Below are 56,115 nucleotides of genomic sequence, written 5' to 3' on the forward strand. Positions count from 1 at the left end.
GCTTTTGTGCCCCCCCCCCGCCCCCGCCCCCACCCCCCCCCCCGCCGCCCGGTACATGCCTCTATAATACCCCGCCCCCCCCCCCCCCCCCCCGGGGCCCCCCCCCCCCCCCCCGGCGGGGGGGCCCGCCCCTGTGTCGTATACGAAAATCAGGTCAACGGCTGGGCGGGTCAGCGCGGTCGCTGGCCCTTCGCGCCGCGCCCGGGGATCGGCCCCTTCGGCAGCGGCATGTTCGACATCAGGTCGCCCATCGCGCGCAGCTTGTCGTTGACCTGGGTGATCTGGGGGCCGGCCAGGACGCGCGGGAGCTTCAGCAGGGTGGTGCGGACCTTCTTCAGGGGCACCTCGCCCTCGCCGTTGCCCACGATGAAGTCGTGCACCGGCACGTCGGGCATGATGCGGGCCATCTTCTTCTTCTCGTTCGCGAGAAGGAGCTTCACCCGGTTCGGGTTGCCCTCGCCGATCAGCACGACGCCGGCCTTGCCGACGGCCCTGTGGACGATGTCCTGGCTCTTGTTCATCGCGATGGCGGGGGTGGTCGTCCAGCCCCGGCCCACGTTGTCCAGTACGGCCGCGGCCGCGCCCGGCTGGCCTTCCATCTGCCCAAAGGCAGCCGCCTCGGCCCGCCGTCCGAAGACGATCGCCATCGCGAGGAACGCCACCAGGAAGCCCAGGATGCCCAGGTAGACCGGAGCGTCGATCAGGAAGCCGATCGCGAGGAAGACACCGAAGGTGACGATTCCCACGCCCGCGACAATGAGACCGACCTTCGGGTCGGCCTTGCGCGTCATCTTGTACGTCAGGGCGATCTGCTTCAGTCGCCCGGGGTTCGCAGCAGTCTCTGCGTTTGACTTCCTCGCCATACAGCGAGTTTACGTGGCCTGCGGGGTGCGGGTCGCCGCGGCCTCAAGTACGTGTTCGGTTTCGACGCGGTCCTTGGCCCGGCGCCGGTCTTCGAGGACCGCCGTCCAGGCGTTGCGGCGGGCGCCGCTCATCAGCAGGGATTCGAGGCCCCGGAAGGCGTCGGACAGGGTCGGGATGGCGATGGCGCGTACGGGCGCGGCCTGCATGGTGTCGATCCCTTTCACGGTGCCGGTGTGTGCGGTCTGTGGATCCAGCGTCACTGACTGGTGTTACCAGCGCATGACCGGCGGGTCAATCGTGACGAAAGATTGACGCGGCCCGCCGGACTCTCCCTCGAAGAAGAGCCTAGGGGCCGCGTCGATGCGGTGTTACCCGTTAGTAGCTGTCTGTGCGCGAGTTCACACGCCCGAGGCGCGCTTCTCCATCGCCTGGGTGTAGAGGCGTCCCGCCCGGTACGAAGAACGGACCAGCGGGCCCGACATCACGCCCGAGAAGCCGATCTCCTCGGCCTCCTTCGCCAGCTCGACGAACTCGTCCGGCTTGACCCAGCGCTCGACGGGGTGGTGCCGCGGCGAGGGCCGCAGGTACTGGGTGATGGTGATGAGCTCGCAGCCGGCCTCGTGCAGCTCCTTCAGCGCCTCCGAGACCTCCTCGCGCTCCTCACCCATGCCCAGGATCAGGTTGGACTTGGTGACGAGACCGTACGCGCGGGCCTGGCGGATCACGTCCAGCGAGCGCTCGTAGCGGAAGCCGGGGCGGATCCGCTTGAAGATGCGCGGCACCGTCTCGACGTTGTGCGCGAAGACCTCGGGGCGGGAGGCGAAGACCTCCTCCAGCAGCTCCGGGACCGCGTTGAAGTCGGGGGCCAGCAGCTCGACCTTGGTGTGACCGGCCTCGCGGCCCGCCGTCTGCTGGTGGATCTGGCGCACGGTCTCCGCGTACAACCAGGCACCGCCGTCGGCCAGGTCGTCGCGCGCGACGCCCGTGATGGTGGCGTAGTTCAGGTCCATCGTGACGACCGACTCGCCGACGCGGCGGGGCTCGTCACGGTCCAGGGCCTCGGGCTTGCCCGTGTCGATCTGGCAGAAGTCGCAGCGCCGGGTGCACTGGTCGCCGCCGATGAGGAAGGTGGCCTCGCGGTCCTCCCAGCATTCGTAGATGTTCGGACAGCCGGCCTCCTGGCACACCGTGTGCAGTCCTTCGCCCTTCACCAGGGCCTGCATCTTGGTGTACTCGGGACCCATCTTCGCCCGGGTCTTGATCCACTCGGGCTTGCGCTCGATGGGGGTCTGGGCGTTACGGACCTCGAGGCGCAGCATCTTGCGTCCGTCGGGTGCGACTGCGGACACGACCGGCTCCCTGTGACTTCGATTCTTCGGCGCCCACCAGGGTACGCCCGTAATTCGTACGCTCTTACGTCCGGCCAACCCACGGGGGACCAGGCGCATTCCCCTCGGCTAGCCGCCGAGCGCCGGCTCGATCTCGCGGGGCTTCGGTTCCGCGTGCTCCAGTACGTCCTTCAGGTGACGTTCGACGACCGGGAGCACCTCGGCGATGGTGACCTCCCGGCCCAGTTCGTACGAGAGCGAGGTCACACCGGCGTCGCGGATCCCGCACGGGATGATCCGGTCGAACCAGGCGTTGTCGGGGTTCACGTTGAAGGAGAACCCGTGCATCGTGACGCCCTTGGCGACGCGGATGCCGATGGCGGCGAGCTTGCGGTCCTCGCGGCGCTGGCCGGCGTTGGACGGGGCGTACTCGGGACCGTGCAGCCGGGCGTCGAACTCGTCGTCCCCGGTGCGGGGGTCCACGGCGGGCGCGGCGAGGTCGAGGGTGAGGCCGCCGAGGCCGCCGGGCTTCGGGCGGTCCTCGATCGGGTCGCCCAGCACCCAGACCCCGGAGCGGCCCTCGATGCGGGTGGTCTCCAGGCCGAATTCGGCGGCGGTGCGGATCAGGGCCTCTTCGAGGCGGCGGACGTGTGCGACCACGTCCACCGGGCGGGGCAGCTTCATGATCGGGTAGCCGACGAGCTGGCCCGGGCCGTGCCAGGTGATCTTGCCGCCGCGGTCCACGTCGATGACGGGGGTGCCGTCGAGCGGGCGCTCGCTGGGGTCGGTGCGCCGACCGGCCGTGTAGACCGGCTCGTGCTCCAGCAGCAGGCAGGTGTCGCCTGTCTCGTCGGCGAAGCGCGCCGCGTGCACCCGGCGCTGTTCCTCCCAGGCCACGGTGTACTCGACGGACTCCGGCCCGAAGCCCAGATGGACAAACCCAAGCTCAGCCACCGCAGCGCCTCCTCGTTGAACCTGCTGTGTGCACCTATCGCACTCAGCAAGGGTACGGCGGCCCCGCGGGCGGCTCGGCGGGGGTCGTCGACGGGGACTGCGGCAGGGTCTGCGGCAGCGCCTGGGGCGGGGCTTCCAGCGGAGGCCACGGCAGTTGCCTCGGCCTGCGCCGGCCCTTCTGCGGACGGTCCGGGTCCTCGTCCGCGCGGGGCAGCCGCCGGTGGCCCTCGGAGTGGTCGTTGACCCAGCCGCACACCCCGCACGCGTAACGGCCGTCGAGCCCCGCGATGTAGGTGCCGCAGCGCCTGCACTCGGCCTCGGTCAGCTCGGGCGGAGGCAGCGGAGCGGTGGATTCGGGTCGCTCCTCGGGGAGCTGAGCCCGGTGGGGCCGGCGGGTCATGGGCCGCAGCCTATGCGGACGGAGGGGGTCAGTCCGTAAAGGGCCCTACCCATTCTGCACACGATCGGATGAATGTAGGGCAGAGAGGGCGGTGTGAGCGGAGTTCGCCGCTACATTCACGCCGTTCACAGGGCCGGGACACCGGTCCGTCACCCCAGGAGACCGTGGAGCCGATGACGGAACGACCTGCCCAGCGTGTCCCCAACCGGCAGCTCGCGGCGCTGATCGCGGAAGCCGGGTTCTCCAACGCCGGGCTAGCCCGCCGCGTCGACCAGCTCGGCCTGGAGCACGGTCTCGATCTGCGGTACGACAAGACGTCCGTGACCCGGTGGCTGCGCGGGCAGCAGCCGCGCGGGACCACCCCGGCGCTGATCGCCGAGGTCTTCACCCGGCGGCTCGGGCGGCGGCTGTCCGCACAGGACCTGGGACTGGACGCGTGCGCGCCCGTGTACGCGGGGCTGGAGTTCGCGGCCACCCCCGAGGAGGCGGTGGACATCGCCAGCGGACTGTGGCGCAAGGACTCCGGCTCGCACGCCGAGCTGCGGAAGATCGCATTCACCCCGGCCGGGCTGGTCGTGCCCAGTCGGGACTGGCTGATCGGGCGGGCCGACGAGCGGGTGGGCCGCGGCGCGGAGACGGCGGCCGCGGCCGCCGCCGCGGCGGCGGCCCGCGTGCCGGTCCAGGGCCGGGCCTCGGTGCCCCGGCAGCGGCAGATCGACCGGGGGCCCGGGCAGCGGGTGACGGCCGGGGACATCGCCGCGCTGAGATCCGTGGGCGAGCTGTTCCGCACCCTGGACCACGCCTACGGCGGCGGGCACGCCCGCCAGGCGCTGGTGCGCTACCTGGAGCACGAGGCGGAGCCCATGCTCCGCGGGACGTACGGGGAGACCACCGGGCGGCGGCTGTTCGCGGCCGCCGCCGACCTGACCCGGCTCGCGGGCTGGACCTCGTACGACATCGCCGCGCACGGCCTCGCCCAGCGCTACTTCGTGCAGGCGCTGCGGCTCGCGCAGGCCGCGGGCGACCGCCCGTACGGGTCGTACGTGCTGGTCACCATGAGCCGGCAGGCGGTCTACCTGGGCCACGGCCGGGAGGCGGTGCAGCTGGCCCGCGTGGCCCAGCAGGGCGTCGGCTCGGGCCCGCCGCCGGTGGTGCAGGCGCTGCTGCACTCGGCGGAGGCCCGCGGGCACGCGGTGCTCGGCGAGGTGCGGGCGGCAACGGCCTCGCTGGTGCGGGCGGAGCGGGCGCTGGGCGCGGCCCGACCCGGGGACGACGTGCCGCACTGGGCGCGGGACTACGACGAGGGGCAGCTCGCGGACGAGTTCGGGCACTGCCACCGGGACCTCCAGCAGTACCGGGCCTCGGCGCAGCACGCGGAGCGCTCGCTCCAGCTGCGGTCGGCGGGGTTCGCGCGTTCACGCCTGTTCTGCCGGGTGGTGCTCGCGACGGCCCGGCTGGGGCTGGGCGAGCTGGACCAGGCGTGCGCACTGGGCGCGGAGGCGGCGCAGCAGGCGATGGAGATGCGGTCGGTGCGGGCGGTGGAGTACGTACGGGACTTCGAGCGGCGGCTGGAGCCGTACCGGGACGCGTCGGCCGTGCGGACGTACCGGGACCGGGTGGCCGCTCTGTCCTGACGCGGTGCGGGCCCGGCCCCCGGGTGGGGGCCGGGCCCTGGCCGAGTGGTTCTCAGGCCGCCACCGGTAGCGCGGGCCGGTCGGGTGCCGGGAGCGGGATGCCGAAGTCGCGCAGGACTGCGGCGCCGGCGCGGCGGGCCGAGCTCAGGGCGCCCTGGACGGTGTTCGTGTCGCGGTGGTCGCCGCACACGTAGAGCCCGGCCAGGACCCGTACCGGGCGCCGCGGGTCGCGCGGCGGCGGCATGGCGGGGACGGCCTCCGGGGTGTGGTGGACGGCCAGCAGCTCCCAGTCGCGGGTGGCGCGGTCGTAGAGCCGGGCGAGGCGCGAGGCGACCGTACGGGTGGGCGGCGGCGGGCCGAGCACGGTGGTGGTGACCAGGCTCCGGCCGGCCGGGGCCCGCGTCGGGTCGACCGCGCTCATCACGGCGGTGTGGGAGACGGGCCACTCGGGGTCGCCGTCCAGGAGGAGCGAGCCGTCCCAGGGCAGGGGTGCGGTGGTGGCGTGGTGCAGGACGGTGACCTCGTGGAACGCGGGCACGCGCAGGCCGGGCAGGAGCTCGGCGGCGGCGCGGGCGCCGGTGGCGAGGAGCACGGAGCGGCAGGTGAAGTCGCCGTGTTCGACGGTGGTGACCAGGTTCGTGGCGACCGAGCGGACCCGGACGCCGGTGCGGACGGTGCCGGGCGGCAGGGCGGCCGCGAGCAGGCCGGGCAGGGCGGCCGCGCCGCCTTCGGGCACGGCGAGGCGGCCGCGGGCGAAGGTGCGCAGGGCGAGGTCGGCGACCCGGCTGGAGGTGGTGAGTTCCGGATCCCGGAGCAGGGTGGCGAGCAGGGGCCGGAGCACTCCGTTGACGGTGCGCGGCGGCAGGCCGCGGGAGCGCAGGGCGGCGAGGGCGGTGCGTTCGGGCCGGGCGAGGAGCTTCTCCTCGGGCAGGGCGGCGAGCCGGCCGAGGGCCGCGCTGAGCCGGGCCTGGTCGAGCGAGCCGCTGGCCAGGGCGCGGGCGGGGGTGAGGGCCCCGGCCCGCAGCTGCTTCCCGTCCGTGTGGACCAGCACCCCGGGCGCGAACGGGCGCAGGGTCAGGTCCTCCAGGCCGGGAGTGCGTTCGAGTTCCGTGTACGAGGTGTTGAGCAGCTGGCCGATCCGGTCCAGCCGGAAGCCGTCGGCCGACACGGTGGCCATCCGGCCGCCGGGGTCGTCCGCGGACTCCAGGACGGTGACGGTGACCCCCGCTGCGATCAGGTGGTGCGCGGCCGCGAGTCCTGAGACCCCGGCTCCTACGATGACTACGTCTGCGTGGTTCGAGCTGCTGAGCACGTGCCCCTCCCCGAGGTCGGCGCGGCTGTGTGGGAATCCTCCTTCCCCCAACCGGCTCCAGGGGAACCCGAGTTCGGCGTGCTATTACGGTCGGTTCCGGTCGCACGGCGGTCGCATCCGGGTCACGAACGGTCGCACACGGTCGCACGCGCCGCGGAGCAGGCCGTTCAGAGCGCGGCGCGGATGGCGTCCTCGATGCCGGGGTCCCGGAACTCGAACCCGGACTCCAACAGCCGCTTCGGGCGCGCCCGCTGACTGCCGAGCACGTCCGAGGAGAACTCCCCCAGCGCGACGCGCAGCGCCACGGCGGGCACCGGCAGCACTGCGGGCCGGTGCAGCACCCGGGCCATGGCGGCGGTGACCTCGCGGTTGGTCAGTGGCTCGGGGGCGGTGAGGTTGACGGGGCCTTCGAGGGAGGGGGTGTCGATGACGTGGCGCAGGGCCGCGACCTCGTCCCTGAGCGAGATGTACGACCAGTACTGACGCCCGTCGCCGAGCCGGCCGCCGAGGCCCGCCTTGAAGAGGGGGAACATCCGCCCCCAGGCCCCGCCCTCGCCGGCCACGACCAGTCCGGTACGGGCGAACGCGGTCCGGACCCCGGCCGTCCGGGCGGGCTCGGCGGCGGCCTCCCACTCCACGCAGACCGAGGGCAGGAACCCCGTCCCGGCGGGCGCGCCCTCGTCCACGACCCGGTCGCCGGTGTCGCCGTAGTACCCGACGGCGGACCCCACGACGAACACCCCCGGCGGCTCGTCGAGGGCGGCCACGGCCCGCGCGAGGGCGGCCGTGCCGAGGACGCGGCTGTCGCGGATCTCCTTCTTGTACGCGGCCGTCCAGCGGTGGTCGCCGACCCCGGCCCCGGCGAGGCCCACGACGGCCCCGCACCCGGCGAGCCCGGCGGGGTCCACGTGGCCGCGCGCCGGATCCCACCGCGCCTCGTCGGCGGCGGCGGGCTCGCGGCGCACGAAGCGGACCACCTCGTGCCCGTCCTCCCGGAGGGACCGCACGAGTGCACTGCCGATGAGCCCGGTCGAACCGGTGACTGCGATGCGCATGCGGCCCATCCTGCCGCGTCGCTGAGCCCGCTGGGCACATCTCCGCCGCCCGGCCGCGCCGTGCCCTGGGGCTCCGCCCCGGACCCCGCTCCTCAAACGCCGGAGGGGCTGGATTCGGCTGATGCCGTCTGCCACCCGAGCCTCGCCGGGCGACATCCCCAGCCTCGCCAGCGTTTGAGGCGCGGGGTCCGGGGCAGAGCCCCGGGGCCGGGCGGCAGCCCGGTTCGGCCGGTCACGTGGTGGTGCCCAGCCAGGTGCCCACCGCGTAGGTGACGGCCATCGCCAGCGCGCCCCCGCCGACGTTGCGGGCGACCGCGCGCACCACCGGCGCCCCGCCCAGCCGTGCGCTCAGCACCCCACAGAGGGTGAGCGCCACCAGCACCGACACCACCGTCACCGGCACCCGCGCCGACGGCCCCGGCAGCAGGATCGCCAGCAGCGGCAGCAGCGCGCCCACCGTGAAGGCGACGAGGCTCGCGAAGGCCGCGTGCCACGGGTTGGCCAGTTCGTCGGGGTTGATCCCCAGCTCCACCCGGGCGTGCGCCCGCAACGCGTCCCGTTCCGTCAGCTGCTCGGCCGCCTCCCGCGCCACGTCCCGGCTCAGCCCCCTCTCGGCCAGCAGGTCCGCGAGTTCCTCCAGCTCCGCCTCCGGTTCCTCCGCGAGCTCCCGGCGTTCCATGTCGAGCGCGGCCCGTTCGGAGTCCCGCTGCGAGCTGACGGAGACGTACTCGCCCGCCGCCATCGACAGCGAGCCCGCCAGCAGTCCGGCGACCCCCGCCGCGAGGATCGCCGAGCGCGAGGTGGTGGCCCCGGCGACGCCGACCACCAGGCCGGCGGTGGAGATGATCCCGTCGTTGGCACCGAGCACACCCGCGCGCAGCCAGTTCAGCCGGGTGCTCATCTCCCCGCTCGTCGAGCCGCCGCCCGTGCCGTGCGCCTCGATGTGCGCCTGGGTCGGGGTCTTCCCGGAGCTCGTGGCGTTCCCGGAGCCGTCGTTTGCCGTCACGCCACCACTGTCGCGGCAGCCGCTCCGCCGGGCCACCCGGCGGACGGTCCGGGGTGCGCGGGGCCGGCCCCCGTACCAGGGTGGAGTTGTGAGACGCGGACGCGAGGATCCGGGTTGGCTGCGCGGCGAGGCACCGCCGCGCTGGGCCAGGCTCGCGCCCGTGGTGGCCCTGGTCGTGCTGGTGCTCGCCCAGCGGATCACTCCGGGCGACGTGGAGCTCGGGTTCTTCCTGGCCGGCCTGCCCCCGGTGGCCGCCTTCGCGTACGGCCCGGCCGGGACCGCCGTCTTCTCGGGCATCGTGCTCGTGCTGCTGGGTGCGCCCACCCTGGTCACCGCGCACCCCCAGGGCACCGACCTGGCCACGGTGGCCGCCGTGGGGCTGCTCAGCGTGGTGATCTCCTGGGTGCGGCGGCGCCGGGACGCGCAGCTGGTCAGCGTCCGGACGGTCGCGGAGGCGGCCCAGATGGCCGTCCTCCCGCCCGTCCCGGAGCGGGTCGGCGGGGTGCGGTGCGCCGGCCTCTACCGGGCGGCGCAGCGCGGCACCCTCGTCGGCGGCGACCTGTACGACGTACGGGCCGGTCCGTACGGGGTGCGGGCGCTGATCGGGGACGTGCAGGGCCACGGGCTGGCGGCGGTCGGCACGGTGGCGGCGCTGCTCGGGGCCTTCCGCGAGGCTGTGCTCGACGACAAGGAGCTGGCGGCCGTCGCGGCGCGGCTGGACCGGCGGCTGCTGGCGGACGCGGAGGCGGACTCCTCCGCGCAGGCCCCGGAGCTGTTCGCGACGGCCGTGCTGTTGGAGTTCCCGCCGGGGCTCGACCTCGTACGGGTCGTGTCCTGCGGGCATCCGCCCGCACTGCGCGTGCGCGGGGCGGAGGTGGCGGAGGTGGAGGTGGAGCCCGGCCCTCCGCTGGGCCTGGGGCTCGCGGGGCCGGCCCCGCCGACGGTGTCGGAGCTGCCGGTGCGGCCCGGGGACCGGCTGCTGCTGCACACCGACGGCGTGACGGAGGCCCGGGACAGGGCGGGGCGTTTCTACCCGCTGGCCGCGCGGGTCCCCGTACTCGTACGCGACCCGGACGGTCTGGTCGAAGCCGTCTGGCGGGACCTGTCCGCCTTCACCGACGGCGGTCCCCCCGACGACGTGGCGCTGCTGCTCCTGTCGCTCGACGGCCCCGCGTGACCGAGCCGCCGTGACCGAGACGGCACACCCGTCACCCGTCACCCGTCACCTGTCGCCGGCGCCGGCGCGCCGGGTCTCCCTCCCGGCGGGCCGGCGCCCGCGAAACCGGGCGAAGCCGGCTCACGCAGCCTGGATGAACGCCCGCACCATCCGGCAGGTGACGTTGGACGGGCGGTGGATCCCCGTCCGGACGGCCATCGTCCGGATCTTCCGGTTGGTGGCGCGACGTGCGTCGTACGTCCCCGAGTCGAGCAGGGATATCGCCAACCGCATCGCCTTCAGACGGCGGTTGTGGCTCTCGTACCACTCGCGGGGCAGGCCCGCGGGAAGCGGCTTCTTCTTGACGTTCTGAATGGTCATGGCAGTGGCCATCTACAGCCTCCCAAACGGTAGTTGGCTTCCTGTCGTTCTCCCTGAATTTTACCGGGGACCACTGACAAAAACCCTGGCCGGGCAGGCCCTGGATAGGCTGGGCGCCATGGAGATCTGGATCAATCCCGCCTGTTCCAAGTGCCGCAGCGCGCTGACCCTGCTGGACGCGGAGGGCGCCGACTACACCGTGCGCCGCTACCTGGAGGACGTGCCCTCCGAGGACGAGATCCGCGAGGTCCTCGGCCGCCTCGGGCTGGAGCCGTGGGACATCACGCGCACCTCCGACCCCCTGGCCAAGGAGACCGGCGTACGGGAGCTGCCGCGCGAGGAGACCGACGAGGCGCGGGAGCGTTGGATCGCGCACCTGGCCGCGCACCCGAAGCTGATCCAGCGTCCGATCATCACCGCCGAGGACGGCACCGCCGTGGTGGCCCGCTCCGAGGAAGCGGTCCGCGACGCGCTCTCACGCAAGGGCTAGGGCGAGCTCCCCGGGCGCCGTCAGCGGCAGCGCGTGGTGCGAGACCCCCGGCAGTACGTCGATCCGCGCGCCCGGCAGTGCCAGCCGTGCGGCCCGGGCCGCACGGGCGGCGTCGTGGCAACGGGCGCGCTCGGCGAACAGGACACGGACCGGCAGCTCCGCGAGCCCGGCCGGCTTCGGGCGCGGCCCGGTGACGGGCCGTGCGACGGGAAACCCGGCGACCTCGTCCTGGAGCCGCAGCCAGTCCGCGGCCGGCACGGCCCCGCCGGCCTCCCAGGCGAGGAAGGAACGGATCCGGCGCGGGGTGGGCCGCACCAGCATGGGCAGCGCGCGCAGCACGTACCCGAGCCGCAGTCCGGTGAACACCCGAGTCGGGTCGACCAGGACGAGGCGGCCCAGGCGGTCGGGCCGAGCCGCCGCGTAATGGGCGGCGATCCAGGCCCCGTACGAGTGCCCGGCGAGAGTCACCGGACCGCCCCCACCGTCCGGACCGAGCCCGTCGAGCACGGCGTCGAGCCAGTCGACCAGATCCCCGACGCCCCGGATCGCCCGCCCCGGCGCCGGAACGCTGAGTCCGGGCTCCCCCATCAGGTCCACGGCGTGCACCCGGTGACTGCCGACGAGCCCGGCGGCGCAGGCGCCCCACACCGTGGACGTGGCACCGCCGCCCGGGAGCAGCACCACCGGCGGGGCGTCGGCGGGACCGCAGCTGTTGACGCGGGTGACCCCGTACGGAGTGGGCGCTTCCACGCCCTCGACCGGCGCGGGCCACCGCCCGAGCACCTCTTCATAAGCAGCACGAAACGACAAGGCAACCGCTCCAATACCTCACTGGGCGATAATCTCGCTCAACGAGACACCCTAGGAGGCGCCATGCCCGACGACAACCTTCAACCGGTCCACCTCCTACGGGCCGTGGCCGTCGAATTCGGTCTGCGCCAGGCGGAGTTCGCCGCCCGCAACGGCATGCACCCCACCGACGTGCGGGCCCTGATCTGCCTGCTGGACGCGGCCCGCGCGGACGAACCGGCCACGGCGGGGCTGCTCGGCGCCCGCCTCGGCCTCAACTCGGCGGGCACCACCTCCCTGATCGACCGTCTGGAGCGACTCGGCCACGTCGCACGGATCCGCGACGACCGCGACCGGCGCCGGGTCCTGCTGCGCGTGGAACCGCGGGCGATCCGCCTGGGCCAGGACTTCTTCGGCCCCCTCATCGACGGGCTCCTCGACGTACTGGACTCCCTCGACCCCACCGAACGGGACACCGTGCGCCGCTTCCTGACGGCCGCCCACACCGTCTTCACGACCCGCGAGCCGGGCGCGTGACCGGCACCGACCTGCATCTGGAGCTCCCCGCCACGGGCGCCCGGCGCACCGCCCTCGCCCAGGCCCTGCGGGAAGCCGTGCGCACCGGCCGGCTGGCCGCCGGAACTCGACTGCCGCCGTACCGGACGCTCGCCGTCGACCTGGGTCTCGCCCGCAACGCCGTGGCCGACGCCTACGCCGAACTGGTCGCGGAGGGCTGGTTCACCGCCCGCCAGGGCTCCGGCACGCGCGTCGCCGACACCGCGGCGCCGCGCACCACGCCGACCACCACCGTCGACCCCTCCCCCTCCGCCCCGCGCCACGACCTCCTCCAGGGCAAACCCGACCCCGCCTCCTTCCCCCGCGGCGCCTGGGCCGCGAGCGCCCGGCGGGCCCTGGCCGACGCGCCCACCGAGGCCTTCGGCCCCGGCGACCCCCGGGGTCGCCCCGAGCTGCGGCGAGCCCTCGCGGCCTACCTCTCCCGGGCTCGCGGCGTCCGCACCGACCCCGCCAACATCGTCGTCTGCTCCGGCTTCGCGAACGGCCTGCGCCTCCTGGCGTCCGTCCGCCCCCGGGACTGGGCCGTCGAGGCGTACGGACTCCCCTTCCACCACGGGATCCTCGAAGCCGCCGGAGTCCGGGCCCACCCGCTCCCGCTCGACGAGGACGGCGCCCGCACCGACGCGCTCCCCTCCCGGGCCCGTACGCTGCTGCTCACCCCGGCGCACCAGTTCCCCACGGGCGGCCGGCTGCTGCCCGCCCGCCGCGCCGCCGCCGTGGAGTGGGCCCGCGGCACCGGCGGCCTCATCGTCGAGGACGACTACGACGGCGAGTTCCGCTACGACCGCAAGCCGGTCGGCGCCGTCCAGGGCCTGGCCCCCGAGCACGTGGTGTACGCGGGCTCGCTCAGCAAGAGCCTCTCCCCCGCGATCCGCCTGGGTTGGCTGGCCCTCCCGGACCGCCTGCTCGACGAGGTCCTGGCGGCGAAGGGGCTCCGGGAGTCCTGGGCGAGCGCCCTGGACCAACTGGCCCTGGCCGACTTCATCGAATGCGGCGCCTACGACCGCCACGTCCGCCGCATGCGCAAGCGCTACCGCCAACGCCGCGACCAACTGACCACCGCCCTGGCGGCCGACGCCCCGCACCTGCGGGTGACGGGCATCGCGGCGGGCCTCCACGCCGTGGTGGAACTCCCCCCGGGCCGCGAGACCCCCACCCTGGCGGCGGCCCACGCGGCGGGCCTGGCCCTGGACGGCCTCTCCTCCTACCACCACCCGTCCGACCCGACCCCACCCCGCGAGGGCCTGGTCATCGGCTACGCGGCCCCGCCGGACACCGCCTTCACCCGGGCCCTGAACACGCTGTCCGAGGTGCTCGGGGGTGTCCGGTAGGGGCGGGGCGTACGGGTCACGCGCGGTCGGGACTCCTCCCCCCACACCCCGCCCCCAACTCGGCGGCTGCCCACCCACCACACACGGCGGTACACACGAGCCGGGGCCTGCCCCATGCGGCGGGGGTGCGGTGGTCGGGGCGCCCCGGTCGGTCGGCGCGGCAAGACTCCGGGTGACCGCCGCTCGGACACCCCGGCCCGAACGACCAAAGTCCCTTCCCACGACGCCGCCCTGCGGGCGCGGCCCGCGGGGGGGGGGGGGGGGAGAGAGAGAAGTCCCGCACCCACGTGCCCCTACCGCACCCGCCCCGGCGCCATGTCGTAGGTCACCCACATCGTCCGCGTGGCCACCTGGTCGTACTTGGCCCGCGCACGGTGGTTGTCGTCGGCGGTGATCCACCGCACCACGCTCCAGCCCCGCTCCTCGGCCAGCTCGCGCAGGGCCCCGAGCAGCAGGTCGGCGGCGCCCGACCCCCGGTGCTCCGGCGCCACGAACAGGTCGTCGAGGAAGCAGCCGACCGTCGCGGACAGCGGGCGCGCGAAGGGGCGGTAGTGGGCCAGGCCGAGGAGCCGGCCTTCGGCGTCCTCCGCGACCAGGGCCCCGACCTCGTGGCCGGGGTCGTTCACCCACGACCACACGGTCTCGGCGGCGGCCTCCGTCTGCTCCACCCGGTAGAAGTCGGCGTAGCCCCGGTAGAGGGCCCGCCACTGCGCGAAGTCCTCGGGTCGGGCGGCGCGGACGTGGATGTCGGACATGCGGGAACCCCCGTGATCGGCAACTCGGCAACTCGCCAACTCGGCGAAGACATCACCGATCATGCGCCGGCGGTGCGCGGCCCGGGAGCACCCGCATCGCGCCGCACCGTCGAATCCCCGCAGGCCCGCACGCCACCACGGACCTTGCCGCTCAGAGCCCCCAGCCCGCTCGCCCCGGTCACACCGCCCGCACCGCTCACACCGCTCACACCGCTCACACCGCCAGGAACTCCGAGAGCAGGCCGCCCAGCACATCGGGACGTTCCAGATGCACGTCGTGCCCGGCGCCCGGGACGCTCACGGCCAGGGTGTCCGGCCTCCGCCGCAGCATCTCCTCGGCTTCCCGCCCGTCGACGATGCCGTTCTGGCCGATGACGGCGAGGGTCGGGCAGGCGACCCGCCCCCACTCCTCCCACCAGGAACGCCGGGCGTTCTCCTCCAGCGAGCGGACCATCGTGCCGGGGTCGAAGCGCGGCCACCATCCGTCGTCGCGCCGCTCCAGTCCGGCCGCCCACCCCTCGCCGACCGGTCCGCCGCCGAGGAAGGCGACGGCGTCCTCCCGCGCGGGGAAGGGCCGGGGCCAGGAGTCGAACCATCCGCCGATCTCGGCGAGCATCTCCGGCTTCCCTCCGCCCGGTCCGGCCTCGACGAGCGCGAGGGCGCGGACGCGCTCCGGGTGCGCGGCGGCGGCGAGCATGGCCGTATGACCGCCCAGCGACTGGCCGACCAGGGCGAACCGGCCCAGCTCCAGCCGGTCGGCGACCGCGAGGACGTCCGCCACGTACGCGGCGCGGGAGACGTCGGCCGGGTGGCGTTCGCTGCCCCCGTGGCCCCGCTGGTCGACGGCGACGACCCGGTGACCGGCGCTCAGGTGCCTCGCCGCCGCGTCCCATTCACCGGCGTGGCCGGCCAGTCCGTGCAGCAGGACCACCGCCGGCCCGTCCCCGCCCCAGTCCCGGCAGGAGAGCCGCACCCCGTCCCGCACCACGGTCCGCTCACACCAAGTGATCATGCTGCCGACCCTACGCAAGGAGTACCGGACGGACCAGCGCCCACCTGGGCACGGGCCCGTCCGGTACCCCCGGCACCCGACGCCGACTTCGAGCGCGTACGGGTGATCGGCTCCCCGGCGGTCACCCACCTGACGTACCGCGCCCCGGACGCTCGTAGGGTGGCGAGACAGCGAATACGGACGAACCGCACCAAAGGACCCGCCGTGACCGAGCCGACGCCCCCGACTCCGCAGCCCGACCCCGAGCCCGAGCCGCGTCCCCACTCCCCCTTCCCCCCTCCCCGGCGCGGGGCCGACTGGATGTTCGGCGGGGTGTACGGGACCGTGCTGGCCAGTGCGCTGCTCGCCGCGCTCGACCAGCAGGGCGACGAGTACACCCCCTTCTACGACGCCAGCTGGGTCCTCGTGACGGCGGCCGCCGCCGGCCTCGCGCACGGCTATTCCCACCACATGACCACCCACCACCGCGGCTCCGCCGCCCACCGGTGGCACGCGCTCGTCCGGGCGCTGTGGAACGAGTGGCCGATGATCGTGGCCACCCTGCCCACCGTGCTGCTGCTGATCGCGGCCGGGATCACGGGCTGGGACCGCTCGGGCGTGACCGCCGTCGGACTCGGCCTGAACACGGCGCTGCTCTTCGCCTGGGGCTCGTTCGTGGCGCTCCGGGTCGGCTACCGGCTCGGCTCGGCGCTCCTCATCGGCCTGGCCGACGCCACGATCGGCCTCGTCATCATCGTGGCCAACGCGGTCATCAAATAGGGGACGCCCCCGACAGGGGACGCCCCCGACCCCGACGGACTCAGCCCGGGAGCTGCGCCTCGGCCTCCGCCAGGATCTCCGTCAGTCGCGCCCCGAACTCCGCGTCGCGCGGATCCGGTACCCCGGTGCGGCCCGCCGTGAGCAGCGCGTCCAGGGCCCGCCCGTACGCGCCCGGTACATCGCTCCAGCCCGGCAGCGCGTACACGCCCTCGGTGCCGCGCAGTTCGAGTCCCACTCCGGCGGCCTCGCGCGGGGCGCCCAGGCTCAGGACGGCCGTGCTGGCCGCGCCGGAGGCGTGCCGCAGGGCCAGTTGGACCACGTCGGAGGGGCCCCGGGTGGCGCTGACGGCGGTGACGTCGCCGAGGACCGGGATCAGTACGGACAGCGCGTGCGGGCCCACGTCCCAGAGCCCGCCCTTCTCCTTGCGCCACGGCGAGTCGGCGTACGCGCTGGGCGTGCCGTCGGGCGGGAAGACGGCGCCGAGCCAGTGGGCGGCCGCGGTGAACCAGCCCTCCCGTCCGGCCTGCTCCTCGACCCAGCCGGCGGTCGGCTCGGCGAAGCGCAGCGTGAGGAAGACGACGGAGGCGACCCGGTGGCGCGCCACCGCGTCGGCGACGGCCCGGGCGTCCGCGACGGTGGTCGCGACGGGTTTGTCGAGCAGCAGGTGGCAGCCGGCCGCGGCGGCGCGCACGGCGAGCGGGGCCTGGACGTCGGGCGGCAGGGCGAAGGCCACGGCGTCACAGTCGGCGAACAACGCGTCGGGGTCTTCGTACACCTTCACGCCGTACTCGGCCGCCAGCTCGGCGGCGGCATCGGGCCTGCGGCCCCACACTCCGGCGAACTCGGACCCGGCGTGCGCGGCGAGGGCGGGGGCGTGCGTGCGGTGGGCCCAGGGGCCGGTGCCCAGCAGCCCGACCCTGGGGCGGGGGTCCTGGACCGAGCTCAAATCAGACGAAATGCTCACGGGCCCAGTCTGCCCCACGCGGCACCCGACCCGGTGCCCACCCGTCGCCCACCCGTCGCCCACCCGGACGGACGCCCGGCCTCCGACCGGCTTCCGTCCCGCACAGCCCACCCGACCTGCGGCGCAAACCTCGGTAACACGGGGTTCACACACGGGCAACGGAAGGGAAATCGCGGGCGGGCACGCTGCGGTCATCACCGCAGCGCAGCAATGAAGCAGAGCAGCGGCCGGCAGAGCACCCGCAGAGTCTGAGGATGGGGCCCGTGAGCTACAAGGCTGAGTACATCTGGATCGACGGCACCGAGCCGACGGCGAAGCTTCGCTCCAAGACGAAGATCCTGTCCGACGGCGACGCGCTGCCGATCTGGGGCTTCGACGGATCGAGCACGAACCAGGCCGAGGGCCACGCCTCCGACCGCGTGCTCAACCCGGTCTTCTCCTGCCCGGACCCGATCCGCGGCGGCGACAACATCCTCGTCCTGTGCGAGGTCCTGAACATCGACATGACCCCGCACGAGTCGAACACCCGCGCGCTGCTGCGTCCGGTCGCCGAGAAGTTCGCCGGGCAGGAGCCGATCTTCGGCATCGAGCAGGAGTACACCTTCTTCGACGGCGTCCGCCCGCTCGGCTTCCCGGTCGGCGGCTACCCGGCCGCGCAGGGCGGCTACTACTGCGGTGTCGGCTCGGACGAGATCTTCGGCCGCGACATCGTCGAGAAGCACCTGGACCACTGCCTCGCGGCGGGCCTGAGCATCTCCGGCATCAACGCCGAGGTCATGCCGGGCCAGTGGGAGTTCCAGGTCGGCCCGGTCGGCCCGCTGGAGGTCTCGGACCAGCTGTGGATCGCCCGCTGGCTGCTGTACCGCACCGCCGAGGACTTCAACGTCTCCGCGACGCTGAACCCGAAGCCGGTGAAGGGCGACTGGAACGGCGCCGGCGCGCACACCAACTTCTCCACGAAGGCGATGCGCGAGGACTACCGCGCGATCATCTCCGCGTGCGAGGCGCTGGGCGAGGGCAGCAAGCCGCTCGACCACGTGAAGAACTACGGCGCGGGCATCGACGAGCGCCTGACGGGTCTGCACGAGACCGCCCCGTGGAACGAGTTCAGCTACGGCGTCTCGGACCGCGGCGCCTCGGTCCGCATCCCGTGGCAGGTGGAGAAGGACGGCAAGGGCTACATCGAGGACCGCCGCCCGAACGCGAACGTGGACCCGTACGTGGTGACCCGCCTGATCGTGGACACCTGCTGCACGGGCCTGGAAAAGGACGGCCTGGTCTGACCCCCGGGTCCCCGACCTCCGGTTCCCGCACCACCCTCCTGACGACGACGCCCGCCGAGCCCTCGTGGCCCGGCGGGCGTCGTCGTCCCCGGGGAACGGCCGAAGTCGGGCCGCGGCGGGTCGAGAGCCGGTCGAGAGAGGACGAGGGCCGGCCAGGACGGGCGAGGGGCATTTACCCGGAATTCATGGGGTGTTGGCAGTCGAATTTGAGATTCCGATCCACGACGTGAGACGGGGCCTGCCCCCGGGGGCGGGGTTCTGCTTGAATGGGGCCATGGCCAGCCATTCGTACACCTCGTACACCTCGTCGGGTCGCAGCGACCTCGAGCCGTTCTGGCCGTCCCGTCAGGACCACGATTTCGACCGGGTGTGTTGCCGCGCGAAGAACGCGCCGGCCCTCTAAAGCCTCCGGGATCTCCCACCTGAGCCGTCCCAGGCCTTCGGTCTGCGCGGAACGACACCGATGACGTACGCCACTACGCACGTCTCCTGCCGATTCCTCCGCGTGAAAGAGCTGACCACTCATGGCTAACACCCGTTCCCTCGTCTCCGCCTCGGCCTCCGCCTCCGCTGCGACCCCCCTGTCCTATCCCCCCAGTCCGCGCCACCGGCTGCGCGCCGTGGACCGGAACGAGGTGGCCCGCGTGGCGGATCTGCTTCCGCCCGGCGCCACCTGGCTCCCCGCGCCACAGCACACCCTGCCGACCCTGCCCGGGCAGCCGCCGATGATCGGGTACCTGGTGCTCGTGCCGGCGGACCAGCAGCCGCCCATCGCCTTCGCCCCGCACGCCGTGGCGGGCCCGGCGCCCTCCTTCGCCCCCGACGCGGACGCCGACCGCGGCGCCGACGACGCCCTGGTCCGCATCGACTCGGCGCAGCGCACGGCCGCCGTCGACGGGCAGGTGCTCGACCTGACGTACCTGGAGTTCGAGCTGCTGGCGCACCTGGTGAAGCACCCGCACCGGGTGCACAGCCGCGACCAGCTGGTGACCACGGTCTGGGGCTACGGGCACGTCGGCGACGGCCGCACCGTGGACGTCCACATCGCCCGCCTGCGCCGCAAGCTGGGCGCCGCCCACCGCAACACGATCCAGACGGTCCGCCGGGTGGGGTACAAGTACGCCCCCTGACCGGCCCGTTGAAACGGGGCGGCCACGCGTGCGGGCCCGTACCCCCTCCGAAGCGGAAGGGGTACGGGCCCGCGGCGCGTCAGCTCACTCCGCGGCGGCCACCGCCGCCCGGCCGCGCCGCGCCGCGACGAGGCCCAGGGCCACGTCGATCACCAGGAACGCCACCAGGCTGATCCCGAGCAGCGGGACGAACCAGCCGACCACCGCGGTCACCGCGACCAGCGGCAGCAGCACGGTGACCGGCAGCTTCCGCCAGGCTCCGCGCGGCTGGGCGCGGCCGACGGACAGCCCGCGGTCCTTCGTCGGGCGGCGCAGCCACCACATCCGGTAGCCCCAGAAGACCAGGAACATCACGGCGACGGCGAGCGCGGCCAGTGCGATCTGGTTGACGAGCCCGAAGGTCTTGCCCATGTGCAGGTCGATGCCGAAGCGGGTCATCTTCGCGAGCAGCGGGTAGTCGGCGAAGCGGAGTTCGTCGATGACCTTGCCGTCGGCGGGGTCGATGGCGACCGCGTCCAGGTGCACCGGCACCTGCTTGTCCTGCTCCTTGACGACGTACCCCTTGCCCTTGGCGGGCAGGGTGATCCGCAGCTCCTCGGTGACCCCCGCGGCGCGGGCGGCGGCCACGGCCTTGTCGAGGCCGATGTCCGCGGTGGGCGGCATCGGCATGTCCATCTGCGTGCCGTCGGGCATGACGTGGCCGGCGTGCTCGTCGCCCCCGTCGGCCGCGCCGGCGCCCGGCTTCAGCTTGGCGGAGACGCTGGGGGTGGCGCCGCCGAGGCGGTCCTGGAGCTGCCCGATGTTCTCGCCGGCGTACTTCGACCAGGTCAGACCGGTGGCGGACAGTACGACGAGCCCGGCGACGGACCAGAGTCCGACGACCCCGTGCCAGGACAGGGTGCGGCGGCGGCCGGTGGCCGTCCGGTCCGGGAGGACGAGTTCGGCCCGGCGCCCCCGGCGTCGGCCGATCCACAGGGCGAGTCCGCCGAGGGCGACGACCCACATCCAGCCGGCGGCCATCTCGCTGTAGTTCCGGCCGAACTCGCCGAGCTGGAGGCTCGCGTGGAACTCGCTCAGCCAGGCCCGCAGCGGCAGCGCGTCACCGGAAGTGGCGAGCTGCCCGCGCACCTCGGCCGTATACGGGTCGACGAAGACGGTGAGGGTCTCGCCCTCGGGGAGACCGGGCTTCTCCATGATCACCCGGGTGGTGGCCTCCGCGTCGGGCCCGGGCCACACGGATACGACCTCGCCCTCCGGCGCGGCGCCCTTGGCCGCCTCGACCTGGGCGCTGAGCGGCAGGGTGCTGTCGCCGACCTTGGAGACGGTCAGCTCGTGGGAGTAGAGGATCTTCTCGGCCTGCCAGGAACCGGCGTACAGCAGCCCGGTGGCGGCGGCGAGGAACAGCAGCGGGGCGATCAGCAGCCCCGCGTAGAAGTGCATGCGCAGGAGCAGCGGCCGCAGGGCGGCCCAGCCGCCGGGGCGCTTCTTGGGTACGGCGGTGGTGTCGGGGTCGGCGTCCGGGGTGCGGACGTCCTGGGCCTCGTCGAGGGACATGTGGGTCCTAGGGGTTGGCGAAGACATGGGGAAGGCGGCCCCGGGTCTCGCCTCCTCCTCGCCGAGGAGTGCGCCGGTCAGGCGCGGGCAGGGTGGCCGGGGGCCGTGGTGCTGAACGCTCGGTACGCGGGCGGCCCCCGGCGCACCACGGCGTGGGCGTGCAGGGCGCCCCGCAGCCTGCGCGGTCGCTCGGACCGGGGCCGGAGGACGGGTGGCGCGGGCGGGGCGGCCACCCGGGCCGCCGCGAGGGCGAACGCGCGGGCGAGCGGCCGGGCCGCGTGCAGTGCGGCGGCGCCGAGGGCGCGGGCCAGCCGGAAGACCGCGGCCTCGCCCCGGGCCAGCCAGGCGGCGCAGAGCAGCCCCGCGAGCACGTGCGCGGCGATCATCCCGACGCCCCCGTGCCCGGCCATGTCGGCCATCCCGGCCATGGCGCTCGTGTCGGCGGCGGCGTGGGCCGCGGAGCCCATCGCCCCCATGTCCATCCCGGACATGTCCATGCCCGCACCCATGTCCGGCATGTGATGGTGCACGGGCCCGGGTGCCGGCATCGCCGCCTGGCTCCCGGAGAAGACGAGGTGCAGCACCCCCTGCACGGCGAGCACCGCCGCGCCGATCCCGACGGGGCCCCGGCGTCGTCCGGTGGCCGTCCAGGCGAGCCCGCCGGTCACCGCGAAAGCACACAGGAGCCCTGCGAGGGAGATGTCCGTACCGGACATGTACGAATGCCCCGCAGCACCCAAAGCGACGCACATCGCCGCGAAGGTCGCGGCTCGCGTGGCGCGCATCGGCGCGGGGGTCATGGACATGGCCGGGATATGTTCGCACGGGGCCCGGTGCCGGCCGCCGGAGGGCCGTATCCGATCATGGGGCGGTGAATCCGATTCCTCTGGGAGTGGCGTATTCCGGCGGTGTCCAGCTCGGGGCGCACGCCCTGGACCGGCTGGAGCCGGCCGAGCGGGAGCGGCTGCTCCGGGACTGCTCGACGAACGTCGACAACCTCGCGGCCGGACGCTGGGAAACACTGCTGACCAGCGCGCTCGTCGTCGAGGAGCCCATGCCCCTGCCGTACGCGCTGCTGCTCGTCGCGGTGCTCGGATACGCCGAGTACGCGTACGGCGCCTGGTGGACGGCGGCGGTGTTCCTGTTCGGGCACGCGGCGGCGACCCTCCTCGTGTACGGCGCCCTGCGCAGGACGACCGATCCGCAGACCCGGGGCGCGCTGGACGTCGGTACGAGCTACGGGTTCAACGCCGTACTCGGCGCGCTGACCTCGGCACTACCGCGCGGAGCGGTGCGCACCTCCGCCCGGATCGGGCTGCTCGCCCTCGCGGCGGCGCCCGTGGTCAAACGCGGCAGGACGTTCACGGACGTCGGGCACCTGGCGGCGCTGGGGATCGGGGTCGGGATCTCGCTGGCCCTCGATTGTCTTTCCGATGCGAAACACCGGAAAATGACACGAATCGCCTGAACTACCTGAACCACGCCTACCGCTCGAACCAACCGCATACCGCTACCGCCGGAGCCGCCACGATGACCGCCACGCCCTCCACCACCGTCGCCAACCTCCGCGACCTCGGCGGTACCCCGCTGACCGGCGGCCGCACCGTACGCTCCGGCCTGGTCCTGCGCTCCGGACAGCTCGACCGGCTCGACGTCGACGCCGACCCGGTGGTGGCCGCGCTGGGGCTGGCCACCGTCATCGACTTCCGCAGCACCGCCGAGCGCACCGACCACCCCGACCGGGTTCCGGCCGGGGTGAAGTCGCTGGTCTGCGATGTGCTGGCGGACAAGATGAGCTCCGGCAAGATGCCCGCGGCCGCCCAGCTCAAGGACCTGCTGTCGGATCCGGTGGTCGCGGAGGAGCGCCTCGGCGGCGGCAAGGCGCAGGCCCTGTTCGCCGACGTGTACCGGTCCTTCGTCGGCACCGCCTCCGCCCAGGCCTCGTACCGGATGCTGCTGGAGGAGCTCGCCGACCCGCAGGCGGGCCCGCTGCTCTTCCACTGCACGGCCGGCAAGGACCGTACGGGCTGGGGCGCCACGATCATCCTGTCGCTGCTCGGCGCGGACGACGAGACCCTGATGGCCGAGTACCTGTCCGTCAACCCGGCGGTCAAGCAGGCCTTCGCCCCGATGATCGAGGGCTTCACCGCGGCCGGCGGCGACCCGGACATAGCGCTCGCCCTGATAGGCGTCTTCCCCTCCTACCTGGAGGCCGCGCTGGACGAGGTCGAGACGCGCTACGGCTCCATGGAGAAGTACGTGCGCGAGGGGCTCGGCGTGTCCGACGAGAAGGTCGAGGCGCTGCGCGCCCGGCTGATCGCCTGACGGCGACGCTCCACCCCGCGGGCGCCGGCCGCGGACCCCACCCGCGGGTGACCATCCGACCATTCGCTCGTTCTGCTGAACGTGACTGCGCCGGATACCGCCACCCGCCCCCCGTCTCCCGTGACGCCCGACGTCGAGCAGGCCGAGGCCGCCATCGTCGAGCACTACCCGCGGCTGGTGCGGCTCGCCTACCTGGTGCTGCCCCCCGCCCTCGGCCGCAACCGCCGGGTGCTCACCGCCCACTCTCTGGCCCAGCGGGCGCTGCCGCGCGGCCGGCGGGACGCGGTGGCGGCCGCCGCGGCCGTGCAGGGCGGGGTTCCCGGCGGGGTGCCCGGTCAGCGGAACGGCGGGTCCGGCGACCCGGGTTACGCGTACGTGCGACTGCGCGTGCTGCGCGCCGCGCTGGAGGCGGGGATCCCGCTGACGTTCCGCGCCCTGCCGCGCCGCGCGCAGCTCCCGCCGCTGCTCCCCCAGGTGTGGGGGCTGCGGCTGTTCCCCCGCTCGGGCGGGGCCGAGGAGCTCGCCCTCGACCAGTGGCTGGCCACGCTGAACGGGCCCGGCCGGGCCGCGTGCGCGCTGCGGGCGCTGGAGCGGCTGCCGGAACCCGAGGTGCTGCGGGTGCTCACCGAGGCCGGGGTCGCGGATCCGGCCGCCGCGGTCACCGAGTCGGGGGACCCGGCGAACGACGCCCTCTTCGCCTCCCCCGAATTCGACCCGTGCGTGCTCCAGGCCCGGCCCACCGACCTGCTGCGCCGCCGTCGTCTCGTGCGGGCCGGCCTCGCCGCCGCGGCCGCCCTCGCGGTGTGCGGGACCCTGCTCGCGCTGCCCGGCGGGGGGTGGGGCGCGGACGGCGCGGCCGCGCCGGTGTACTCCCGCAACGCCGCGGCCGAGCAGGCCCTGGATCCGGCGAAGCTGGTCCGCGCCGAGGCCGCGCTCTGGCGGGCGTCGTCCCGTACGGACTTCTCCACCTGGCCCGCCCGCGGTGACCGCGCCGCCGACTCCGCGCTGCTGCGGCGGGCGCTGGCCGTCTGGGCCCGGCCCGGCTCCTCCGTGGTCGTCTCGGCGACCCCGGGCACGCCGTCCGGGCCGCCGATGGGTCCGGCGCAGCTGCTGTTCGCGGGCGCCGTCGACCAGGCCGTGGTGGTCCTGCTGTACGACGGCCTGCGCGTGGTCCGTTACGCCGAACCGCGTACGGGCTCCGCGGGCGCCGCCCTCGACTTCGCCCGGACCGACGGCGCTTCGGCGGACACCGCCACGGCGCTGGTGCTCAGCCGGGTCGACGGCAATGTCCGCTACCTGACGGCGCCCTGGGTCACGGGTGCGGCCCTGCGGGACCTGCTCAAGCCGGGTGATGCCCCGGTGGCGCTGAAGCCGACCGCGGACGGGGTGACCCCGCCGGTGCCGGGCCCCGCTCCCGCGGGCAACTGCACGAGCTGGAACGCGCTGGCGCTGACCGGTGACGGCGCCACCCGGCTGATCACCGACCTCGGCGAACTGACCCCGGCCCGGCTGACGTCGGGCGCGCCGGGTGCGGAGCGGGACGTGACGGAGGGGGCGGAGCTCGCGGACTGGTCGAAGATCGCCTGTCTGCTCCCCTCGGTCCGCTCGCACGGGGTCCGTACGGTCAACGCCTGGACGTACGCGAAGCAGCCGCTGCCGGAGGGGGACGGGACGGCGACCTGGCTGTGCACGCGGGCCGAGACCTGGCAGGGCGCGGCGGACCGGGTGCAGGCGCAGTTCCTGACCCCGGGAGCGACGCTCGCCGCGCAGGCGGCCAAGGCGGAGGGTTCGCCGGCGTGCGGATCGCGGGAACCGCGGGTGCTGGCGGGCGTGCTGTGGAAGTCCCGTGCGGGGCAGTGGTACGTACTGGCCGCGGGCAGCGCGCAGTTCGCCTCGCTGTCGGTGTCGGGTGGCGGGGTCAACGGGTCCGTGAACGGCAACCGGCTGGCGGTGAAGGCCAAGGAGGGCGCGCAGGTGGACCTGTCGGGCAAGCTGACGGACGGGTCGAAGGCGGGGGTGCTGCGCTAGCCCCCGCCCGCCGGTCGGGGCCGTTCGCGGAGAAGGGCCCCTCCTCCGGTTTCCACCGGGAGGAGGGGCCGGCTGCGGCGGCGCGGTCAGGAGCCGGTGGGCAGGACCAGCTCCCCGGTTCCGCCCAGGCCGTCGACCGGGCCCGCGAGGGCGGACACGGTCTCGGGGGATTCCGCGATGCCGTCGGCCACTCCGACGGTGAGCGGGGAGGCCTTCAGGGTCTCGACGTTGCCGTGGTCCCCGATGCGGTCGAGGCCGAGGTCGTGGTGGGCCTGCCCGAAGACGTCGGCGGTGGCGGTCGCCGCGCCGACCTTCTGGGGGGTCGTGGCCGTACCCGTGTCGGCGGAGGCCACGGGGGCCACGGCGGCAAGGGCGGCAGCGGTCGCGAAGCCGGTCACCAGCATGTTCTTGATCTTCATGCCGGGACCAACGAAGGGTCCCGGCTTACGTCACGCCCGCGTCAACCCCCAGGCCGCGCGGGCGGCTCCGGCCGCGCATGCAGGAAGTGGGCGCAGAGGGCTTTTCCTCTCCACTACCCATCAGTACATTGACGCCATGTCTAATACGCCGCTCGCGCCCGCCCCCGTGGCGTCGGAACACATGGACCTGAACCCCCGGAACGTGGCCTTCCGCTGGGAGGACACCCCGCTCCACTGGCTGCCGAACGACCCGTTCGCCGGGCACATGATCAATGTGCTGCACCTGCTCCTGCCGGCCGGCGAGCGGTGGTTCGTCCACGTCTACAAGCAGGTGCTCCCGCACATCACGGACGAGCGGCTGCGCGCGGACGTCATCGGCTTCATAGGCCAGGAGGCCATGCACGCCGCCGCGCACGACGACGTGCTCCCCCACCTCAAGCGGCTGGACCTGGACCCGACCCCGTACACGGCGCAGGTGGACTGGCTGTTCGAGAAGCTGCTGGGCGACCGGACCCTGCCCCCGGGCAAGGCCCGCCACTGGTGGCTGATGGAGCGGGTCGCGATGATCGCCGCGATCGAGCACTACACCGCGTTCCTCGGCGACTGGGTGCTGAACGCGGACGAGCTGGACCGGCGGGGCGCCGACCCGATGATGCTCGACCTGCTGCGCTGGCACGGGGCGGAGGAGGTCGAGCACCGCTCGGTGGCCTTCGACCTCTTCATGCACGTGGACGGCAACTACCGCCGCCGGGCCAGGACCTGGGCCACGGCCTTCTCGGCGCTGGTCTTCCTCTGGCAGCGCGGGGTGCGCTTCTTCATGGAGAACGACCCCCACCTCGTCGACGGCAAGGCCTCCTTCGGCCAGTTCTTCCGGGCCGGACAGCAGGGTGTGCTGCCCTCGACGGGCGCCATGCTGAAGTCCATCCCGAAGTACCTCTCCCGTACGTACCACCCCTCGCAGGAGGGTTCGACGGCGCAGGCGGTGGCCTACCTCGCCTCCTCCCCCGGGGCCAACGGCGGGCTCGCCCCGCACGCCGCGCCGGCCGGGACGAAGGCATGAGGCGCGCCCTCGCCGTCACCGCCGTCGCGGGCGCCGCCTGGGTCGCCAAGCGCGCGCTGAGCCGCCGGATCGGGAAGTCCCCGCTCTGGCCGCTGCCCGCCCTGGAGACCCCGGTGTCCGGCCACTCCCCGCGCCGGACGCTGCGCGCGCTGATCGTCTCGCGCGGAGAGGCCGCACAAGGGGTGCTCCGGCTCACCGTGGAGTCGTCCGAACTGCCGGCCTGGACCCCGGGCGCGCACGTGGACATCACCCTGCCCTCGGGGCTGGTCCGCCAGTACTCGCTGTGCGGGGACCCGGCGGACTCCGGCCGGTACACGATCGCGATCCGGCTGATCGAGGACGGCCGGGGCGGCTCCCGGGAGGCGCACGGCCGGCTGGTGGAGGGCGCCGAGCTGGAACTGCGCCCGCCGCGCAACCGGTTCGAGCTGGTCCCGGCGGCCTCGTACGCGTTCGTCGCGGGCGGCATCGGGATCACCCCGATCCTCCCGATGCTCCGGGCCGCCACCGAGGCGGGAGCCGACTGGACCCTGCTCTACGGGGGCCGTTCGCGCGCCTCGATGCCGTTCCTGGCCGAACTGGCGGCTTACGGGGAGCGGGTCACGCTCGCCCCGGAGGACGAGACGGGGCTGCCCGACCTGTCGGTGCTCGCCTCCGTCCCGCCCGGGACCCTGGTCTACTGCTGCGGACCCGAACCCCTGATGGCGGCGGTCACGGCGGCCGCCCCGGATCCGGCGGCGGTGCACCTGGAGCGTTTCGCCCCGGCGGGGGCGCCCGGCCCCGCACGGCCCTTCACGGTCGAACTGCACCGCTCGGGGAGCGAGATCGAGGTCGGTGCGGACGAGTCGGCCCTGGCCGCGGTCCGCCGGGAGTTGCCCGCCACCCCGTACTCCTGCGAGCAGGGGTTCTGCGGGACCTGCCAACACCGGGTGCTGGCGGGCGAGGTGGACCACCGCGACGAGCTACTCACCGACGGCGAACGCGAGGATTCGATGCTGCTCTGCGTCTCGCGCGCGAAGGGGGACCGCCTCGTCCTGGACCTCTGACCGGTCCGAAGTAGGGTGTCCCGCATGACAACCGGCGTGCGGCGCAGGATGGGTGTCGAGGAGCGGCGGCAGCAGCTGATCGGGGTTGCCCTGGAGCTGTTCAGCCACCGCTCGCCCGACGACGTGTCCATAGACGAGATCGCGGCGGCCGCGGGGATATCCCGGCCGCTCGTCTACCACTATTTCCCCGGCAAGCTGAGCCTGTACGAGGCCGCGCTGCGCCGGGCCGCCGACGACCTCGCGGCGCGTTTCGACGAGCCCCGGGAGGGGCCGCTGGGGGCGCGGCTGCTGCGGGTGATGGGGCGGTTCTTCGCCTTCGTCGACGAGCACGGGCCGGGTTTCTCGGCGCTGATGCGGGGTGGTCCGGCGGCCGGCAGCAGCCGCGCCAACGCCATGATCGACGAGGTCCGGCAGGCCGCCTACGAGCAGATCCTGACCCATCTGGGCATCGGGGTCGAGGATCCGCCGGCCCGCCTCGAACTGGTGGTGCGGTCCTGGGTGTCGCTCGCCGAGTCCACCGCGCTGATCTGGCTGGACGGGCGGCGGATCCCGCGCGCCGAGCTGGAGTTGCAGCTGGTGCACGACTTCGCCGCGCTGGCCGCGGTGAGCGCCGCGTACGACGCGGAGATGGCGGGGATCCTCGTACGGATCCTGGCGGACGAGCCGGCCGACGGGCCCTTCGGGGAGCTGGTCGGGCGTCTCGCGCTGCTGGTTCCGGGAGCCCCCGCCGCTCAATGATCTTGTGGCGCCCCCTCCCCCCTTCACCGATAATGCCCGCGTGATCATTGACGACGGGATCTTGTTCCGGCAGGCCGTGGAGAAGGACGCCGGCACCCTGGTGGCCCTGTACGACCGGGCGGCGCGGTGGATGCAGGCCAACGGGATCGACCAGTGGAAGCCCGGCGACAAGGACGCCGACCACTTCCGCGCGCGGATGCGCGACGGGGAGGTGTGGCTCGCCGGGGACCCCGACGGGCGGGTGATCGGCGCGTACGAGTTGTGGTGGTCCGACGAGGAGGCCTGGGGCGTGCAGCCGCCCGTGGCGGGCTACGTGCACCGACTGATGGTGGAACGCGAGGCCGCGCCCGCCGGATCCGGGCGCCGCATGCTCGAACACGCCGAGCGGCGGATCGCGGGGACCGGACGGGAGCGGGCGCGGCTGGACTGCGTCTCCACCAACCCCCGGCTGCTCGCGTACTACCAGGGTGCGGGCTACCGGGTGGCCGGGGAGTTCCCCCACAAGGAGGGGAAGGACGGCAAGATCTACGGGGTGATCCTGCTGGAGAAGCGGCTGGACCGGCTCACCGCCGTGTGAAGACCGAGACGGTGCGGGCCGGGACGGTGAACTCTCCCGTCCTCGTGTCGTAGGCGGACCGCTTGACCGTGGCGTCGGAGCCGGCGGCCTGGACGGGGTGCAGGGCGTAGCCGGTGCCCGCGAGGGAGGGTACGCGCTGGGGCTGCTCGGTGGTGGTGGCGTTGAACACCACCACCAGGTCGCCGAGGGTCATGGTGATCACGCCCGGGGTCTCGTCCTTGCCGGAGAGCGGGAAGGCGAGCCGGTTCTGGACGGCTTCGGCCGTGGCGAGGGCGAAGTCGGGTTCCGTCGTACGGATCCTCAGCAGGTCCCGGTACGCGGCCGAGGCGGCGGTGACGTCCGGGCAGCCCGGGGCCGGCTCCGTCAGGAGGGGCTTGGCGTGGAGCCACTTGGAGGCGTTGTCGGCGGCCGGGGGCAGGCCCCGCCCGAAGCCGTTGCCGTCCCGGCAGTCCCAGTGGACGGCGTTGAACCAGTCGCCGCTGTCGTAGGAGTTGCGGTCGAGGGACTTGGAGCGGAGCAGGTCCGTGCCCGCCTGGGAGAGGGCCGGGCCCTGCGAGAGGGCGGCCGTCGCCATGGCGAGGACCTGCGCGCGGGCCCGGTCGGCGGTGCTCGTGCCGGTGGGCAGCTTGTAGGCGAGGGCGTCGTACAGGGACTCGTTGTCGTGGGCGTCCGCGTAGGCGAGGGCGTCGCCGGGGGCGGCCGCGTAGCCGGCCGGGGCCCCGTTGTAGTCCACTTCGGAGCCCTTGACGCGGCGGCCGGTGCTGTCGGTGAACGCGTACGGGGCGAGGTTGCCGGACAGCCCGACCTTGATCAGGTCCTGGTCGTGCAGGAGGCGGGCCTTCTGCTCGGCCGGGGTGCCGTTGGCGGGTGACGCGTTCGGGGCCGTGAACAGGCCGGAGGCGAAGCCCTGGACGCGCGGGTCCTCGTCGAAGGGGCCACCGCCGCGGACGGCGTCGCGCGCCCGGTCGGAGAAGGTGGCGATGCCGGTGCCGGCCATGTTCTTCTGCGTGGCCTGCACGAAGCGGGCGTCGTCGGCGACCTCGCCGAAGTTCCAGCCCTCCCCGTAGAGGACGATCCTCTTGCCGTCGACCCCGTCCTTGGCGGGGGTGAGCTCGTCGAGGGCCTTGCGGACGGCGAGGATGTTGGCCTTCGGGTGGTGGCCCATCAGGTCGAAGCGGAAGCCGTCGACCTTGTACTGCTTCGCCCAGGTGACGACGGAGTCGACGACGAGGCGGCCCATCATGGCGTTCTCGGGGGCGGTGTTGGCGCAGCAGGTGGAGTTGGCGACGCTGCCGTCGGCCAGCAGGCGCTGGTAGTAGCCGGGGACGATCCGGTCGAGGACGGACTTGTCGCTCTGTCCGGCGGCGACGGTGTGGTTGTAGACCACGTCCATGACGGTGCGCAGCCCGGCCCCGTTGAGGGACTGGACCATGCGGCGGAACTCGACGGTGCGGGCCGTGCCGTCGGGGTCGCTCGCGTAGCTGCCCTCGGGGACGGTGTAGTGCAGCGGGTCGTAGCCCCAGTTGTAGGCGTCCTTGGCGGCCGCGGCGGCCACGCAGGCCTGCTGCCGGTCGGAGTCGGGCGCGTACACCTTGAGGTCGCAGGCCGGTTCGGTGCGGTCGGCGGCCTTCTCGGGGATGGTGCCGATGTCGAAGGCCGGGAGGAGGTGGACGTACGAGGTCCCGGCGGCGGCCAGGTCGCGCAGGTGCCGCATGCCGGCCGAGCCGGTGTCGGTGAAGGCCAGGTACTGGCCGGGGTGGCCGCTGGTGCGGTCCGCGACGGAGAAGTCGCGGATGTGGAGCTCCTGGATCTGCGCGGAGGTGAAGGGGACGGGCGCGGGCTTGCGCAGGTCCTTCCAGCCGGGCGGGGCGAGCTTCGGGTCGGCGAGGTCGACGACGAGGCTGTGGGTGGAGTCCGCGGTGAGGGCGGTGGAGTAGGGGTCGGTGACCAGGTTGCGGACGACCTGTCCGGTGCTGGGGGCCCATACGGTGACGGCGTAGCGGTAGCGCTTGCCGGTCCAGTCGCGGTCTCCGCGCACGGACCAGACGCCGGTGGAGTCGTCGCGGCGCATCGGGACGGTCCGGGCGCCGCCCGTGCCGCCGTCGAGTTCGAGGGAGACCTGCCGTGCGGTGGGGGCCCACACGGAGAGGGTGGGCCGCCCGTCCTTGAAGACCGGGCCGAGGGCGGCCGTGTTCGCGTACAGGTCGTCCAGCACCCCGGCGAGCTGTACGCCGGTCGCGGCCAGGACGGCCCCGTTCGCGGCGCGGGCGCTCGCGACGAGCTGCCCGCGCAGGGCGTCGCGTACGCGGCCCCGGTCGCGGGGGTCGACGGTGAAGGCGGCGTACGCGGCCAGGTGCGGGAACTTCTGCTTCTGCGCGGCGGTGAGCTCGGTCTTCGTGAGGCGCAGCCACTGGGCGCCGGCCTCGTCGAGGGTGCCGCCCGCGGCCTTGATCGCGCCGTCGCGGGAGGCGAGGAGCTGCACGGAGGCGGCGGAGGCGGGGGCGTTCCAGGCGAGGGTGTCGCGGTCGATCCACACGGCCTGGGCCTTGGTGAGGTCGAGGGCGGCGGAGGAGCCGGCGGGCTGCGGGAGGAGGTACTTCTCCTTGCCGCCGAGCATCCAGACCTCGTGTCCGGTGGCCTTCAGGTCGAGGGACTGGTCGGAGGGGAGGTCCTTCTCGTCGCCCTTGTGGAGGATGTAGCTCAGGGAGGTCGCACCGGCCCCGAGCGGGACCTCGTACACCGCGCCGTAGGAGTCGGTGCGGACGGGCATCAGCGGCTTGGACCAGTCGGTGGGGTTCGCGGCGCCCGTCCAGACGTGCAGGCCCCAGCCGTCGTAGGCGCCGCCGGGGCGCTGGTAGTGCAGGACGGCTTTGGTGGTGTCCTGCGGCGGGTGGGCGGGCGGGTCGGTGCGGGCGGGTTCCTTGCCCTGCTCCAGCCAGACCTCGCCGGTCTTGGTGACGTCGATGGTGCGGTCGGCGGAGACGTCCTTGTTGCCGTCCTTGTCGATGACGAGGTAGCCGACGGAGGAGGCGCCGGGCTTCAGGCGGACGTACGCGAAGGCGCCGTAGGCGTCGCGGCCGGTGAAGCCGTGGCCCTCCGGCCAGGGGGTCTGCTCGCCGTCGGCGATGTCGCCCCAGGCGTAGAGCCGCCAGTTCGCGTAGTCGCCGTCGGGCCGGTTGTAGTGGACGACGGCGTAGTCGCGCTGGGTGGCGGTGGGAACGGGGACGGGCGGGACCTGGCCGGTGACGGACTCGGCGAGGGCGCTCGCGGTGCGGCCGGCGGAGTCGACGACGACGGCCTTGTAGCGCAGGGCGGCGCCGGCCGTCGTGGTGGCGTCGATGTGCTGGGTGACCTTGTAGGGGGCGTGGTCGGCGGAGCCGAGGACCTGCCAGGGGCCGTTGCCGGTCTGGGCGGCGAAGACGACCCGGTCGAGGGCGCCGGGGCCGCGGCCGGGGCCGGTCACGTCGGCGGAGAGCTCGACGGTGCCGGTGGCGCCGGGGGCCGGGGCCTTCAGGGTGAGGGCGGGCTTGGCGGTGGGGGCGGGGAGGGGGGCCGCGCCCTGCAGCACCACCGAACCGAAGGCGGGGACGGAGACGGTGAGCTTGCCGGCGGCGGAGGACCACGTGAGGGCGGTGCCGCCGGCGCCGTAGAGGGTGCGGTAGAGGGCGCCGGCCGGGGCGTCGAGCTCCACGGTCCTCGCCTCGGGGCCGTTGTTGGCGGCGACGAGGTACTCGGTGCGGCTGCGCGCGTCGGTCCGGGCGAAGGCGTAGACCGACCCGTCGGCGAGGCGTTCGCTCTGGACGCCGTCGCGCAGGGCGGGGTGGTCCTTCACCAGCTTCGAGAGAGCACTGATCTGCTTGTAGAGCGGGTGACCCTGATCGTAGGCATCGCTCGCGTGCGTGCGCGCCGTTCCGAGCTGGTCGTCGTCGAGGTAGTCGGCGACCTTCGACGCGAACAGCGGCTGGCGGGCGTCCTTGTCGCCGCCGGCGCCCGTGAAGCCCTGCTCGTCACCGGAGTAGATCACCGGGTTGCCCCGGGAGAAGAACATCAGCTCGTTGGCGAGCCGGTACCGGTCGAGCAGCTCCTGCTCCCCCGCCCCCGGCCGGTCCTGCTTCAGGAAGGTCCCGAAGCGGCCCATGTCGTGGTTGCCGAGGAAGGTCACCTGCTCGTACGCGTTGGCCTTGTCGGTGGTGTACCGGTAGTCGTCGGCCAGTACCGAGCCGAGCCGCGAGGCCGCCGCGCCCTGGGAGGCGTACGCGCGGATCGCGTCCTGGAGCGGGAAGTCGAGGGTGGCGTCGAGCCGCCCGCGCGTCACGTACGGGGCGGTGACGGCCGTGTCGGCGGAGTAGACCTCGCCGAACATGAAGAAGTCCTTGCGCCCGTGCCGCGCCGCGTACTTGTCGAGGGCCGTGGCCCACTGCGTCCAGAACCCGGTGTCGACGTGCTTGACGGTGTCGATGCGGAAGCCGTCGATGTCGAAGTCCTCGACCCACTTCTCGTAGATCTTCTCCATCCCGCCGACGACCTCGGGACGCTCGGTCCACAGGTCGTCGAGGCCGAAGAAGTCGCCCTGGTCGGAGGATTCGCCGGCGAAGGTGGAATCGCCCCGGTTGTGGTACATCGCCGGATCGTTGAGCCAGGCCGGGACCTTCAGGTTCTTCTTCGCGTCGGGCACGAAGGGGGTCCGCGGGAAGGATCCGGCGTCGACCGCGGGGAACTTCCCCTTCCCGTCGGCGTAGTCGGAATCGTCGAACGGCACCCCGTCCTTCGTCAGGTACGGGAAGGCCCCCTTCGACAGGTAGGAGTACGACTGCTCCCGGTAGTCGACGACATCGGCCGTGTGGTTGGTGATGACGTCGAAGAAGACCTTCATCCCCTTCCGGTGGGCCTTGTCGATGAGCTTCTCCAGGTCGGCGTTGGTGCCGAAGTGCGGGTCGACCTGGGTGAAGTCCGTGATCCAGTACCCGTGGTAGCCGGCGGACACGTCGGTCCCCTTGCCCTGCACCGGCTGGTTCTTGAAGATCGGCGCCATCCAGATGGCGGTGGTGCCGAGTCCCCTGATGTAGTCGAGCCGGTCGGTGAGCCCCTTGAGGTCGCCGCCCTGGTAGAAGCCCTTGTCCGTCGGGTCCAGCCCGGTCTCCAGACGGCTTCCGGTCAGGCCGCCGCGGTCGTTGCGCGGGTCGCCGTTCGCGAACCGGTCCGGGAGGACGAAGTAGAACTGCTCCCGGGTCAGGTCGTGGCGGGCCGGCTCGGCGGCGAGCTTCGCGTCCGAGGGCGGGGCGGGAGGCCGTGCGGCCGCGGCCGCGGCCGGGAGCGCGGGCAGGAGGGTCACGGCCAGGGCGGCGGCGAGGGCTCCTGCGGCTGGGCGTATCAAGGCGGATCTCCTTGTGTACGGATCGCTTGGACAGCGCATGGATGAGGGCCGCCCGGCCTGGGGGTCCCCCGGACGGAGTCTGGGGGACGGGGAGGATGGTGCCGGGCGGCCCTGGTCGGTGGGGCGGGCGGTTCGGCGGAGTTCAGCCGCGCCAGGTGTCGTTCAGCGTGACCTTGCCGCTCGCGGGGACGGTGGCCGTGCGGTTGGCGCCGCTCTCCCAGGTGACGTTGCCGGCGGCGTCCTTGCGGACGTACTTGTACGCGAAGGACGTGCCGGGCGGGAGCGTGACGTCGAGCTTCCAGACGGGGTAGGCGGCCGGGTCGAGCTTGAGCGCGCCGCCGGTGTTCCAGGCACCGAGTTCGGCGCGGTCGCCGACAACGTGGATGTTCTGGCCGGGAACGGTGGTGGCGTTGACGGCGAAGGCGGCTCCGGTCGCCACCGGGGCCGGGGCCGGGGTACCGGAGCAGGTGCGGGCGCCCACGTGCAGCGCGACGGCGGTCCCCGCCCCGAGCGTGGCGGTGAACCGACCGCCGGAGTCCACGGTCACCGCGCGCCCGCTCTGCACGTCGCAGTAGTCGCCGGCCGGGAGGGAGGTCTGGAAGGTCCGGCTCAGGGCGCTCGTCTCGTGGTTGATCGCCACGTACGCCTTGGAGCCGCGCCCGAAGGCGATCTGATCGCCGCCGTTGTCCCACCAGTCGGTGACGGCCTGCCCGCGGGCCGTGTTGCGGAAGGCGACCATGGAGGAGATCTCCCGCCAGGCGTGCTGGCACTTCCACCCGTCGGAGTAACAGGCGTTCACCGTACCGCCGTTGGGCGGCCCGGCGTCCTTGTCGGTCCACTCGTAGCCGGAGTGCACGTCGGGGGATCCGTAGGGCCAGGCCAGCATGAACACGCCGGCGAGCGTGTAGGCGGAGCCGTCCTTGTAGGTGAGGGTGTCGCCGCCGCGCTCGGTGTCGTGGTTGTCGACGAAGACACCGGACTGCGCGCTCGGCATGTACCCCCAGGCCTCGCCGAAGTTCTTCAGGTAGGCGAGGTTCTCGTTCTGGAAGACGCGCTTCAGGTCGCGGGCGTACCGGAACTCCTGCACGTCGCCGTTGCCGAGGTACTCGGAGGGCGAGACGGCCTCGCCGGCGCCGTAGATGGCTTCCTGCTTCCAGTACACGGAGGGGTTCGTCAGCCGGGACTTGATGTTCGCGAGGTCGGCGGCGGGCATGTGCTTGGCGGCGTCGATCCGCAAGCCGTCCACCCCGAGGGACAGCAGGTCGTTGAGATACCCGGCGATCCGGCCGCGGACGTACTCCTCGCCCGTGTCGAGGTCGGCGAGCTGCACGAGCTCGCAGTTCTGGACGTTCGCCTTGTCCTGGTAGTTGGAGATCGTCGCCCGGCAGTCGTCCATGTCGGACCCGGAGTAGGTGCCCGGGTAGTCGTACTTCTTGTAGGTGGAGCCGCCGGTCCCGGTGTAGGTGGCGCCGGCGTCCGCCGGTCCGGCCATGTGGTTGATCACCGAGTCGGCGACGACCTTCACGCCGGCGGCGTGGCAGGTGTCGACCATGCTCTTGAAGGCCGTCCGGTCGCCGAGCCGCCCGGCGATCTTGTAGCTGACGGGCTGGTAGGAGGTCCACCACTGGCCGCCCTGGACGTGCTCCTGGGGCGGCGACACCTGCACGTAGCCGTATCCGGCGGGACCGAGGCTGTCGGTGCAGGCCTTGGCCACGGAGTCGAAGCGCCACTCGAAGAGGACGGCGGTGACGTCCTTCTGCCCGGGGGGCACGGCCTGCGCCTGCGGCGCGACGGCGGTGAGGGTGCCTGCCGCGAGTGCGGCGGCGGCGAGTGCCGTGGTGGCGCTGAAAAGAGTTGCAGCTCTGGCGGCTCTGGCAGGCATGCGGGGGCCTCCTGGCGGAAGAGGTGGGGATTGGAGCGACCGTAGGTGCCAGGCAGGAGGGCTGCAAGGGTTTGCGCAAGAGATTGCAGAATTGTTTCCGAGGCGTGTCCGCTGGACGGCGCCCCTGGACTCGGGCCCCACCGCGGCGAGTTCACCCCTCGGCACACGCCCGCGATTCCGTCCCTGTTCGGGCAGCGGCCGGCTTCACGGCCCGCACCGCCGGGGCGGTACCGATGATTCGATTTCAATTCGCTCCTCATTTCTCAGCGTCTGCGACCCGTCTGGGGCTGGTCTCGCACCGGATCGCCACGCGCTTCTCCTCGACGGCGTCCGGTGGCCGTCCGGGGTGACTCAAACTCCTCGACAACGTGGAGAGCAGGCTGGACAGCTTCATCGCGGCAGGCCGCCGGGCCCTGGAGGTCCACCCGACCGGAGCGGGCACAGGATGTCGGGTGCGGCAGGCTGGGTGCTTCCTAACGTGGTGATCGAAAGGGAAGGAGACCGGGGTTGCTGGATCGGCTGAACCAGGCCATGGAACACATCGAGGGTCACCTCGACCGGGACATCGACGTGGCCGCGCTGGCGCGGATCACGGTCACGTCGGAGTACCACTTCCGGAGGCTGTTCTCGTCGCTGGCGGGGATGCCGCTGTCGGAGTACGTCCGACGCCGTCGGCTCACGGTCGCGGGGGCCGAAGTCCTGGCCGGCAGGCCGACCTTGTTGGAGATCGCGATCCGCTACGGCTACGCCTCGGGCGAGGCCTTCGCCCGGGCGTTCCGCGCCGTGCACGGCATCGGCCCCGGCGAGGCCAGGCGTACCGGCGCGGCCCTGACCTCGCAACCCCGGTTGTCCTTCCGCCTCACCGTCGAAGGGAACAGCACCATGCGCTACCGCATCGTGGAGAAGGAAGCATTCCGGGTCGTGGGCAGGAAGGCCCGCGTCCCGCTGATCTACCAGGGCGTCAACCCGCACATCGCCGAGCACATCCGGAGCATCCCGCCGGAGAAGATGCTGGAGATCGCCAAACTCTCGGACCAGGACCCGGAGGGCGTGGTGTCGGCGACCGTGCGCCTGTCGGACGGCTTCGAGGAGGGCAGCGAACTCGACTACTACCACGCCGTGGTCACCACCACCCCCGAGCTGCCCGAGGACCTCGACGTACTGGACTGCCCGGCGGGCACCTGGGCCGTGTTCGAGAACACCGGCCCGTTCCCGCAGGCCCTACAGCAGATGTGGGGCGACGTGGCCGCCCAATGGATGCCGTCCAACCCGTACGAGTACCGTCCGGGACCGGAGATCCTGCGTACCCGCCCGTCACAGGACGACCCGGCGCAGTCCAACGCACAGCTGTGGATCCCGGTGACCCGGACCACCCTCTGAGACGTCGGCCAACGACCGCCCCTTTGACCCGCCTATCAGCCCCAGACGGGTCGCGGACGCTGAGAAATGAGGAGCGCGTAGCGATGTGACGCGCCCTTCCCCCCGATGGGGCGCTTGTGGTCGGCATTTGGGGCGGGGTGGCCGCCTGCCCGGCCCGGCCGGTGGTCTGGAGGGGCTGATGGGGAGCGGGCCCGCTGGGCCGGAGTCGGGTCGGACATCGCTGTCCCGCCCGGTGGTTGCTGTTCCTCCCGGCCCGTTCTTTTGGGGGTTTCCCGTTGGTCCTTGTCTTTCCGTGGCGGGTCGGTCTGTCAAGGGTCGCCGAAGGCGATCGCGCAGCGACGCGACGACGAAGGAGGAGCGCCCTTGACAGGCCGGCCCGACGCGGAAGGACAGTGGGACCGACGGGAAACCCCAACCCTCTCTGGCTGCCGACCGGCCGGGGCGCCGACCACCCCCACCCCCCGACCGCAGGCAAGGGGGCGGGTGGGCAAGCACGGGCCAAGGGAGCCGGGCCGAGGGTGCAGAAGTCCCGATCGCGCGTGAACCCGTACCGGCACCCCTGAGACACCGGCCCCCCTAAGACACCGGCGCCTGCCCCGTGGACCCCCGCACCACCAGCTCCGGCTGGAAGACGTACTCGGTCCTCTGGACCGGGGTGCCCGAGACCGCCTCCAGGAGGGCGCCCACCGCGGCCGTGGCCATCGCGCGGACCGGTTGGCGGACCGTGGTCAGTGGGGGGTCCGTGAAGGCGATCAGGGGGGAGTCGTCGAAGCCGACCACCGAGACGTCCTCCGGGACCCGCAGGCCGCGTTCCCTCGCCGCCCGGATCACGCCGAGGGCCATCGGGTCGCTGCCGCAGACGATGCCCGTGCAGCCGCGTTCCAGCAGGGCCATGCCCGCGGCGTGGCCGCCCTCGACCGTGAACAGGGTGCGCTGGACCAGGCCTTCGGCGTCCGCCGACGGAACGGCGGACAGGAAGCCCTGCTCCTTGCGTGCCGACGGGACGTAACGCGTCGGCCCTATCGCGAGGCCGATCCGCCGGTGGCCCAGGTCCTCCAGGTGTCGTACGGCCATCTCGGCCGCCGCCCGGTCGTCCGGGGAGATGAAGGGCGCGTTGACGGCCTCGTTGAAGCCGTTGATCAGGACGAAGGGGACCCCGCGCGCCGCCAGTCGCTGGTAGCGGGACGGATCCGCGGACGAGTCGGCGTGGAGGCCCGACAGGAACACGATGCCCGTGACCCCGCGCTCCTCCAGCTGCTCGACCAGCTCGTCCTCCGTCGCCCCGCCCGGGGTCTGCGTGCACAGCACCGGCGTGTACCCGTGCCCGGCCAGCGCCTGCTCGATGACCTGCGCGAACGCCGGGAAGATCGGGTTGGTGAGCTCCGGGATCAGCAGCCCGACCAGGCCGTTGCTGCGCCGCTTGAGCCGTACGGGACGCTCGTAGCCCAGCAGGTCCAGCGCGGCCAGCACCTTGTGACGGGTGCCGGCCGCGACGCCCGCCTTGCCGTTGAGCACGCGGCTGACGGTCGCCTCGCTGACCTGGGCCTGCGAGGCGATGTCCGTCAGCCGCAGCGGGGAGCCCGACGGGGAGGTCACACCTGCCACCACACCGTGCTGTCGGCGGGGAGGACGTCCGTGTCGCCCGCGGACAGCACCGTGCTGGCCAGGAGGACCCGGGTGCCCGGCGCCGCCGGCATGCGGACGTCCTCGGCCGTCGTGTTGGCCGTGCACACGAAGTCCCCGCGGCGGAAGGCCAGTACGCCCCGCGGCGCCTCCAGCCACTCCACGCCCTCGCCCGCGCCCAGCTCCGGCCGCTCGCGCCGCAGGCGCAGGGCGGTGCGGTACAGCTCCAGGGTGGAGTCGGGGTCGCCGGTCTGGGCGGCCACGCTCAGGCCGGCCCACTCGGCCGGCTGGGGCAGCCAGCTGCCGCCGGTGCCGAAGCCGTACGGGGCCTGGTCGCCCGACCACGGGATCGGCACGCGGCAGCCGTCGCGCAGCCCGTCCTGGCCGTTGGCCTTGAAGAAGGAGGGGTCCTGGCGCACCTCGTCCGGGAGGTCGGTGACCTCGGGCAGGCCGAGTTCCTCGCCCTGGTAGACGTACGCGGATCCCGGCAGGGCCAGCATCAGAAGCGCGGCGGCGCGGGCCCGGTCCAGGCTGCCGTAACGGGTGCGGTGGCGCACGACGTCGTGGTTGGACAGCACCCAGGTGGTCGGGGCGCCGACCGGGCGCATCGCGTCGAGGGACTCGTCGATGGTGGCGCGCAGCGCCTCGGCGTCCCAGCCGGTGTTCAGGTAGTGGAAGTTGAAGGCCTGGTGGAGCTCGTCGGGGCGCAGGTACAGGGCGGTGCGGTCGGCGCTGGGGGTCCAGGCCTCGGCGACGCCGATGCGGTCGCCCGCGTACTCGTCCAGGACCTTGCGCCACGACCGGTAGATCTCGTGGACGCCGTCCTGGTCGAAGAAGGGCAGCACCTGGTTGCCGAGGAGCTTGAGCTGCTCGCCGCGGCCGAGGTCGGGCAGACCGGGGGCCTTGACGAGGCCGTGGGCGACGTCGATGCGGAAGCCGTCGGCGCCGAGGTCGAGCCAGAAGCGCAGGATGGAGCGGAACTCGTCCTGGACGGCGGGGTGTTCCCAGTTGAAGTCGGGCTGTTCGGGGGCGAAGAGGTGCAGGTACCACTCGCCGGGGGTGCCGTCCGGCTCCGTGACGCGCGTCCAGGCCGGACCGCCGAAGATCGACTCCCAGTCGTTCGGCGGTTCCGCGCCGTCGGCCCCCCGGCCCGGGCGGAAGTGGAAGCGCTCGCGCAGTGGCGTGCCGGGGCCTTCGCGCAGCGCCTGCTTGAACCATTCGTGCTGGTCGGAGCAGTGGTTGGGGACGAGGTCGACGATGATCCGCAGGCCCAGTGCGTGGGCTTCGCGGATCACGGCGTCGGCGTCGTGCAGGGTGCCGAACATGGGGTCGATGGCCCGGTAGTCGGCGACGTCGTAGCCGGCGTCGGCCTGCGGGGAGGCGTAGAAGGGGCTGAGCCAGACGGCGTCGACGCCCAGTTCCTTCAGGTAGGGCAGTCGGCTGCGGATGCCTTCGAGGTCCCCCATGCCGTCCCCGTTGGAGTCGGCGAAGCTGCGCGGATAGACCTGGTAGATCACCGCTTCTCTCCACCAGCCGGGCAGGGTGCCGGTGGAGGTGGGGAGTGCGTCGGCGAGGTGCTGGGTCATGGTGTCCTTGAAGAGATCGGGCCGGAACGACGGGCGGGCAGGGTGGTCAGCCCTTGGTGGCGCCCGCCGTCATCCCGGCGACGAGGTGACGCTGGGCGAAGACGAAGAAGATCGCTGCGGGGATGGCGATGAGGACGGAAGCCGCGCTCATGGCGCCCCAGTTGGAGGTGTACTGCGTGACGAAGGTCTGCAGTCCGCCGGCCAGGGTGAGGTTCTCGTCGCCGACCATGAAGGCGGAGGCGTACGCGACTTCGCCCCAGGCGGTGATGAAGGCGTAGAAGCCGGTGACGGCGAGGCCGGGCTTGGCGAGCGGCAGGATGAGGCGCCAGAAGGTGCCGAAGGGGTTGAGTCCGTCGACGCGGCCGGATTCGTCGATCTCGACCGGGATGCTGTCGAAGAAGCCCTTCATCATCCAGGCGCAGAACGGCACGGCGATGGTGAGGTACGTGATGATCAGCCCGACGGGCTGGTTGAGCAGCCCGAGGTCGCCCATCAGGTTGTAGAGCGGGACGATGAGGATCGCCATCGGGAACATCTGCGTGATGAGCAGGGTCCACATCAGGGGCTTCATGCCGGGGAACTTGAACCGGCTGACCGCGTATCCGGTGGTGGCGGCGATGAACACACCGAGGACGGTGGTGACGCCGGCGACGAGGACGGAGTTCGCGAACCAGCTCAGGAAGTGGCTCGACTCCAACAGGTAGCGGTAGTTCGCGAGCGTGGGTTCCTTGACGAAGTCGGTGGTGATCGCGTACTTCGCCGGCTTGAGCGAGGTCAGCAGGATCCAGAGCACCGGGAAGACGGCGATGACGGACGCGACGACGAGGGTCGCGTGCAGGCCGACGGACGCCAGGGGGGAGCGGCGGCCCCGGCCCCGGGCGGTGGCGGACTTCGTGGTCATGGTCACCACACCTCTCCCTGCTTGCGCAGCGAGCGCCGGTAGACCAGCGCGAAGATCATGAGCAGCAGGAGGATCAGCACGCCCCAGGTCGCGGAGACGGCGAAGTCGCGCGGGCTGGTGATGAAGGCCTCGCGGAAGGCCTGGGTCACCAGGATCTCGGTGGAGTCGCCCGGTCCGCCCCGCGTGAGCAGGAAGATCACCGGGAACATGTTGAAGGTCCAGATGGTCGAGAGCAGGATCACCGTCATGCTCACGGCGCGCAGCCCGGGCAGGGTGATGTGGCGGAACCGCTGCCACGCGGAGGCCCCGTCCATCTCGGCGGCCTCGTACAGCTCGCCGGGGATGGACTGCATTCCGCCGAGCAGGGCGACCATCATGAAGGGGACGCCGAGCCAGACGTTGACGGCGATGACGGAGAACTTGGCCCAGGTCGGGTCGTCGAGCCACGGGATCGCGGCGATGCCGCCGCCGTCGAGCACCTTGTTGAGGATGCCGTTGTCGCGGTTGAAGAGGAACCGCCAGGCGAAGACGGAGACGAAGCCGGGGACGGCCCAGGGCAGGATCAGCGCCATCCGGTAGGCGGCGCGCCCGCGGAACTCCCGGTTGAGCATGTTGGCCAGGACCAGGCCGAGCGTGAAGGTGACCGACACGCAGCCGACGGTCCACAGCACCGTCCACACCAGCCGCTGCAGGAACACCGGGTCGCCGAGGACGGCCGTGTAGTTGTCGAGCCCGACGAACTCGTACGTGGCCTCGATGTGGCGGACGCCGATGGTGCGGGAGACGTTGCGTTCGTTGGCGTTGGTCAGCGACAGGTAGACGCCCTTGACCAGCGGCCAGCCGATGATCACGCCGAGGACGAGCACCACCGGGGCGACCATGGCCCAGGCGTACCAGTGGGTGGCGAGGGCGCGCCTCAGACCACCTGTGTTCCTGCCGTCGGTCCTTCGCCCAGTCCTGCGGCTCCGGCCGCGGGCGACGCCGGTGTTCCCGGTGTCGTCGCCCGCGGCCTTCGCCACCGACTGGCTGGTGTGAGCAGCCATCTGTGTCTACTACTTCCAACCCTTGAGGATCTTGCGGAACTCGACGCCGGCCGCCTTGGCCGCGTCCTCCGGGCTGGAGACCCCGGTGATCGCCTTGGTGTATTCGACCTTCAGCGGCTCGAAGAGGGAGCCGTTCTCCGGGATCCAGGCGCGCTCGACGGCCTTGTCGACGGCCGGCTTGAAGAAGGCGACCATCTCGCTGTTCTTCACGTCCGGCTGGTCGTAGGCGGCGGTGCGGGTGGGGAGCAGGCTGAGCTCCTTGGCGGACTGCACCTGCACCTCCTGCGAGGTCATGTACTCGACGAAGGCGTGCGCGGCCTCGCGGTTCTTGGAACCGGCGTAGACGGCGAGGTCGTGGCCGCCCTGCGGGGCGCCGGCCTTGGCGGAGCCGGCCGGGACGGCGGCGATGCCCAGGTTGGCCTTGTCCTTGAACTGATCGCCCGCGTAGGTGTCGGCGACGGCCCACGGACCGTTGATCATCATGGCCGCCTCGCCGGTCTTGAAGGCGGTCTGCATGTTGGTCCAGCCGTCGGTGGCGTTGGTGATCGCGGCGCCGGAGGTGACCAGGTCGCGGGCGGTCTTGAAGGCCTTGACGCCCGCCGCGTTGTCGACCGTGACGGTCTTGTTCTTGGCGTCGACGAGGTCGCCGCCCTCGCCGTAGATCAGCGGGAGGAACCAGTAGGAGTCGTCGCCGCGCAGGTAGAGGCCGGCCTTGCCGGTCTTGCCCTTGATCGCGGCGGCGGCGGTCTTCAGCTCCTCCAGGGTGGTGGGGGGCTGGACGCCGGCGTCGGCGAGCATCTTCTTGTTGTAGAAGAGGCCGAGGGTGTCGATGACCTGCGGGACGGCGTAGGTCTTGCCCTCGAACTTGCCGCTGGCCGCGGCCTGCTTCAGGAATTCGGCGTCGACCTTCTTCGCGGTGTCGGCCGGGACCTCGTCGAGGTAGCCGAGGGAGGCGAAGTCGGCGACCCAGCCGACGTCGGCGCGGATCACGTCGGGGGCGTCGGAACCGCTGCTGAAGGCGTTCTTGACCTTGTTCTGCGCGTCGCCGTAGGGGACGTTCACGTACTTGACGGTGACCTTCGGGTGCTTCGCGGTGAACGCCTCGGCGATCTTCTGGAAGCTGGCCTTCTCGGCGTCGTTCGACGTGTCCCACCAGGTGACCGTGCCGGACAGCTCGCCGCCGGACTTGGTCTCGCCACCGTCGCCCTTGGTGTCACCGCCGCAAGCCGTCGCCGCGAGCGCCAGGGTCGCGACCAGCGCGGTGGCCGCTATGCCACGCCGCATATGAACTCCTTCGATGGATCCCGGCCGCGCCCGTGCGGTCCCGAGTTGCAGGGAACGTAACAAGCCTGCAAGCCGTCCGAAAGAGCTTGCGGCAATTTTCTGCAAGACGAGCCGATCGTTACATCCGTGTGTCCGTACGGTTGCCGCAGCTTGCTGTTAGTTCGAGTCACCTTCGAGCGTCCGGGCCCGCAACCACGGGGCGTGTACTCGCGTTGACCCCGATATGACCCATGAGCTGACCGCCTCCCGGCTTGCAAGCGCTTCCAGCAACGCGACCGCGAGTACGGCCGCGAGCGGCGGCTGGTGGCGCGATGCCGTCATCTACCAGGTCTACGTACGCTCCTTCGCGGACAGCGACGGGGACGGCGTAGGGGACCTGCGCGGGGTGCGCGAGCGCCTCCCGCACCTGGCCCGCCTCGGGGTCGACGCGGTGTGGCTGACCCCCTTCTACGTCTCCCCGCAGGCGGACGGCGGCTACGACGTCGCCGACTACCGGGCCGTCGACCCGCTCTTCGGGGACCTCGCCGACGCCGACGAGCTCATCGCGGCCGCGCACGCGCTCGGGCTGCGGGTGATCGTCGACGTGGTCCCGAACCACACCTCCGCCGAGCACCCCTGGTTCCGGGAGGCCCTGCGCTCCGGGCCGGGGGACGGCGCCCGCGCCCGCTACCACTTCCGCCCGGGGCGGGGGGCCGACGGCGAGCTCCCGCCCAACGACTGGGAGTCCGTCTTCGGCGGCCCCGCCTGGACGCGACTGCCGGACGGCGACTGGTACCTGCACCTCTTCGCCCCCGAGCAGCCCGACCTGAACTGGGAGCACCCCGAGGTCGCCGAGGAGCTCGACTCCGTGCTGCGCTTCTGGCTCGACCTCGGCATCGACGGCTTCCGCGTCGACGTCGCCCACGGCATGGTCAAGGCCCCGGGCATGCCCGACATCGGCCGCGGCGCCCAGGCCACCCTCATCGGCACCGAGCCGCTCCCCTTCTTCGACCAGGACGGCGTCCACGAGATCCACCGCTCCTGGCGCCGCCTCCTCGACTCCTACGAGGGCGGGCGCATCGGGGTCGCCGAGGCCTGGGCCCCCACGTCCGAGCGGCTCGCCCTCTACGTCCGTCCCGACGAGCTGCACCAGGCCTTCAACTTCCGCTTCCTGAACTGCCCGTGGGACCCGGACCGGCTGCGCACCGTCATCGACGAGTCCCTGGCCGCCACCGCCTCGGTCGGCGCCCCGACCACCTGGGTGCTGTCCAACCACGACGTCGTACGCCACCGCACCCGTTACGGCAGCCTGGACCGGGCCCGCGCCGCCGCCCTGCTGATGCTGGCCCTGCCGGGATCCGCGTACGTCTACCAGGGCGAGGAACTCGGCCTCCCGGAGGTCACGGACCTCCCCGACGAGGCCCGCCGGGACCCCGCCTTCCTGCGCACCGCCGGCCAGGACGGGCTGCGCGACGGCTGCCGGGTGCCGCTGCCGTGGGCCGGCTCGGAGCCCCCGTACGACTTCGGGCCCGGCGGCACCTGGCTGCCGCAGCCCGACGGCTGGGGCGAACTCGGCGTCGCCGCCCAGACCGGCGACCCGCACTCCACCCTGGAGCTCTACCGCGCCGCCCTGGAACTGCGCCGGGCCATGCCGGGCCTGGGCTCACCGGAGGCCGGGCCGCTGACCTGGCACTCCGCACCGGAGGGGGTGCTCCTCTTCACCCGGCCCGGTTTCGCGTGCACCCTCAACACCCGCCCGACGCCGGTCGAACTCCCGGCGCCGGGTCGACCCGTACTGTCCAGCGCCCCGGTGGAGACGGACGGCCGCACCGTCCGCCTTCCCGCGGATTCGTGCACTTGGTGGGCCTTGTGAGGTGGGAGCCGGTACAGTCCAGTCCCGTGACCGCACGGCTAGCCGACATCGCAGCCCAGGCGGGGGTCAGCGAAGCCACAGTCAGCCGCGTGCTCAACGGCAAGCCCGGTGTGGCCGCGGGCACCCGCGAGTCCGTGCTGGCCGCGCTCGACGTGCTCGGCTACGAGCGCCCCGTGAAGCTGCGCCAGCGCAGCGCGGGGCTCGTCGGTCTGATAACGCCCGAACTGGACAACCCCATCTTCCCGGCGCTCGCCCAGGTCATCGGCCAGGCCCTGACGCGGCAGGGGTACACGCCCGTCCTCGCCACGCAGACGCCCGGCGGGTCCACCGAGGACGAACTGACCGAGATGCTCGTGGACCGCGGGGTCTCCGGGATCATCTTCGTCTCCGGTCTGCACGCCGACACCACCGCCGACATGGGTCGTTACGACCAGCTGCGCGGGCAGGGCGTCCCGTACGTCCTCATCAACGGCTTCTCCGACAAGGTGCAGGCGCCCTTCGTCTCCCCCGACGACCGGGCCGCGATGCAGCTCGCCGTCACCCACCTCACCGCGCTCGGCCACACCCGGATCGGGCTGGCGGTCGGGCCGAAGCGGTTCGTGCCGGTGCTCCGCAAGATCGAGGGCTTCCGACTCGGGATGAAGGAGCGGCTCGGGCTCGACGAGGCCGAGGTGGAGGAGCTGATCCAGCACTCCCTCTACACCCTGGAGGGCGGCCAGGCCGCCGCCTCCGCGCTGATCTCGCGGGGCTGCACTGCGGTGGTGTGCGCGAGCGACATGATGGCGCTCGGCGCTATCCGGGCCGCCCGGCAGCAGGGCCTCGGGGTCCCGCAGGACGTGTCGGTGGTCGGCTTCGACGACTCCCCGCTCATAGCGTTCACGGACCCGCCGCTGACCACCATCCGGCAGCCCGTGCAGGCCATGGGGCAGGCCGCGGTCCGGACGCTACTGGAGGAGATCGGCGGGACGCCGGCTCCGCACAGCGAATTCGTCTTCCTGCCGGAGCTGGTGGTGCGCGGCTCCACGGCCTCCGGCCCCGGGCAGACACGGGGGCGGAGTCGCCCCTAGGGCTCCGGGACCGCCGGTGTCGTCCCCAGGGCGGAGAGGCTGCGGCCAAGACCGTCCCGAGGGATGATCGGAGGCGAGAACGGATCTGGCAGACTCTTTTCCCATGGGTGAAGCGAGCGTGAAGACACTGGAAACCCGGACGGATGTCTCGTCACCCACCGTGACCGAGAGCGAGAACCGCCCGGGGTCGGACCGCGCCCTGCTCGCCCGGCTGCGTTCGCCGCGCCGGCCGCGGATCTGGTTCGAGGTCCTGCTCATCGCGGTCAGCTACTGGACGTACTCGTTGATCCGCAACGCGGTGCCCGAGCAGAAGGCGGCCGCCCTCGCGAACGCCGACTGGATCTGGCGCGTCGAGCACGATCTCGGCATCGCCGTGGAGAAGTCCGTCAACCACGCCGTCGATTCGGTGACGTGGTTGATCGTGGGCATGAACTACTACTACGCCACGCTCCACTTCATCGTGACCATCGGCGTACTGGTGTGGATCTACCGCTTCCATCCGGGGCGTTACGCGGCCACGCGCCTGATCCTCTTCGCCACCACGGGCGTGGCCCTGCTCGGCTACTACTTCTTCCCGCTCGCGCCGCCCCGGCTGATGAGCGGGCAGGACTTCGTGGACACCGTGGTGGTGCACCACACCTGGGGTTCCATGGCCTCCGGCAACCTCAAGCAGATGTCGAACCAGTACGCCGCCATGCCCTCGATGCACATAGGGTGGTCGCTCTGGTGCGGGCTGACGATCTTCGCGGTCGCCTCGGCCCCGTGGGCCCGGATCCTGGGCCTGCTCTACCCGACGGCGACGCTCGTCGTCATCGTGGCCACCGCCAACCACTTCTGGCTCGACGCGGTGGGCGGCATGCTCTGCCTGACCTTCGGCTACCTCGTCTCGCGCGCCTGGTACGGCTCCCTCCCGCACCGGCTTCCGCGCCACCCCGAGCCCGCGGGCCCGCACCCGGCCTCGGATCTCCTGAACCGCTTCCGCGCCCGCGCCTGAGGCAGACGAGCCGGGTCGACCGGGGCTCACCGCGCCCCTCCCTTCGGTCGGACGAGCGGATTCGGCCTCCTCGACCCCGGCCCGGATCCGCCCCGCCCGGCTCCACAACCGGAATTCCGGAATGCGACCGCTTCGTCGGCAACCCCTTTTCCTTGAGGCACCGGAAAAAATCGGCCGACAGAAAGGCCCTCGACATCAGGGCCGGGCAGCCGGGGATCGAGCCGCCGAAATGGCACGGCATGCCCCCCTGGGGCATGCGGGATCAACGCGACCACAGGTTGAAATCGAGAGCGGCGCACCTGTACTCGGGAACAGTAGCGGGATTCCGGCCGACCATGATCCACTCCTCGACGTCGAGGACCACCCCAACGGTTGAGATCTCGGCTGCTCGAAGCCACACCGATTCAACCGAAAGAGACGGACGATGAAGCTCCGAGAATCCCTGCGCGCCTTCGCCGCGGTCGGCCTGACCCTCGGCGCCATCGCGGCCGGCGCCGGCTCCGCCTCGGCCGCCGCGAAGGACGGCTGGCTGAACAAGGGCGAGCTCGGCCTGTTCTGCTACGAGGACCGGGTGAACTCCGTCCTCGACCTCTACGACTACGACGAGGACTTCTCGAACGACTACTTCAAGGGTTCGCAGAGCTGCGCCGGGCACAGCACGAACGACTGGACGGAGTCCTTCTCCAACAACGACAGCTACTCCTGGGACGTCTACACCGACTGGCGGGGCTACGGCTACAAGCGCTGGATCGACGTCGCCGAATTCGGGAACTTCGACGCCACCCACCGCAACAAGTCCTCCTCGGCCTTCCCCCGCGTCGTCTAGGAGCGACCGCCCGGCCGGCACGTGAGGAACGGCAGCGCCGGGCGGAGCTGCCGTTCTCGCATCCCAGTCATCCCCATCGGAGCCACCATGCCCTCGACGCGATCCGCTCTCCCCGCCCTGACGGCCTCCGCAGCCGCGCTGGCGCTCCTCCTGACCGGGTGCTCGCGGTCCGGCGACGGGGACTCCGGCGAGGAGCCCGCGATCGGCTCCGTGCCGACGATCCTGGAAAGCCGGAGCCTGGCCTTCCCGATCTCCGCGTACCTCCCGGACGACAGGCAGCAGGGCACCCTCGCGCAGGCGCAGGACCTCCTCATCGACCAGTGCATGCAGCGCTACGGCTTCCGCTACCAGGAGATGCGCAAGCCCGGACCGGACGCGGGCCAGAACGACAACAGCCGGCGTTACGGGATCTCCGACCCGACCGAGGCGGCCGGGCTCGGCTACGACAATCCTCGGGTCGCCCGCTCCCAGAAGCCTCCCCGGCCGACATACGGACCCAACGAGGAACTGGTGCTGGACGGACTCCAGGTGGATCCGTCCACGCAGTTCCCGACGAGCCAGGAGGAGGCGGAGAAGTCCGACGTGGCGACCACGGTCGTCGGCGGCCGAAAGGTACCGGCGGGCGGCTGCAAGCGCGAGAGCGCGCTCAAGCTGCACTCGCCCACCAAGGACACGGTGCGGTCCATGGACGCGCAGGGCTTCGGCCTGGACGCCTACTCCCGCTCCCGCAAGGACAGCAGGGTCGTCGGGGCCTTCAAGTCCTGGAGCGCCTGCATGGGCAGGTACGGGTACACCGTCGACAACCCGATGGACCAGCCGCCCGGCATCGACAACTCCAACATCAGGAGCCCGCAGGCCATCGCCATGGCCAAGCAGGACGTCGACTGCAAGAGGGAGACCAACCTCGTGGGCATCTGGTACACGGTCGAACTCGCCTACCAGAAGCGCGTCATCGAGCAGAACGCCGAGACCCTGGACCGGGCGAAGAAGCAGCTCGACGAGCGGATGAAGCTGGCCGGCTCGGTGATCGCCGGCTCCTGATCGGCAGAGCGGGACGGGCAGGGCGCCGGGATGGCGCACGCAGTGGCCACGGGGCCGCCCGCACCGTCAGCGCACGGCTCCGGCGACGCGTCCGGCGGGACAGAGCGGAATGCGGTGGTGCACGGCGAGCAGGCACACCTGGACGCGGGATATGCCGCCCAGCTTCCCGCGCATGTTCTCCAGGTGGAACTTCACGGTCCGAACGGTCATTCCGAGGGCTTTCGCCAGCTCGCCGTTCGAAGGTCCACACGCCATGGCGTGGAAGACCTGGAGTTCCCGATCCGTGAGATCGGGTATCCGAAGGAATCCCCGACGGATCCACTCAGCCCCTCTCCCCCATTCCTCCCGGTCATCGCTTTCGCAGTACGGACAGCGGGGTTGAATTTCCCCCGACCCGTCGCCGTCGACACCAAAGCCCACAGCACCCCCCGGCGCTCATTCGTCATGCGGCCGTGATCATAACCTTCGGCGGAGCCCCGGGGCACTGGACGTTACGTCCACACCTGAGGGGGCGTCACCATCGATTCGTCCGACGCCTTCAGGGGAATTGCCGGGACGAATATCGGACGGAACAACCGGTCCGGCCGGCCCGACCGGTCCGGAAATCGCAACCGGCGGGTGCGGTCGGAGGGTGGGCCCGGCCGGGTCTCCGCGATCGGGAGGTGGTCCACGAGAGTCCGGGCCGACGGCCGCCATGGCGTGACATGCATCACGGCTCGCCCGCCAATGCGGGGTGTCCACGAGAGACTTCACGCCATCGACATTTCGATATTTGTCCGTTTTGGACTCGACATTCCCCTCAACCGTGGGAACGGAATGTGCGATACCGGCCACTCCGTCGTCGACCCGCCTGGTCACGGCCGGTTCTGAGAACCCCTCAGGCGGTTGCGGCAGTGATCAGATCGTGACCATGCACGATCTCCGGCCCGTTTCAAGCCGGGATTCGAAGGCCCCGGGCACCTCCGAAACGGAAACTTGCCAGGCCGTTGGAGGGCTTTTAAGAATGGCGGCCACTCCGGTGGCCCCGCGGTTCGGGCTCCGGGAGCTTCGCGATCACCGAGTGAGGTCACGCATGCAGAAGCATCGGAAGAAGAAGCCCTACAGGAAATTGGTCATAGCCGTCGGCGTCCTGGGCGTCGTCGCTGTTCCCACGGTCGCCGTGGCCTGCTGGAACACGCAGGACACCGACCGGACGCAGAGCGCGAGCGGCCAGGAGGAGCGCCCCTGGCAGTACGCGACCCCCTCGGCCTCCCCGAGCTCCCTCGCACCTGTGGTCCTCCCGACCCCGAGCAGCACGCCGACCGCCTCGCCCAGCAGCCCCGCGGCCTCCGCGCAGCCGGTCGTGCGGACGACGCCCCCGGCGAAGCCTCAGCCTGAGCCGACGAAGGCGCCGGCCGCCACGCGGAAGCCGGCGCCCGCGCCCGCGCCGCCGAAGACCTCCGTCCCGGCGCCTTCCGGCTCCGCCGCCGCCGTGCTCTCGCTCGTCAACCAGGAGCGCGCCGCCGCCGGCTGCCCGGCCCTGACCCTCAACGCGAAGCTCACCAAGGCCGCACAGGACCACAGCGCGGACATGGCGGCCCACGCCAACATGTCCCACACCGGCTCCGACGGATCCGACCCGGGCACGCGCATCACCCGCGCCGGATACGCGTGGAGCTCGTACGGCGAGAACGTCGCCTACGGCTACAGCACGCCCGAGAAGGTCATGGAGGGCTGGATGAACAGCCCCGGCCACCGGGCGAACATCCTGAACTGCTCCTTCAAGGAGATCGGCATCGGCCTGGCGCAGCCGAACTCCTACTGGACCCAGGACTTCGGTACGGCCCGCTGACGCCCGGCGACGCTCAGCGGTGGGTGACGCGCCCGCCGGACATCGTGAGCCGGATCGGCGTCTCCGCCAGTTCCTCCGGGGTCGCGGTGACCGGGTCGAGCCAGAAGGCCGTCAGGTCCGCCCGGAAGCCGGGAGCGATCCGGCCCGCCACCGCCTCCTCTCCCGCCGCGAGCGCCGCGTGCGAGGTCATGCCCTCCAGGGCCATCAGCCCGGTCAGGCCCCGGCCGGCCGAGGCCGCCCCGAGCGGGCTGCGGGCGGCGACCAGCACCTGGCGGGCGTCGTGGTCGGCGATCGGCCAGTCGGAGCCCAGCGCCAGGACGGCTCCCGCGTCGCGCAGGTCGCGGCAGCGCCAGGCCCGTGCGGCCCGCTCCTCCCCCAGCCGCTTCGACCACTCGTCGGTGTGGTCGGCGCGGGTGGCCCCGGCGTGCGGCGGCTGCATCGAGGCGATCACCCCGAGCTCGGCGAACCGCTTCAGCTGGTCGTCGGGGACGGTCTCGATGTGCTCGATCCGGTGCCGCATCCGGGCCCGGGCGCCGATGCCCGCCACGGTGTCCAGGACGTGGCGGACCGCCGCGTCGCCGATGGCGTGCGTGGCCGTGCGCACTCCGGCCGCGTCCAGGACCCGTACGGCGCGGGCGTAGGCCTCGGGGTCGGGCCAGAAGGCATCGGTGCCCTGGCCGTGGCAGTCGGCGTGCTCCAGCCAGGCGGTGCCCCCCTCGACGGTGCCGTCCATGAAGAACTTCACGCCGTCGACCTGCCAGTGGCGGCCCCGGAGGCGCTGGAGTTCGACGAGCGCGTCGAATTCGCCGTCGTCGGCGCCCGGCATGCACCAGGGGGCCAGTTTCAGGCGCAGCGGCAGGTGGCCCTCGTACTCGACGGTCGACAGGAGGGCGGGGACGTCCCCGTCGCCGAGGTCCATGACGTGGGCGCCGGTGAGGCCGGTGGCGGCCATGTCGTTCAGCAGGCCGACCAGGCTCGCGCGGCGCTGGGCGGCCGACGGCTTGGGTACGAGGGGGCCGACCAGGTCCATCGCGGCGTGCTCGACGAGGTGGCCGGTGGGTCGTCCCTCGCCGTCGCAGACGATCTCGGAACGCTGGGCGAAGGCGCGGGGCCCGGTGATGCCGGCGGCGGCGAGGGCCGCGCCGGAGACGAGGGCGGAGTGGCCGTCGTACAGGCGCAGGAAGGCGGGGGCGCCGTCCAGTGCCTCCTCGATCAGGGTGCGGTCGATGGGGCGGCCGCCGAAGGCGTTGTGGTCGAGGCCGTGGCCGACGACCCAGCCCTTGTTCCGCTGGGCGCCGCGCAGGACGGCACGGAGCTGGCCGAGGTCCCGTACGGCGGACAGGTCGGTGCCGTTGACCATCTCGATGCCCCACACGGGGTGGCTGTGGGCGTCGGTCAGGCCGGGGGTGAGGGTGGCTCCGGCGAGGTCGATCACCTCGGTGCCAGGGCCGCGCCAGTCGCGTACGTCGGAGTCCTCGCCGACGGCGACGACCTCGCCGTCGAGGACGGCTACCGCACCGGCTTCGGGGCGGGCGGGGTCGAGGGTGCGGACGCGGGCTCCGGTGAGGACGGTGTCGGCAGCGGGCACTGCTCTGCTCCTTGGCTGGTGGCGGGTTCTTCGGCGAAACGGGCGTAGACGTCGGGGCGGCGGGTCTTCAGCCGCTGGGCGAGGGTCAGGCCGAGGAGGAAGACGGCGGGGACGAGGGCGACGAGGACGGTGTTGACGGTGGCGGAGGCCGCGGTGAAGAGGTCCACCTTGGAGACGACGAGGAAGATCGCCACGGCGAGGAGCACCGCGGCGGCGACGGGCGCGATCGCCGTGCGCCAGGGCCCTTCGGTGTGCGCGGTGCGGCGGAAGTAGACGGGTACGGCGATGGCCGCGAGCAGCATCAGCGCCATGAGGGCGATCATGCCGGGGGTGTTCACCCAGAGCAGGAGCTGCTGGTACGGGTCGGCGCCGGCGAGCGCGAACCCGAGGACGACCACGGCGCCGAGGGCGGTCTGCGCGAGGCCCGCCCGGTACGGGGAGCGGTGGCGGGGGTGGACACGGCCGAGGGAGGCGGGCAGGACGCCCTCCTCGGCGAGGGCGAGGGCGTAGCGGTTGATGGCGTTGTGGAAGGCGAGGAGGGAGGCGATGACGCTGGTGACGATGAAGACGTGCATCAGGTCGGCCGCCCAGGGGCCGACGTAGGTGGTGATCGCGGTGAAGAACAGCCCGCCGGGGTCGGCTGTGGCGGCGGCGATGACTTCCGTGTCGCCGAAGGCCTGGATGACGGTCCAGACGACGAAGGCGTAGAAGAGGCCGAGGAAGGCGACGGCGATGTAGGTGGCGCGCGGAATGGTCCGGTCGGGGTCGCGGGCCTCGCGGCGGTAGATGACGGTGGACTCGAAGCCGGTGAAGGCTGCGAAGGCGAAGGCCAGCACGGCGGCGGTGCCGGGCACGAGGACGGCGCCGGGGGCGAAACCGGCCGGGGACAGGCCGTGGGCCCCGCCCTTGAGCAGTACGCCGCCCGCCAGCAGGACGAGTATCCCGGTCTCGGCGACGAGCAGGATCCCGAGCAGCTTCGCGCCGAAGTCGATGGAGCGGAAGCCGCCGTACCAGATGACCACGAGCCCGGCGAGGGACACGGGGAGCCAGGGGACGTCGAGGCCGAACAGGGCGCGGCCGGTGTCGGCGGTGGTCGTGCCGAGGAGGCCGTAGACGCCGATCTCCATGCCGTTGTAGCCGATGAGCGCGAGCAGGGCGGCGCCGATGCCGACGCGCTTGCCGAGCCCGCGGGTGATGTACGCGTAGAAGGCGCCGCCGCTGCGGACGTGGCGGCTCATGGTGGTGAAGCCGACGGCGAAGACGGCCAGGGTGATCCCGGCGAGGAGGTATCCGGCGGGGGCGCCGATGCCGCCGAGGAGGATCGCGACGGGGGCGACGCCCGCCATGACGGTGAGGGGGGCGGCCGCGGAGACGACGAAGAAGGAGATGTCGGCGGTGCCGAGCGCCGCGCGGCGGAGCTCTGGTGGGGAGGTGCTTTCGGGCAAGGCGGGGCCCTTCTGCGGGGGAGGCAGAAACCTAAAGGCTTTCGGTTTTCGGCAATGTAGCCTCCACTTCCGGAGTACGGGAAGACCGGACGACCTCATGGCGGGAGAAAAACCGATGGCACGGCCGCGCACCCCCCTGCTCGACCGGCGGCGGATCGCCTCGACGGCCCTGCAACTGGTCGCGGAACAGGGCGAGTTCAGCGTTCCGCAGATCGCCCGGGCGCTCGGCGTACAGACGGGGTCGGTGTACCACCACGTGGACGGCCGGGCAGGGGTGATCGAGCTGATACGGGAGCTGGTGTGCGACCGGATCACCGACGAGGCCCTCACCCTGACCCCCTGGGACCGGGCCCTGGAGGAGTGGGCCCGCTCCTACCGGGCCGCCTTCGCCGCCTACCCCCGGGCCATCCCGCTGCTGATGACCAATCCGGTGCGGGCCCCCAAGGTCCTCGCCCAGTACGAGCGGGCGGTGGCCCTGCTGCGGGAGGCCGGCTTCGCGGAGCCGGAGGTGATGCCGCTGCTGACCGCCCTCGAGAACCTGGTCCTGGGCTCGGCCCTGGACCTCGCGGCCCCGGAGGCCATGTGGGAGCCGACACCGCAGACCCCGCTGCTGGCCGGGGCCCTGGCGGCGGTGGGTCCGGGGCGGCGGGCGGACGCGGCGTTCGAGCTCGGCCTGGCGGGGTTCCTCGCGTACGCGCGGACCCTGCGGGGCGGGGGCCCGGAGTCGTAGGCTGCGGAAAACGATCTTTCCGGTTCCCCCTGGAGGCCCGTCCACATGGCTGTCGTCCACCGCACCACCATGACCCCCGGCAAGCTGGAACTCGTGGCGTCCTGGCTCCCGTCGCAACCTTGGTACGAGGGGGAGCCGGGCCGCGTACCGGAGTTGGCGAAGGCGGGCGGCTTCCGGCTGGACGACCCGGAGGGCGAGGTGGGGATCGAGTTCATGGTCCTCACGGACACGGCGGACGGTGTGACGTACCACGTGCCGTTGACCTACCGCGGCGCCCCGCTGCCCGGCGGCGAGGCCGCCCTCGTCGGCACCTCGGAGCACGGCGTGCTGGGCACCCGCTGGATCTACGACGGCCCCCGGGACCCGGTCCTGTCGGCCCAACTCCGCGCGCTGCTGCGGGGCGAGGCGGTCGCCCAGGACCAGAACGCGAGCGATGCCCCGGACCCGACGGTCCTGGTGGTCCCGGGCGAGGACGCCCCGGACCTCGCCGTGACCCGAGTCCTGCGCGCGGACGCCGGGGCGGCGGAGCCGGGCACCCATGTCTCGGCCACGTGGACGGACCCGGACGGCAAGCCGGTCCGGGGCGTCTTCGCGGCCCTGCGGGCGGAAGCGGAATAGACGTGTCGCGATCTCCGGGGCGGGGCAGGGTGCTGGTTACCCCGAACCCGCCCTGGAGGTCGGCATGGCCCTACAGAAGAGCACAGTCGCGTTGACGGTCGTCGGCGTGGCCGCGGGCGTCGCGGCC

At 72.6% G+C, this 56,115-nt stretch carries 51 protein-coding genes (1 of these 51 running past the window's edge); 25 read left to right on the forward strand and 26 right to left on the reverse strand.

What is annotated here, in order from left to right:
* Positions 1–170: 170 nt before the first annotated feature.
* The 5 genes from ACFYYJ_RS35515 to ACFYYJ_RS35535 form a co-directional block, all read right to left on the reverse strand.
* A complete protein-coding gene (locus tag ACFYYJ_RS35515) occupies positions 171–863 on the reverse strand; it encodes a DUF4191 domain-containing protein (RefSeq protein WP_385134060.1) in 693 nt (230 codons plus the stop codon).
* Positions 864–872: 9 nt separating this feature from the next.
* Complete coding sequence (locus tag ACFYYJ_RS35520; RefSeq protein ID WP_376661931.1) at positions 873–1,070, reverse strand: hypothetical protein; 198 nt, start codon at positions 1,068–1,070, stop codon at positions 873–875.
* A 192-nt stretch (positions 1,071–1,262) separates the two neighbouring features.
* On the reverse strand, positions 1,263–2,213 hold the full coding sequence (lipA, locus tag ACFYYJ_RS35525) for a lipoyl synthase (RefSeq protein ID WP_385134063.1): 951 nt from the start codon (positions 2,211–2,213) through the stop codon (positions 1,263–1,265).
* 108 nt (positions 2,214–2,321) lie between these two features.
* A complete protein-coding gene (lipB, locus tag ACFYYJ_RS35530; RefSeq protein WP_385366329.1) occupies positions 2,322–3,146 on the reverse strand; it encodes a lipoyl(octanoyl) transferase LipB in 825 nt (274 codons plus the stop codon).
* Positions 3,147–3,189: 43 nt separating this feature from the next.
* The gene (locus ACFYYJ_RS35535; protein ID WP_389138317.1) at positions 3,190–3,546 is read right to left on the reverse strand and encodes a hypothetical protein; all 357 of its coding nucleotides are present in this window, start codon (positions 3,544–3,546) and stop codon (positions 3,190–3,192) included.
* Between the two features lie 173 nt (positions 3,547–3,719).
* On the opposite strand from ACFYYJ_RS35535, the gene ACFYYJ_RS35540 reads away from it, so the two are divergent.
* Entirely contained in the window at positions 3,720–5,180 is a 1,461-nt protein-coding gene (locus ACFYYJ_RS35540) for a regulator (protein ID WP_385366331.1), read from the forward strand.
* 52 nt (positions 5,181–5,232) lie between these two features.
* On the opposite strand, the gene ACFYYJ_RS35545 is transcribed toward ACFYYJ_RS35540, so the two are convergent.
* From ACFYYJ_RS35545 to ACFYYJ_RS35555, 3 genes are all read right to left on the reverse strand, one after another.
* Entirely contained in the window at positions 5,233–6,492 is a 1,260-nt protein-coding gene (locus ACFYYJ_RS35545) for an FAD-dependent oxidoreductase (protein WP_389138319.1), read from the reverse strand.
* Positions 6,493–6,659: 167 nt separating this feature from the next.
* Positions 6,660–7,547, reverse strand: coding sequence for a TIGR01777 family oxidoreductase (locus ACFYYJ_RS35550; protein WP_385134076.1), 888 nt, complete (start codon positions 7,545–7,547; stop codon positions 6,660–6,662).
* A gap of 232 nt (positions 7,548–7,779) precedes the next feature.
* Positions 7,780–8,448: a VIT family protein gene (locus ACFYYJ_RS35555; RefSeq protein WP_385129149.1), complete on the reverse strand. Its 669-nt coding sequence runs from the start codon at positions 8,446–8,448 to the stop codon at positions 7,780–7,782.
* Positions 8,449–8,641: 193 nt separating this feature from the next.
* Between ACFYYJ_RS35555 and ACFYYJ_RS35560 the strand changes: the two genes are divergently transcribed.
* Complete coding sequence (locus tag ACFYYJ_RS35560) at positions 8,642–9,730, forward strand: PP2C family protein-serine/threonine phosphatase (protein ID WP_385129075.1); 1,089 nt, start codon at positions 8,642–8,644, stop codon at positions 9,728–9,730.
* 120 nt (positions 9,731–9,850) lie between these two features.
* Here ACFYYJ_RS35560 and ACFYYJ_RS35565 read toward each other — a convergent pair whose 3' ends face one another.
* Entirely contained in the window at positions 9,851–10,102 is a 252-nt protein-coding gene (locus ACFYYJ_RS35565; protein WP_385129076.1) for a hypothetical protein, read from the reverse strand.
* Positions 10,103–10,208: 106 nt separating this feature from the next.
* Here ACFYYJ_RS35565 and ACFYYJ_RS35570 point away from each other — a divergent pair, with 106 nt between their 5' ends.
* A complete protein-coding gene (locus ACFYYJ_RS35570; RefSeq protein WP_385129077.1) occupies positions 10,209–10,580 on the forward strand; it encodes an ArsC/Spx/MgsR family protein in 372 nt (123 codons plus the stop codon).
* Here the strand turns inward: ACFYYJ_RS35570 and ACFYYJ_RS35575 are convergent.
* A complete protein-coding gene (locus ACFYYJ_RS35575; RefSeq protein WP_389138322.1) occupies positions 10,566–11,390 on the reverse strand; it encodes an alpha/beta fold hydrolase in 825 nt (274 codons plus the stop codon). The genes ACFYYJ_RS35570 and ACFYYJ_RS35575 overlap by 15 nt on opposite strands.
* 63 nt (positions 11,391–11,453) lie before the next feature.
* Here ACFYYJ_RS35575 and ACFYYJ_RS35580 point away from each other — a divergent pair, with 63 nt between their 5' ends.
* Together ACFYYJ_RS35580 and ACFYYJ_RS35585 are read left to right on the forward strand one after the other, a co-directional pair.
* Complete coding sequence (locus ACFYYJ_RS35580) at positions 11,454–11,906, forward strand: MarR family transcriptional regulator (protein ID WP_385365958.1); 453 nt, start codon at positions 11,454–11,456, stop codon at positions 11,904–11,906.
* Positions 11,903–13,276, forward strand: coding sequence for a PLP-dependent aminotransferase family protein (locus ACFYYJ_RS35585; RefSeq protein WP_389138324.1), 1,374 nt, complete (start codon positions 11,903–11,905; stop codon positions 13,274–13,276). Before ACFYYJ_RS35580 ends, ACFYYJ_RS35585 begins: the two co-directional genes overlap by 4 nt.
* Positions 13,277–13,569: 293 nt before the next feature.
* Here the strand turns inward: ACFYYJ_RS35585 and ACFYYJ_RS35590 are convergent, their stop codons facing one another.
* Positions 13,570–14,031, reverse strand: coding sequence for a GNAT family N-acetyltransferase (locus ACFYYJ_RS35590; protein ID WP_385365960.1), 462 nt, complete (start codon positions 14,029–14,031; stop codon positions 13,570–13,572).
* Positions 14,032–14,245: 214 nt separating this feature from the next.
* On the reverse strand, positions 14,246–15,043 hold the full coding sequence (locus tag ACFYYJ_RS35595) for an alpha/beta fold hydrolase (RefSeq protein ID WP_389138327.1): 798 nt from the start codon (positions 15,041–15,043) through the stop codon (positions 14,246–14,248).
* 204 nt (positions 15,044–15,247) lie between these two features.
* Here ACFYYJ_RS35595 and ACFYYJ_RS35600 point away from each other — a divergent pair, with 204 nt between their 5' ends.
* Entirely contained in the window at positions 15,248–15,802 is a 555-nt protein-coding gene (locus ACFYYJ_RS35600) for a hypothetical protein (protein WP_389138329.1), read from the forward strand.
* 40 nt (positions 15,803–15,842) lie between these two features.
* On the opposite strand, the gene ACFYYJ_RS35605 is transcribed toward ACFYYJ_RS35600, so the two are convergent.
* On the reverse strand, positions 15,843–16,760 hold the full coding sequence (locus tag ACFYYJ_RS35605) for a Gfo/Idh/MocA family protein (RefSeq protein WP_385365963.1): 918 nt from the start codon (positions 16,758–16,760) through the stop codon (positions 15,843–15,845).
* Positions 16,761–17,029: 269 nt separating this feature from the next.
* On the opposite strand from ACFYYJ_RS35605, the gene glnII reads away from it, so the two are divergent.
* Together glnII and ACFYYJ_RS35615 are read left to right on the forward strand one after the other, a co-directional pair.
* Positions 17,030–18,049: a glutamine synthetase gene (gene glnII, locus ACFYYJ_RS35610; RefSeq protein ID WP_385365962.1), complete on the forward strand. Its 1,020-nt coding sequence runs from the start codon at positions 17,030–17,032 to the stop codon at positions 18,047–18,049.
* Positions 18,050–18,573: 524 nt separating this feature from the next.
* Positions 18,574–19,179, forward strand: coding sequence for a winged helix-turn-helix domain-containing protein (locus ACFYYJ_RS35615; protein WP_389138331.1), 606 nt, complete (start codon positions 18,574–18,576; stop codon positions 19,177–19,179).
* Between the two features lie 84 nt (positions 19,180–19,263).
* Here the strand turns inward: ACFYYJ_RS35615 and ACFYYJ_RS35620 are convergent, their stop codons facing one another.
* Positions 19,264–20,733 (reverse strand): PepSY-associated TM helix domain-containing protein, encoded by a 1,470-nt coding sequence (locus ACFYYJ_RS35620; RefSeq protein ID WP_389138334.1) that lies wholly within the window; start codon positions 20,731–20,733, stop codon positions 19,264–19,266.
* 77 nt (positions 20,734–20,810) lie between these two features.
* On the reverse strand, positions 20,811–21,539 hold the full coding sequence (locus tag ACFYYJ_RS35625) for a hypothetical protein (RefSeq protein WP_389138336.1): 729 nt from the start codon (positions 21,537–21,539) through the stop codon (positions 20,811–20,813).
* 65 nt (positions 21,540–21,604) lie between these two features.
* Here ACFYYJ_RS35625 and ACFYYJ_RS35630 point away from each other — a divergent pair, with 65 nt between their 5' ends.
* The 3 genes from ACFYYJ_RS35630 to ACFYYJ_RS35640 all read left to right on the forward strand — a co-directional run bounded on the left by ACFYYJ_RS35630 (position 21,605) and on the right by ACFYYJ_RS35640 (position 25,086).
* Complete coding sequence (locus ACFYYJ_RS35630) at positions 21,605–22,201, forward strand: rhomboid-like protein (protein WP_385129088.1); 597 nt, start codon at positions 21,605–21,607, stop codon at positions 22,199–22,201.
* Between the two features lie 62 nt (positions 22,202–22,263).
* Positions 22,264–23,058 carry a tyrosine-protein phosphatase gene (locus ACFYYJ_RS35635; protein ID WP_389138338.1) on the forward strand — a complete coding sequence of 265 codons (795 nt, stop codon included), beginning with the start codon at positions 22,264–22,266 and terminating at the stop codon, positions 23,056–23,058.
* Between the two features lie 120 nt (positions 23,059–23,178).
* Complete coding sequence (locus ACFYYJ_RS35640) at positions 23,179–25,086, forward strand: hypothetical protein (RefSeq protein ID WP_389138340.1); 1,908 nt, start codon at positions 23,179–23,181, stop codon at positions 25,084–25,086.
* An 86-nt stretch (positions 25,087–25,172) separates the two neighbouring features.
* Here ACFYYJ_RS35640 and ACFYYJ_RS35645 read toward each other — a convergent pair whose 3' ends face one another.
* The gene (locus ACFYYJ_RS35645; RefSeq protein WP_389138342.1) at positions 25,173–25,505 is read right to left on the reverse strand and encodes a hypothetical protein; all 333 of its coding nucleotides are present in this window, start codon (positions 25,503–25,505) and stop codon (positions 25,173–25,175) included.
* A gap of 136 nt (positions 25,506–25,641) precedes the next feature.
* Here ACFYYJ_RS35645 and ACFYYJ_RS35650 point away from each other — a divergent pair, with 136 nt between their 5' ends.
* The 4 genes from ACFYYJ_RS35650 to ACFYYJ_RS35665 are packed head-to-tail and all read left to right on the forward strand — an operon-like array spanning position 25,642 to position 28,923.
* A complete protein-coding gene (locus tag ACFYYJ_RS35650; protein WP_385129096.1) occupies positions 25,642–26,565 on the forward strand; it encodes a metal-dependent hydrolase in 924 nt (307 codons plus the stop codon).
* On the forward strand, positions 26,562–27,608 hold the full coding sequence (locus ACFYYJ_RS35655; protein ID WP_389138344.1) for a PDR/VanB family oxidoreductase: 1,047 nt from the start codon (positions 26,562–26,564) through the stop codon (positions 27,606–27,608). Before ACFYYJ_RS35650 ends, ACFYYJ_RS35655 begins: the two co-directional genes overlap by 4 nt.
* 24 nt (positions 27,609–27,632) lie before the next feature.
* Positions 27,633–28,346: a TetR/AcrR family transcriptional regulator gene (locus tag ACFYYJ_RS35660; RefSeq protein WP_385129101.1), complete on the forward strand. Its 714-nt coding sequence runs from the start codon at positions 27,633–27,635 to the stop codon at positions 28,344–28,346.
* A gap of 40 nt (positions 28,347–28,386) precedes the next feature.
* Positions 28,387–28,923: a GNAT family N-acetyltransferase gene (locus ACFYYJ_RS35665; RefSeq protein ID WP_385129103.1), complete on the forward strand. Its 537-nt coding sequence runs from the start codon at positions 28,387–28,389 to the stop codon at positions 28,921–28,923.
* On the opposite strand, the gene pulA is transcribed toward ACFYYJ_RS35665, so the two are convergent.
* Positions 28,910–34,336, reverse strand: coding sequence for a pullulanase-type alpha-1,6-glucosidase (pulA, locus tag ACFYYJ_RS35670; RefSeq protein WP_389138349.1), 5,427 nt, complete (start codon positions 34,334–34,336; stop codon positions 28,910–28,912). The genes ACFYYJ_RS35665 and pulA overlap by 14 nt on opposite strands.
* A gap of 103 nt (positions 34,337–34,439) precedes the next feature.
* Positions 34,440–36,179, reverse strand: coding sequence for a carbohydrate-binding module family 20 domain-containing protein (locus ACFYYJ_RS35675; protein WP_389138352.1), 1,740 nt, complete (start codon positions 36,177–36,179; stop codon positions 34,440–34,442).
* 507 nt (positions 36,180–36,686) lie between these two features.
* On the opposite strand from ACFYYJ_RS35675, the gene ACFYYJ_RS35680 reads away from it, so the two are divergent.
* A complete protein-coding gene (locus ACFYYJ_RS35680) occupies positions 36,687–37,559 on the forward strand; it encodes a GyrI-like domain-containing protein (protein WP_389138355.1) in 873 nt (290 codons plus the stop codon).
* Positions 37,560–38,135: 576 nt separating this feature from the next.
* Here the strand turns inward: ACFYYJ_RS35680 and ACFYYJ_RS35685 are convergent.
* From ACFYYJ_RS35685 to ACFYYJ_RS35705, 5 genes are read right to left on the reverse strand one after another with little or no spacing between them, the layout of a single operon-like run.
* Positions 38,136–39,164, reverse strand: a complete 1,029-nt coding sequence (locus tag ACFYYJ_RS35685; protein WP_385129112.1) for a LacI family DNA-binding transcriptional regulator — start codon at positions 39,162–39,164, stop codon at positions 38,136–38,138.
* A complete protein-coding gene (locus ACFYYJ_RS35690) occupies positions 39,152–40,768 on the reverse strand; it encodes a glycoside hydrolase family 13 protein (RefSeq protein ID WP_389138359.1) in 1,617 nt (538 codons plus the stop codon). Before ACFYYJ_RS35690 ends, ACFYYJ_RS35685 begins: the two co-directional genes overlap by 13 nt.
* 46 nt (positions 40,769–40,814) lie before the next feature.
* Complete coding sequence (locus ACFYYJ_RS35695) at positions 40,815–41,669, reverse strand: sugar ABC transporter permease (protein WP_389138363.1); 855 nt, start codon at positions 41,667–41,669, stop codon at positions 40,815–40,817.
* Positions 41,670–41,671: 2 nt separating this feature from the next.
* Positions 41,672–42,712 carry a carbohydrate ABC transporter permease gene (locus ACFYYJ_RS35700; RefSeq protein WP_385129117.1) on the reverse strand — a complete coding sequence of 347 codons (1,041 nt, stop codon included), beginning with the start codon at positions 42,710–42,712 and terminating at the stop codon, positions 41,672–41,674.
* A gap of 9 nt (positions 42,713–42,721) precedes the next feature.
* Positions 42,722–43,996, reverse strand: coding sequence for an extracellular solute-binding protein (locus ACFYYJ_RS35705; RefSeq protein WP_385129118.1), 1,275 nt, complete (start codon positions 43,994–43,996; stop codon positions 42,722–42,724).
* A gap of 223 nt (positions 43,997–44,219) precedes the next feature.
* On the opposite strand from ACFYYJ_RS35705, the gene ACFYYJ_RS35710 reads away from it, so the two are divergent.
* The 5 genes from ACFYYJ_RS35710 (at position 44,220) to ACFYYJ_RS35730 (ending at position 49,776) form a co-directional block, all read left to right on the forward strand.
* Positions 44,220–45,848: a glycoside hydrolase family 13 protein gene (locus ACFYYJ_RS35710; RefSeq protein ID WP_389138368.1), complete on the forward strand. Its 1,629-nt coding sequence runs from the start codon at positions 44,220–44,222 to the stop codon at positions 45,846–45,848.
* 26 nt (positions 45,849–45,874) lie between these two features.
* Positions 45,875–46,915: a LacI family DNA-binding transcriptional regulator gene (locus tag ACFYYJ_RS35715; protein WP_385129123.1), complete on the forward strand. Its 1,041-nt coding sequence runs from the start codon at positions 45,875–45,877 to the stop codon at positions 46,913–46,915.
* A gap of 103 nt (positions 46,916–47,018) precedes the next feature.
* On the forward strand, positions 47,019–47,909 hold the full coding sequence (locus ACFYYJ_RS35720; RefSeq protein ID WP_385129125.1) for a phosphatase PAP2 family protein: 891 nt from the start codon (positions 47,019–47,021) through the stop codon (positions 47,907–47,909).
* Between the two features lie 424 nt (positions 47,910–48,333).
* Complete coding sequence (locus ACFYYJ_RS35725; RefSeq protein ID WP_385129128.1) at positions 48,334–48,735, forward strand: hypothetical protein; 402 nt, start codon at positions 48,334–48,336, stop codon at positions 48,733–48,735.
* 87 nt (positions 48,736–48,822) lie between these two features.
* Positions 48,823–49,776 (forward strand): hypothetical protein, encoded by a 954-nt coding sequence (locus ACFYYJ_RS35730; RefSeq protein WP_389138373.1) that lies wholly within the window; start codon positions 48,823–48,825, stop codon positions 49,774–49,776.
* Between the two features lie 66 nt (positions 49,777–49,842).
* Here ACFYYJ_RS35730 and ACFYYJ_RS35735 read toward each other — a convergent pair whose 3' ends face one another.
* Positions 49,843–50,196, reverse strand: coding sequence for a response regulator transcription factor (locus tag ACFYYJ_RS35735; RefSeq protein ID WP_385357975.1), 354 nt, complete (start codon positions 50,194–50,196; stop codon positions 49,843–49,845).
* Positions 50,197–50,848: 652 nt separating this feature from the next.
* Between ACFYYJ_RS35735 and ACFYYJ_RS35740 the strand changes: the two genes are divergently transcribed.
* Positions 50,849–51,607 (forward strand): CAP domain-containing protein, encoded by a 759-nt coding sequence (locus ACFYYJ_RS35740; RefSeq protein WP_389138377.1) that lies wholly within the window; start codon positions 50,849–50,851, stop codon positions 51,605–51,607.
* A 13-nt stretch (positions 51,608–51,620) separates the two neighbouring features.
* Here ACFYYJ_RS35740 and ACFYYJ_RS35745 read toward each other — a convergent pair whose 3' ends face one another.
* The gene (locus ACFYYJ_RS35745) at positions 51,621–53,195 is read right to left on the reverse strand and encodes an amidohydrolase (RefSeq protein WP_389138380.1); all 1,575 of its coding nucleotides are present in this window, start codon (positions 53,193–53,195) and stop codon (positions 51,621–51,623) included.
* Entirely contained in the window at positions 53,117–54,640 is a 1,524-nt protein-coding gene (locus ACFYYJ_RS35750) for an APC family permease (RefSeq protein ID WP_389138383.1), read from the reverse strand. The genes ACFYYJ_RS35745 and ACFYYJ_RS35750 overlap by 79 nt, the downstream gene beginning before the upstream one ends.
* Positions 54,641–54,755: 115 nt before the next feature.
* Between ACFYYJ_RS35750 and ACFYYJ_RS35755 the strand changes: the two genes are divergently transcribed.
* The 3 genes from ACFYYJ_RS35755 to ACFYYJ_RS35765 form a co-directional block, all read left to right on the forward strand.
* Positions 54,756–55,370 (forward strand): TetR/AcrR family transcriptional regulator, encoded by a 615-nt coding sequence (locus ACFYYJ_RS35755; protein WP_389138386.1) that lies wholly within the window; start codon positions 54,756–54,758, stop codon positions 55,368–55,370.
* 45 nt (positions 55,371–55,415) lie between these two features.
* Complete coding sequence (locus tag ACFYYJ_RS35760) at positions 55,416–55,988, forward strand: 1,4-alpha-glucan branching protein (protein WP_389138389.1); 573 nt, start codon at positions 55,416–55,418, stop codon at positions 55,986–55,988.
* Positions 55,989–56,052: 64 nt separating this feature from the next.
* Positions 56,053–56,115, forward strand: partial view of a hypothetical protein gene (locus ACFYYJ_RS35765; protein ID WP_389138392.1) — the start only. The gene runs 144 nt beyond the window's last position; only the first 63 of its 207 coding nucleotides appear in the window; its start codon is at positions 56,053–56,055; its stop codon lies beyond the right edge, outside the window.

The sequence above is a fragment of the Streptomyces sp. NPDC002467 genome (assembly GCF_042889825.1).
Taxonomy (GTDB): Bacteria; Actinomycetota; Actinomycetes; order Streptomycetales; family Streptomycetaceae; genus Streptomyces.

What these genes read in the sequence shown, in the direction of transcription:
- ACFYYJ_RS35515 (WP_385134060.1), bottom strand. Translation starts at nt 863, where the DNA reads ATGGCGAGGAAGTCAAACGCAGAGACTGCTGCGAACCCCGGGCGACTG.
- ACFYYJ_RS35520 (WP_376661931.1), bottom strand. Translation starts at nt 1,070, where the DNA reads ATGCAGGCCGCGCCCGTACGCGCCATCGCCATCCCGACCCTGTCCGAC.
- ACFYYJ_RS35535 (WP_389138317.1), bottom strand. Translation starts at nt 3,546, where the DNA reads ATGACCCGCCGGCCCCACCGGGCTCAGCTCCCCGAGGAGCGACCCGAA.
- ACFYYJ_RS35540 (WP_385366331.1), top strand. Translation starts at nt 3,720, where the DNA reads ATGACGGAACGACCTGCCCAGCGTGTCCCCAACCGGCAGCTCGCGGCG.
- ACFYYJ_RS35550 (WP_385134076.1), bottom strand. Translation starts at nt 7,547, where the DNA reads ATGCGCATCGCAGTCACCGGTTCGACCGGGCTCATCGGCAGTGCACTC.
- ACFYYJ_RS35555 (WP_385129149.1), bottom strand. Translation starts at nt 8,448, where the DNA reads ATGAGCACCCGGCTGAACTGGCTGCGCGCGGGTGTGCTCGGTGCCAAC.
- ACFYYJ_RS35565 (WP_385129076.1), bottom strand. Translation starts at nt 10,102, where the DNA reads ATGGCCACTGCCATGACCATTCAGAACGTCAAGAAGAAGCCGCTTCCC.
- ACFYYJ_RS35570 (WP_385129077.1), top strand. Translation starts at nt 10,209, where the DNA reads ATGGAGATCTGGATCAATCCCGCCTGTTCCAAGTGCCGCAGCGCGCTG.
- ACFYYJ_RS35580 (WP_385365958.1), top strand. Translation starts at nt 11,454, where the DNA reads ATGCCCGACGACAACCTTCAACCGGTCCACCTCCTACGGGCCGTGGCC.
- ACFYYJ_RS35590 (WP_385365960.1), bottom strand. Translation starts at nt 14,031, where the DNA reads ATGTCCGACATCCACGTCCGCGCCGCCCGACCCGAGGACTTCGCGCAG.
- ACFYYJ_RS35595 (WP_389138327.1), bottom strand. Translation starts at nt 15,043, where the DNA reads ATGATCACTTGGTGTGAGCGGACCGTGGTGCGGGACGGGGTGCGGCTC.
- ACFYYJ_RS35615 (WP_389138331.1), top strand. Translation starts at nt 18,574, where the DNA reads ATGGCTAACACCCGTTCCCTCGTCTCCGCCTCGGCCTCCGCCTCCGCT.
- ACFYYJ_RS35620 (WP_389138334.1), bottom strand. Translation starts at nt 20,733, where the DNA reads ATGTCCCTCGACGAGGCCCAGGACGTCCGCACCCCGGACGCCGACCCC.
- ACFYYJ_RS35625 (WP_389138336.1), bottom strand. Translation starts at nt 21,539, where the DNA reads ATGTCCATGACCCCCGCGCCGATGCGCGCCACGCGAGCCGCGACCTTC.
- ACFYYJ_RS35635 (WP_389138338.1), top strand. Translation starts at nt 22,264, where the DNA reads ATGACCGCCACGCCCTCCACCACCGTCGCCAACCTCCGCGACCTCGGC.
- ACFYYJ_RS35645 (WP_389138342.1), bottom strand. Translation starts at nt 25,505, where the DNA reads ATGAAGATCAAGAACATGCTGGTGACCGGCTTCGCGACCGCTGCCGCC.
- ACFYYJ_RS35650 (WP_385129096.1), top strand. Translation starts at nt 25,642, where the DNA reads ATGTCTAATACGCCGCTCGCGCCCGCCCCCGTGGCGTCGGAACACATG.
- ACFYYJ_RS35655 (WP_389138344.1), top strand. Translation starts at nt 26,562, where the DNA reads ATGAGGCGCGCCCTCGCCGTCACCGCCGTCGCGGGCGCCGCCTGGGTC.
- ACFYYJ_RS35660 (WP_385129101.1), top strand. Translation starts at nt 27,633, where the DNA reads ATGACAACCGGCGTGCGGCGCAGGATGGGTGTCGAGGAGCGGCGGCAG.
- pulA (WP_389138349.1), bottom strand. Translation starts at nt 34,336, where the DNA reads ATGCGCTGTCCAAGCGATCCGTACACAAGGAGATCCGCCTTGATACGC.
- ACFYYJ_RS35675 (WP_389138352.1), bottom strand. Translation starts at nt 36,179, where the DNA reads ATGCCTGCCAGAGCCGCCAGAGCTGCAACTCTTTTCAGCGCCACCACG.
- ACFYYJ_RS35690 (WP_389138359.1), bottom strand. Translation starts at nt 40,768, where the DNA reads ATGACCCAGCACCTCGCCGACGCACTCCCCACCTCCACCGGCACCCTG.
- ACFYYJ_RS35695 (WP_389138363.1), bottom strand. Translation starts at nt 41,669, where the DNA reads ATGACCACGAAGTCCGCCACCGCCCGGGGCCGGGGCCGCCGCTCCCCC.
- ACFYYJ_RS35700 (WP_385129117.1), bottom strand. Translation starts at nt 42,712, where the DNA reads ATGGCTGCTCACACCAGCCAGTCGGTGGCGAAGGCCGCGGGCGACGAC.
- ACFYYJ_RS35705 (WP_385129118.1), bottom strand. Translation starts at nt 43,996, where the DNA reads ATGCGGCGTGGCATAGCGGCCACCGCGCTGGTCGCGACCCTGGCGCTC.
- ACFYYJ_RS35710 (WP_389138368.1), top strand. Translation starts at nt 44,220, where the DNA reads ATGACCCATGAGCTGACCGCCTCCCGGCTTGCAAGCGCTTCCAGCAAC.
- ACFYYJ_RS35720 (WP_385129125.1), top strand. Translation starts at nt 47,019, where the DNA reads ATGGGTGAAGCGAGCGTGAAGACACTGGAAACCCGGACGGATGTCTCG.
- ACFYYJ_RS35725 (WP_385129128.1), top strand. Translation starts at nt 48,334, where the DNA reads ATGAAGCTCCGAGAATCCCTGCGCGCCTTCGCCGCGGTCGGCCTGACC.
- ACFYYJ_RS35730 (WP_389138373.1), top strand. Translation starts at nt 48,823, where the DNA reads ATGCCCTCGACGCGATCCGCTCTCCCCGCCCTGACGGCCTCCGCAGCC.
- ACFYYJ_RS35740 (WP_389138377.1), top strand. Translation starts at nt 50,849, where the DNA reads ATGCAGAAGCATCGGAAGAAGAAGCCCTACAGGAAATTGGTCATAGCC.
- ACFYYJ_RS35755 (WP_389138386.1), top strand. Translation starts at nt 54,756, where the DNA reads ATGGCACGGCCGCGCACCCCCCTGCTCGACCGGCGGCGGATCGCCTCG.
- ACFYYJ_RS35760 (WP_389138389.1), top strand. Translation starts at nt 55,416, where the DNA reads ATGGCTGTCGTCCACCGCACCACCATGACCCCCGGCAAGCTGGAACTC.